Below are 55,433 nucleotides of genomic sequence, written 5' to 3'. Positions count from 1 at the left end.
GGGACGCCGAAGCGCGTGAACGCTTGCACCTCGTGCATCAAGGCCGGCAAGGTCTCGCGCTGACGCACATCCCCCACCTCTCGGCTCCGCCCGAGGCGGGGGGACCCCCGTCGCGCGCGGCCCTGCTGGTTGCTGAAAGAGCCGGTCCACCTCTGGTGGGCCGGCTCTTTGGCGTGCCCGGCGGCCCGTAGGCCGGCGCCGGGGTCACCGCGCGGGACCGGTCCCCTCGTCGGCGGCCCGGACGCCGAGCCGCCAGCCGTGGTCCACGGGACCGATCCCGGCGCCGAGGGGAAAGCCGGCGGCGATCGCCCCGGTGACGTACTCCTTGGCCGTCGCCACCGCCTGCGGCACGGTCTCCCCCTTGGCGAGTTGCGCCGCGATCGCCGAGGCGAGGGTGCAGCCCGTGCCGTGCGTGTGCCGGTTGTCGAGCCGGGGCGCGCGCAGCCAGTGCTCCTCGGAGCCGTCGGTGAGCAGGTCCACGGCGTCACCGGGCAGGTGGCCGCCCTTGATCAGCACCCACCGCGGGCCGTACGCCAGGACGGCCGCCGCGGCCTGCCTGAGCCCGTGCTCCGACTCGACCCGTACGCCGGTCAGCCGGGCCGTCTCGTCGAGGTTGGGCGTGGCGACGGTGGCGACGGGAAGCAGCTCGGTGCGGACGGAGTCGAGGGCCGAGTCGGCCAACAGCGGGTCGCCGTGCTTGGAGACGCCGACCGGGTCGACGACGACCGGGGCGTCGGTGCCGGCGATCAACTCGGCCACCGCTTCGACGAGTTCCGCGGAGGAGAGCATCCCGGTCTTCACGGCCTGGACGCCGATGTCGTCGACGACACTGCGGTACTGGGCGCGCACCGCCGCCACGGGCAGGTCCCACGCGCCCTGGACGCCGAGGGAGTTCTGCGCCGTGACCGCGGTGATCACGCTCATGCCGTGCGTGCCGAGCGCGAGCATCGTCTTGAGGTCGGCCTGGATGCCGGCGCCACCGCCGGAGTCGGAGCCGGCCACCGTCAGGACCCTCGGGGGGATCACGACTCCATGTCCCCGAAGTGGTCCCAGCCGCCCTTGCTGGTCCAGGGCGCCCCGTCGACCGTCACCTGGGGCAGGGCGGAGGGGTTGAGGACCTCGCCGATCACCTTCCAGCGGGCCGGGAGCTTCACGTCCGGCGGGAAGGTCGCCACGATGGCGTGGTCCTCCCCGCCGGTCAGCACCCACTGCATGGGGTCGACGCCGACGGCCTGTCCGATGTCGTTCATCTGGGTGGGCACGTCGATCGCGCCGGAGCGGATGTCGATGCGGACCTTGCTGGCCTCCGCGATGTGCCCCAGGTCGGCGATCAGCCCGTCGCTCACGTCGCACATCGCGGTCGCGCCGAGGGCGGCGGCCGCCGGACCGGCGTGGTACGGCGGCTCGGGACGGCGGTGGGCCTCGACGAAGGCGCGGGGCGAGCGGAACCCGCGGGAGAGGACCGCGAATCCGGCGGCGGACCAGCCCAGCCAGCCCGTCACCGCGACGAGGTCGCCGGGCTGGGCGCCGGAGCGGGTGATCGGTTCCTGGTTGCGCAGATCGCCGAGGGCGGTGATCGACACCATGATCGTGTCGCCGCGCACGACGTCGCCGCCGACCACGGAGGCGCCGGCGACCTGGCACTCGTCGCGCAGGCCGTCCATCAGCTCGGTGGGCCAGGTGACCGGCAGTTCGCCGGGTACGACGAGGCCGAGGAGCAGTGCGGTCGGCACGGCGCCCATCGCGGCGATGTCGGCGAGGTTCTGGGCGGCGGCCTTGCGGCCGACGTCGTAGGCGGTGGACCAGTCGCGGCGGAAGTGCCGGCCCTCCAGCAGGATGTCGGTGCTCGCCACGACCCGGCGGTCGGGCGCGGCCACCACCGCGGCGTCGTCACCGGGTCCCACCCGGACCGCCGGTGTGGTGGTGAGACGGGAGGTGAGCTCCCTGATGAGCCCGAACTCCCCGAGCTCACCAACAGTGCCCTTCATCGCCCCAGCTCCCCTTCTGTCCCAGTCCGTGCCCGGTCGCGCGCCACCGGTGTCCTCGATACGGTCGAGGAGACCGTCAACCTCTGTCGTGCCTGCACCCCGGCGCGCGAGCCGTGGTCCCCGCAGGTCTCCCCGCGGCGAGCGGCGACGCGATACCGTGGCGTTCCTTTTCCCCACATGATCCTCGTGGCCGCCCTGGAGGTTCCGTGGTACAGGCGTACATCCTGATCCAGACCGAGGTCGGCAAGGCCTCGACCGTCGCCGAGACGATCGGCAAGATCCCCGGCATCGTGCAGGCCGAGGACGTCACCGGTCCCTACGACGTGATCGTGCGGGCCCAGGCCGACACGGTCGACGACCTCGGCCGCATGGTGGTCGCCAAGGTGCAGCAGGTGGACGGGATCACCCGTACCCTGACCTGCCCGGTGGTGCATCTGTAGCCCCCGTCTACCCTTGGCCGGTGAACCTTTTCCGTCACCGGCCCAGTGGTGTGCCCGCCCTTGTTCTGCTCTGTGCCGCCGTGGGCTGCTCATCGGCAGACGACGGCGCGTCGGCCGCGGTTCCCGGTCCCACGACGAAGATCGCGCGACTGTGCCGGAACCTGGACGAGGCACTGCCGTCGAGGGTGGACGGTATGGATCGCCGGGATCCCGAGCCCGCTTCCGCGCTGACCGCGGGCTGGGGGAACCCGGCGATCATACTGCGCTGCGGTGTGGAGCGGCCGCCGAAGATGGCGGATCCGAAGGTGGCCCAGGGCGCCGACCCGGACGCGGTCGCGGGCGGTGTGAACGGTGTGGACTGGCTGATGGAGAAGCGGGACGGCGGGGGGTACCGGTTCACCACCGCCAGTCGCCGTGCCTATGTGGAGGTGGCGGTGCCGGAGGGGGCGGACAGTTCGTCGGTGCTGATCGACCTGGCGTCGGCCGTCAGGAAGGCGATCCCCGAGGGGATCGCCGACTGAGGGCTAGCGCAGTCCCGTGGACCTGCGCAGTGCCGCCTGGATCAGGCGGCCCACCAGTTCCTCGTAGGAGACGCCGCTCGCCTGCCACATGGCGGGGTACATCGAGATGGGCGTGAAGCCCGGCATCGTGTTGATCTCGTTGATGACGAACTCGCCGTCCTCGGTGAGGAAGAAGTCCGCCCGGACCAGCCCCTCGCAGGAGGCGGCCTCGAAGGCGTCCACCGCGAGCCGCTGCACCTCGGCGGTCTCCTCCGGCGTCAGCGGGGCCGGCACCAGCCCGGGGGTCGAGTCGATGTACTTGGCCTCGAAGTCGTAGTACGCGTGCGCGTCCGGCGGCGGGATCTCGGCCGGTACGGAGGCACGCGGCCCGTCCTCGAACTCCAGGACGCCGCACTCGATCTCGCGGCCGCGCAGCGCCGCCTCGACGAGGATCTTCGGGTCGTGGCGCTGGGCCTCGGCGATCGCGTCGTCCAGCCCCGAAAGGTCGTCGACCTTGGTGATGCCGATCGACGAGCCCGCGCGCGCGGGCTTCACGAACAGCGGCCAGCCGTGCTCACCGGCGAAGTCGACGATCTTCTTCCGGGCGGCCGACTCGTCCCGCTCCCACTCGCGCGGCCGGACCACCACGTACGGGCCGACCTTCAGCCCGAAGGAGGTGAACACCCGCTTCATGTACTCCTTGTCCTGGCCGACGGCCGAGGCGAGCACGCCCGACCCCACGTACGGCACGCCGGACAGCTCCAGCAGTCCCTGCAGGGTGCCGTCCTCGCCGTAGGGGCCGTGCAGGACCGGGAAGACGACGTCGACGTCGCCGAGGGCCTTGGGCACCGATCCGGGCTCGCTGTAGACGACTTCGCGGTTCGCGGGGTCGACGGAGAGCACCACGGCGCCCTCCTGCGAGTCGGCCAGTTCCTCGACACCGGGGGTACGGCGTTCGGTGATCGCCATCCGCTCCGGCTCGTCGGCGGTGAGCACCCAGCGGCCTTCCCGGGTGATGCCGATCGGCAGGACCTCGTACTTCGTCCGGTCGACGGCCTTGAGGACAGCGCCGGCGGTGACCGTGGAGATCCCGTGCTCGGAGCTGCGTCCGCCGAACACGACGGCCACACGCGGCTTACGAGACGGCTGCTCAGGGCTCTGGGGAAGATTCTCGGTGCTCATATCGGCATGAGAGTACCCGGTGGTAGGGCGCGGACACAGCGTCGACTCAGGGGGTCGCTCAGCGTCGTTCCGGCTTCGCGCTGCGCGACATCAGCTCCTTGAGGGCGACCATCGGCGGCTTGCCCTCGTGGACGATCCCGACGACGGTCTCCGTGATGGGCATGTCGACGCCGTGCCGGCGGGCCAGATCCAGCACGGACTCGCAGGACTTGACGCCCTCGGCGGTCTGCCTGGTGACCGCGATGGTCTCCTGGAGGGTCATGCCCCTGCCGAGGTTGGTGCCGAAGGTGTGGTTGCGGGAGAGCGGCGAGGAGCAGGTCGCCACCAGGTCGCCGAGGCCGGCGAGGCCGGAGAAGGTCAGCGGGTCGGCGCCCATCGCCAGGCCCAGCCTGGTGGTCTCGGCGAGTCCGCGGGTGATGAGCGAGCCCTTGGCGTTGTCGCCGAGCCCCATGCCGTCCGCGATGCCGACGGCGAGACCGATGACGTTCTTCACGGCGCCGCCGAGTTCGCAGCCGACGACGTCGGTGTTGGTGTACGGGCGGAAGTACGGCGTGTGGCAGGCCGTCTGGAGTCGCCGGGCGACGCCCTCGTCGGTGCAGGCGACCACGGCGGCGGCCGGCCTGCGGGAGGCGATCTCCTTGGCGAGGTTGGGCCCGGTGACCACGGCGATCCGGTCCCGGCCGACCTCGGCGACGTCCTCGATCACCTCGCTCATCCGCATGGTCGTACCGAGTTCGACGCCCTTCATCAGCGAGACGAGGACGGTGTCCGGGGCGAGCAGCGGGCGCCAGGCGGCGAGGTTGGCGCGCAGGGTCTGCGAGGGGATCGCGAGGACGGTGAAGTCGGCGTCGCGGGCGGCCTCGGCGGGGTCCGCGGTGGCGCGGAGGTTCGCCGGGAGCTCGATGCCGGGGAGGTAGTCCGGGTTGGTGCGCGTGGAGTTGACCGTGTCGGCGAGCGCGGCGCGGCGCGCCCACAGCGTCACCTCGCAGCCCGCGTCGGCGAGGACCGTGCCGAAGGCCGTACCCCAGGAACCGGTGCCGAAGACGGCGGCCTTGACGGGCTTGCTCACGTGCTGCTCTCCCCCTTGTGGCCGGTCCGTGCCTGGGACCTGCCGTGACTGGTCTGCGCCTGCGTGCGGAGCCGCTGCTCGATCCGCTCCCGGCGTGGGTCGTAGGGCCGGTCGGGCGCCTTCTCGCCGCGGATCTCCTCCAGCAGGCGGGTGACGGCGGCCATGATGGCCTCCGTGGCCTCCTTCAGCAGCTCGGGAGTCATCTCCCGGTCGTAGAACCGGCTGAGGTCCACGGGCGGGCCCGCCAGGACGCGGTGGGTCTTGCGCGGCAGGAGGTCGGGCTTCTTGGCGTAGGGCGGCAGCAGTTCGTTGACGCCCCACTGCGCGACCGGGATCACCGGGCACCTGGTCTGCAGGGCGACGCGCGCGGCCCCGGTCTTGGCGGTCATCGGCCAGCCGTCGGGGTCGCGGGTGAGGGTGCCCTCGGGGTAGAAGGCGACGCACTCGCCGCGCTCCACGGCGTCGATCGCGGCCCGGAAGGCGCTGAGCGCGTCGGTGGACTCGCGGTAGACGGGGATCTGTCCGGTGCCGCGCATCGCGGCGCCGACGAACCCCTTGCCGAACAGCCCGCTCTTCGCCAGGAATCGCGGCACGCGCCCGGTGTTGTACTGGTAGTGCGCGTAGGCGAAGGGATCGACGTGCGAATTGTGGTTCACCGCGGTGATGAACCCGCCCTCGGCCGGCATGTGCTCCATTCCGCGCCAGTCCCGCTTGATCAGAATCACCAGCGGCGGTTTGCAGAGCACCGCTGCGAAGCGGTACCAGAAGCCGATTCTGCGGCGGGGCACGCGGACACCTTCCTCTAGGACTTCCCTGACTTCCCTGACTTCTTCCGGGCCGGGGGCCGGACAAGTGTCGCCCCGTGCCGCCGGTCTGTCGAGAACACCGTACGCCCCGATCGAGGGGGCGCCGGAAGGACCGGGGGACAATGTCCGCGACGAGAGAGAGACGGTACGCCGGTGCAGTGGAGCTTGGTCATCCCCCTGAAGCCCTTGGCGCTGGCCAAGAGCAGGCTCGCGGACACCGCCGGCGACGCCCTGCGTCCGGGCCTGGCCCTGGCCTTCGCCGTGGACACCGTGGCGGCCGCGCTGGCCTGTGCCGCGGTGCGCGATGTGGCGGTGGTCACGGACGACGTGCTGGCCGGGCGCGAACTCGCGGGGCTCGGCGCGCGGGTCGTCGCCGACGAACCCCGCGCGGGTCTGAACGCCGCGCTGGCGCATGGGGCGGCCGCCGTGCGCGCCGGGCGGCCCGACAGCGCGGTGGCCGCTCTCAACGCCGATCTCCCGGCGCTGCGTCCGGCGGAATTGGCCCGCGTCCTGGACGCCGCCGCGGAATTCCCCCGCGCTTTTCTCCCCGATGCGGCAGCAATCGGTACGACTCTTCTCGCGGTGGCCGCCGGCCGTGAATTGCTTCCGGCTTTCGGTACCGATTCACGCGCCCGTCACCGTGCGTCGGGCGCCGTGGAACTCCGGCCGACGGCGGTGGATTCCGTGCGCCAGGACGTGGACACCGGCGAGGATCTGCGGACGGCGCTGACGCTGGGGGTGGGTCCCCGAACGGCCGCCGCGGTCGCGCGCCTGCTGATTCCGGGGCAGTAGGCTGCCGGTCATGCAGGCCACCGCGTACACGTACGACCCCGGCACCCGCAGCGGCCAGGTGCTGTTGGACGACGGCACCCCGGTGCCCTTCGACGCGCCGGCGTTCGACGCGGGCGGGCTGAGGCTGTTGCGCCCCGGGCAGCGCGTGCGGATCGAGACCGAGGGCGACGGCGACTCCCGGCGCATCACCCTGGTCACCCTCCAGACCTTCTGACCTGGCAGGACTCCGGGAGACCGGTGGAAAACGCCGCGGGCCGGACTCCAGGGGGAGTCCGGCCCGGCGCGTGAGTGCCGTGAACGCTTGCGCCTCAGCGAGCGGTGGTCTTCTTGGCGGTGGTCTTGCGGGCGCTCGACTTCTTGGCGGGGGCCTTCTTGGCCGTCACCTTCTTCGCCGGGGCCTTCTTGGCGGTGGTCTTCTGGGCCGTGGCCGTCTTCGCCGTGGTCTTCTTCGCGGCCGCCGTCGCCGTCTTGGCGGCCGACTTCTTGGCGGTCGTCTTCTTCGCGGCGCCCGTGGTCTTCTTCGCGGCGGCCGTCGTCTTCGCCGGCGCGGCCTTCTTGGCGGCGGCCGTGGCCCTCTTCGCCGGGGCGGCCTTCTTCGCGGCGGCCTTCTTGACCGTGGCGGTGGCACCGCCGGTCAGGCTGCCCTTGGGGGCCTTCTTGACGGCGACCTCGCCTCCGCGCGGGAGCTTCTTCGAACCGCTCACCAGGTCCTTGAAGCCCTGACCGGCGCGGAAGCGCGGCACGGACGTCTTCTTGACCCGAACCCGCTCGCCCGTCTGGGGGTTGCGGGCGTAGCGCGCCGGGCGGTCGACCTTCTCGAACGAACCGAAGCCGGTGACCGAGACCCTGTCCCCCGCGACGGTCGCGCGGACGATGGCGTCCAGGACCGCGTCGACCGCGTCGGCGGCCTGCTGGCGACCGCCGAGCTTGTCGGCAATCGCTTCTACGAGCTGCGCCTTGTTCACGTCTTCCCCTTCGGAGACATTGCCAGAACGAAAGTGTTCAAGCGTTTTCGCACGTTAGGCAGATATATACCGCAAATCAAACACGAAACGGGCTAATCACCCTTGTGCCGCAACGAACTCGGCCGCTCCGGGGGCGATCAACGCTCCTCTTCCGGGACGCGTCCCGCGTCGAGGTCCGCCATGAACCGCTCCAGCCGCCTTGTCGCGTCGGCGAGATCGTGCTTGGCCGCGGCCGTAATGACCAGCAGCTTCCGGGTCAGCGCCATCCGTACGCCCTCCGGGACTTGCAGTGCGCGCACCCTTGCGTGCGCTTCCTTGAGCTGGTTCGCGACCGCCGCATAGAGCTGGAGTTGGCCGTCGTGTTCCATGCACAGATTGTGCCATCTGGGGCGAGTTGTCGCCCGCCCAGGGGGCAACTGGCGCCCGGCGCGGCGCGCCCGGCACCCCGGCGGATCACGTCCTCAGTGGCCGCCTACCCCGGCAACCACCGCCGTAACGTGGGAAGTTGCCGGCGGCGGCGCAGGCCCGCGGGCCCGGACGGGCGCAGACACGGCCGTACCCCCGATCGGGCCGATCGGGGGTACGGAGGGGGTTCGAGGTGGCCGGAATTCGACCAGGGCCGGTCGTCCCGGCCGGCGATCAGGCCTGGAGCGTCCTCGGCTTGTACGACGGCCGCTTGGCTTCGTAGGCGGCGATGTCGGACTCGTTCTGGAGGGTGATCGAGATGTCGTCCAGCCCGTTCAGCAGCCGCCAGCGGGCGTTCTCGTCGAGTTCGAAGGCGGCGGTGATGCCCTCGGCGCGCACCTCGCGCCGCTCGAGGTCGACCGTGATCTCGGTCGTGGGGTCCTGCTCGGTCAGCTCCCACAGCGCGTCCACGATCTTCTGCTCCAGGAGGACCGTGAGCAGGCCGTTCTTCAGCGAGTTGCCGCGGAAGATGTCGGCGAAGCGGGAGGAGATCACGGTCTTGAAGCCGTAGTTCTGGAGCGCCCAGACGGCGTGCTCGCGGGAGGAGCCGGTGCCGAAGTCGGGGCCGGCGACCAGCACGGTCGCGCCCTGCCGCTCGGGGCGGTTGAGGACGAAGTCCTCGTCCTTGCGCCAGGCCTCGAACAGCCCGTCCTCGAACCCGTCCCGCGTCACCTTCTTGAGCCAGTGAGCAGGGATGATCTGGTCGGTGTCGACGTTGGAGCGGCGCAGCGGGACGGCCCGGCCGGTGTGCGTGGTGAATGCTTCCATGACTGATCAGACTCCAGCGGGCGTACGGTTCTCGGCGTCGGACAGGTCGGCCGGGGAGGCCAGGTGGCCCAGGACGGCCGTGGCGGCCGCGACCTGCGGCGACACCAGGTGCGTGCGTCCGCCCTTGCCCTGCCGGCCCTCGAAGTTGCGGTTGGAGGTGGACGCGGAGCGCTCACCCGGGGCCAGCTGGTCGGGGTTCATGCCCAGACACATCGAGCAGCCCGCGTGCCGCCATTCGGCGCCGGCCTCCTTGAAGACGACGTCCAGACCCTCGGAGACGGCCTGCAGACCGACCCGCGCGGAGCCGGGGACGACCAGCATCCGTACGCCGTCGGCGACTTTGCGGCTCCGGACGATCTCGGCGGCGGCGCGCAGGTCCTCGATCCGCCCGTTGGTGCAGGAACCCACGAAGACGGTGTCCACCTTGATGGAGCGCAGCGGCTGCCCGGCCTCCAACCCCATGTACTCCAGGGCCTTTTCGGCGGCGAGGCGCTCCGAAGCGTCTTCGTACGAAGCCGGGTCGGGGACGGCGGCCGAAAGCGGCGCGCCCTGGCCGGGGTTGGTTCCCCAGGTGACGAACGGCGACAGTTCGTCGGCCTTGATGACGACCTCGGCGTCGAACTCGGCGTCCTCGTCCGTCCTCAGCGTCTTCCAGTACGCGACGGCGGCGTCCCAGTCCTCGCCCTCGGGGGCGTGCGGGCGGCCCTTGAGGTACGCGAAGGTGGTCTCGTCGGGGGCGATCATGCCCGCGCGGGCGCCGGCCTCGATCGACATGTTGCAGATGGTCATCCGGGCCTCCATCGAGAGCTTCTCGATGGCGGAGCCGCGGTACTCCAGGACGTAGCCCTGGCCGCCGCCGGTGCCGATCCTCGCGATGATCGCCAGGATCAGGTCCTTGGCGGTGACGCCGTCGGGCAGTTCGCCCTCGACGGTGATCGCCATGGTCTTCGGGCGGGCCATCGGCAGCGTCTGGGTGGCCAGCACGTGCTCGACCTGCGAGGTGCCGATGCCGAAGGCCAGGCCGCCGAAGGCACCGTGGGTGGAGGTGTGCGAGTCGCCGCAGACGACGGTCATGCCGGGCTGGGTCAGTCCGAGCTGCGGGCCGACGACGTGCACGACGCCCTGCTCGACGTCGCCGAGCGGGTGCAGCCGGACGCCGAACTCGGCGCAGTTCTTGCGCAGCGTCTCCAGCTGGACGCGCGAGACCGGGTCCGCGATCGGCTTGTCGATGTCGAGGGTCGGGGTGTTGTGGTCCTCGGTGGCGATGGTGAGGTCGAGGCGGCGCACCTGCCGGCCGCTCTTGCGGAGGCCGTCGAAGGCCTGCGGGCTGGTCACCTCGTGCAGCAGGTGCAGATCGATGAAGAGGAGGTCGGGCTCGCCCTCGGCGCGCCGGACGACGTGGTCGTCCCAGACCTTCTCCGCGAGTGTCCTACCCATCGCTTTCCCTCCGACCGGCAGGCTGCGCCGGCCCAACTAGAGATCTTGTGGAGGCGACGACGCGCCCCTCCGGCTCACCGGCCGCCCCTGCTTCCCGGGCAACCGCCGCCCGGCCCGTTGGTCCTCGGGCCGCTGTGTGTCCCAGGGTCGCGCGTCTCACGGAAAATTGAACTTGCGTTTCACAGAGTGAGACGGGAATATCGTTTCATGGACAACAGTAGCGGCGTCGGCGTTCTGGACAAGGCAGCCCTTGTCCTGAGCGCCCTGGAGTCCGGTCCGGCCACCCTCGCGGGGCTGGTCGCTGCCACCGGACTCGCACGACCCACGGCCCACCGTCTGGCCGTGGCTCTGGAACACCACCGTATGGTGGCGCGGGACATGCAGGGCCGTTTCATCCTCGGTCCGCGCCTGGCCGAACTGGCCGCGGCCGCGGGCGAGGACCGCCTCCTGGCGACCGCCGGCCCGGTGCTCACCCACCTCCGTGACATCACGGGCGAGAGCGCTCAGCTCTACCGCCGCCAGGGCGACATGCGCATCTGCGTCGCCGCGGCGGAACGCCTGTCCGGCCTGCGGGACACGGTCCCGGTCGGCTCGACGCTCACGATGAAGGCCGGCTCCTCGGCGCAGATCCTGATGGCCTGGGAGGAGCCCGAGCGCCTCCACCGCGGTCTCCAGGGTGCCCGCTTCACGGCGACGGCCCTGTCGGGCGTACGGCGCCGGGGCTGGGCCCAGTCGATCGGCGAGCGGGAGCCGGGCGTCGCGTCCGTCTCGGCGCCGGTGCGCGGACCGTCCAACCGCGTGGTGGCCGCCGTCTCGGTGTCCGGCCCCATCGAGCGCCTGACCCGCCACCCGGGCCGGATGCACGCCCAGGCGGTCATCGACGCGGCGGGCCGGCTGTCGGAGGCGTTGCGCCGCACCGGCTGACGCAGGAGACCGGAGACCGGAGAAGCAGGGAACCGAGCGGGCCTCAACGCCGCGGCACGCCCGGTTCCCGGAACCCCTGCGTTCTCCCGGAGCCCCTACGACGCCGGGGCGCGCCAGGCGAGCCGGTTCTTCCCGGTGCGCCCCCGCTCCGCCAGCGGCACCTGGCCGTGCGCCGCCGCGAGCCCGAACGGCGGCATGTCGCCGTAGATCGCCTCGTACCGCCCCTCCGGCACGACGTACGCCTCGTGCCAGATCCCCACGTGCCCCCGCACCTTCCCGTCCCGCTCCATGCGGTTGACCCGGGCCCACACCTGGTGGTGGAAGGCGTCGGGCGCGCTCGCGTAGGCGTACAGCTTCTCCGCCGACTCCCAGTACTGGACGAGGTAGTACGTCCGCGGCGAGGCAGTCAGCAGCACGCGGGAGAGCAGTCCGCGGCTCGGGTCCTTCTTCAGTTCGGCCAGCATGCGGAACATCGCCAGCATGACCGGGAGCCACTGGTGCACGGCCCGGAAGCGGTTGACGCGCATCCCGATGAGCAGGACGACCACGTCACCGCGGGCGTCGGCGGTGGTACGGCTGGCGGCGGGCTTCGCGGACATGTGCTCCCCCTGGTTGGCTAGCGGCGCTCCCCAAGCGACCCTGGTTGGATAGTGCCGCTAACCAAGGAGGGCCGCAAGGCATGCGACTGGCCGAGCTGAGCGAACGCAGCGGGGTGTCCACCGCGACGATCAAGTACTACCTGCGCCAGGGCCTCCTGCGGCCCGGCCGTCAGGTCAACGCGACGACCGCCGAGTACGACGAGGGGCACCTGCGCCGGCTGCGGCTGGTGCGGGCGATGATCCAGGTGGGCGGGGTGCCGGTGGCCACGGTCCGCGAGGTCCTCGGACATGTCGACGACGACTCCCTGGGCCGCACGGTCCGCCTCGGCGCGGCCCTGTGGGCCCTCCCCCACGTGCCCGAGCCGGACGCCGACGACGAATTCCTGCGGGCCGCCCACCGCGAGGCGGGCGAACTCCTGCTGACCCTGGGCTGGCGGAACGCCGAACTGCTCACCAGCATCTCGCCCGCCTACCGCTCACTGGTGGTGGCGGTGGCCGCGATGCGGCGGCTCGGCTACGACTGGGACGCCGAACTCCTCGTCCCCTACGCCCGGTTGATGCACCGCGCGGCCGCCCTCGACCTCGATTTCGTGGAGACCCGGGAGTCGGAGGCGGAGCGGATCGAGGCGGCCGTGCTGAGCGCGATCCTGGTCGAGCCGATGCTCCAGGCACTGCACCGGCTGGCCCAGGAGGAGGAGTCGGCCTGGCGGTACGGCTTCGAGTGAGCCTTGCCGAGCCGTGACAGCGATAGCGACGGCGACGGCGACGGCGAAGGCGAAGGCGACGGCAGGAAACGGCGAAGGCCCTCCACCGAAGTGGAGGGCCTTCCCTGATGCGTACCCCCGACCGGATTCGAACCGGCGCTACCGCCTTGAGAGGGCGGCGTGCTAGGCCGCTACACAACGGGGGCGTGGACACTGCGTCTCCGCAGGTCCGAGCTGGTCTACCTGGACTCGAACCAAGACTAACTGAACCAGAATCAGTCGTGCTGCCAATTACACCATAGACCAAAGTGGTTTAGACCAGTCAGTACCCCCGACCGGATTCGAACCGGCGCTACCGCCTTGAGAGGGCGGCGTGCTAGGCCGCTACACAACGGGGGCCCTAGCGATCCTGCATCGACAACAACGGGTGCGACCCGGACTGTTACCGCGGGAAGGATCTGTACCCCCGACCGGATTCGAACCGGCGCTACTGCCTTGAGAGGGCAGCGTGCTAGGCCGCTACACAACGGGGGCTTTGCGGATGTGATCCGCGATGCAGATACCGTGCTGGATTTCACAGGATCTGCGAGCTGGCCTACCTGGACTCGAACCAAGACTAACTGAACCAGAATCAGTCGTGCTGCCAATTACACCATAGGCCACTGGAACTCAAGCCCCAGAGGGGATCTTGTTCTAGTTCGCTCCCCCGGGTTCCGGCCTTTCGGCCCGCTCCCCGGCGGCGCAGGAAGAACATTACCCGAAGGTGGACTGCGCTCCAAAACGGGTATCGGCGCCGAGGAGTGCGGGCAGTTCGGCGAGGGTGGCGATCCGGTGGTGCCCCGACGGGAGCTCGACGGTGGCCGTGCCGCCACTGCGGTCGATCCACACCGAGAGCAGGCCGGCGTCCGCCGCGCCCCGGCCGTCGATCTCCGGATGGTCCCCGACGTACGCCACCTCGTGCGGGGGCAGCGCCAGGGCCTCGCACGCCGCGAGGAAGGCCGCGGCCTCGGGCTTGGAGACGCCCAGCTCGACCGCGCACAGGATGGACTCGAAGCGGTCGTGGACGCCGAGGGCCCGCAGCTTGCGGTCCTGGACGTGGATGGTGGAGTTGGAGAGCACGGCGTGCCGGTGGCTGGCGGCGAGGGCGTCCAGGACGGGCAGGACGTCCGGGAAGAGGGCCCAGGCGGTCTCGTAGTGCACGAGGTAGCGCTGGAACCAGGCGTCGGCCTCGGCGTCGGTCATCTCCCGCTCGAGGAAGGCGCGGACCCGGTCACGGCGCTGTTCCTCGAAGGTGAGGCCGCCGGCGGAGAAGCGCGCCCACTGCTGGTGGGTGACCTCCCGCCACCGCTCCAGGGCCCGCTCGGCGGTGCCGTACCGGTCGAGGAGGCCCTCCGCCGCGAGATGGCCGCGCATCCCCTCGCGGTCGGCGGTCGTGTAATCGAAGAGGGTGTCGTCGACGTCCCAGACGACGGCTGTGATCGCCATGACACCGACGGTACCCGGACCGGCCGGGGGTTCGGGGGTCATCCCCCGATGTGGGCGGCATCGAAGAGGGTGTCGTCGACGTCCCGGACGACGGCTGTGATCGCCATGACACCGACGGTGACGCGCGGGCGGGGTGCGCGTCCGGCGGAACGCGGAAGGTGCGGCACCCGGACGGGGTGCCGCACCTCACAGGTGCGGGGTGGTTCAGGCTGCGAGCCTGGCCAGCGCCGCGTCGATGCGGGCCAGCGCCTTCTCCTTGCCCAGGACCTCCAGGGACTCGAAGAGGGGCAGGCCGACCGTGCGGCCGGTGACGGCGACGCGGACCGGGGCCTGGGCCTTGCCGAGCTTGAGGCCGTGGGCCTCGCCGGCGGCCAGGACGGCCTCCTTGAGCGACTCCGGGCTGGTCCAGTCGGCCGCGTCCAGCTTCTCGCGGGCCGTGGCGAGGAGGGCGTCCGAGCCCTCCTTCATCGCCTTCGTCCAGCTCGCCTCGTCGACGGCCGGCTCGGCGAGGAAGAGGAAGTCGACGTTGTCGGTGATCTCGGAGAGGACCTTGAGGCGCGTCTGGGCGTGCGGGGCGATCCGCTGCCACTTCGTCTCGTCGAAGTCCTCCGGCGCCCAGGGGGCGAACGGGGCCCGCAGCCACGGGCGGCAGCGCTCGGTGAAGTCCTTCGCCTCCAGCAGCCGGATGTGGTCGGCGTTGATCGCCTCGCACTTCTTCAGGTCGAAGCGCGCCGGGTTGGGGTTGACGTCGCCGATCTCGAAGGCCGCGACCATCTCGTCCATCGTGAAGATGTCCTGGTCGGCCGAGAGGGACCAGCCGAGCAGCGAGAGGTAGTTGAGCAGGCCCTCGGGGAGGAAGCCGCGCTCCCGGTAGAGGTTCAGCGACGACTCCGGGTCGCGCTTGGAGAGCTTCTTGTTGCCCTCGCCCATCACGTACGGCAGGTGGCCGAAGGCGGGGATCTCCTGGGCGATGCCCAGTTCGATCAGTGCCTTGTACAGGGCGATCTGGCGGGGGGTGGAGGAGAGCAGGTCCTCGCCGCGCAGGACGTGGGTGATCTCCATGAGGGCGTCGTCGACCGGGTTGACCAGCGTGTAGAGCGGGGCGCCGTTGGCGCGGACGATGCCGTAGTCCGGGACGTTCTCCGGGGTGAAGGTCAGCTCGCCGCGGACCAGGTCCGTGAAGGTGATCGTCTCGTCGGGCATCCGGAAGCGGACGATCGGGGTGCGGCCCTGGGCCCGGTACTCCTCGACCTGCGCGGCGGTCAGCTCGCGGCAGTGACCGTCGTAGCCGGAGGGCCTGCCGGCGGCGCGGGCGGCCTCACGGCGGGTGTCCAGCTCCTCCTGGGAGCAGTAGCAGCGGTAGGCGTGGCCGGCGGCGAGGAGCTTGTCGGCGACGTCCTTGTACAGGTCCATCCGCTGCGACTGGCGGTACGGCGCGTGCGGGCCGCCGACCTCGGGGCCCTCGTCCCAGTCGAAGCCCAGCCAGCGCAGCGAGTCCAGGAGCTGCTCGTAGGACTCCTCGGAGTCGCGGGCCGCGTCGGTGTCCTCGATGCGGAAGACCAGCGTGCCCTGGTGGTGCTTGGCGAACGCCCAGTTGAACAGGGCGGTGCGGACCAGGCCCACGTGGGGGTTACCGGTGGGCGACGGACAGAAACGGACACGTACGGGGGAGCCGGGTGCGCTAGCCACGCTTGACAACCTTGTTGGTGAGAGTGCCGATGCCTTCGATGCTGACGGAGACCTCGTCGCCGACAGCGAGCGGGCCGACCCCTGCCGGGGTGCCCGTGAGGATCACGTCGCCGGGGAGCAGCGTCATGGCCTCGGTGATGTTGACGATCAGATCCTCGATCGAGTGGATCATCTCGCTGGTGCGGCCGAGCTGCCGCTGCTGCCCGTTGACGGTCAGCTGGATGGTGAGGTCGCCCGGGTCGAGGTCGGTCTCCACCCAGGGGCCGAGCGGGCAGGCGGAGTCGAAGCCCTTGGCCCTGGCCCACTGCTTCTCGCGCTTCTGGACGTCGCGCGCCGTGATGTCGTTGGCGCAGGTGTAGCCGAAGATCACGTCCTTGACGCGCTCCCGCGGGACCTCGCGGCACATCCGGCCGATGACCACGGCCAGTTCGGCCTCGTGGTGGAGGTCCTCGGAGAAGGCCGGGTACCGGATGTCGTCCCCGGGCCCGACCACGGAGGTGGACGGCTTGAAGAAGGCGAACGGGGCGTCGGGCACCTCGTTGCCGAGTTCGCGTGCGTGCTCGGCGTAGTTGCGGCCGAAGGCCACGACCTTGCTGGGGAGCACGGGCGGCAGGAGCCGGACCTTGCTCAGCGGCACCTTCGTGCCGGAGAGCTCGTGCTCCGTGAACGGGATGCCCTTGATGATGTCGAGGACGAGCTCGTCCGGCTTGTCGCCCTCGACCGCGCCGAAGGCGACGTTCCCGTCGATGGAGAACCTGGCGATGCGCACGGGTTGGTTGGCCCCTTGATGAGCTGGCTGGAGTCTGACGCTCCAGGCTAACGCGGAAGGGCGCCCCCGGCCGGGGACGCCCTTGACATCCGGTGCCGCCGCCTTGAACATGCTGCGGCCGCCGCGCGTATCTACTCGGCGGAGGAGGTCACGGGGACCTCGACGAGGACGGTGCGCCTGGGGTTGGCGGTCTGGGCCGGAAGGTCGACGGAGTGCTCCTGCTGCTCCGGGAGCCGCAGTTCGTCGGCGTCCTTGAGGTGCGCCAGCGTCGTGCGCCGCGGGTTGGCGATCTTGTGGAACATCGTCGTCGTCTTCACTGTTGTGGTGAGCCCTGTCCTGTCGGGCGCCGGACGGCCGGGGAGCCTCCGTGAGCGCGTCTTGTCGGATTTGCCATCTCTGTAAAGCGTCAGGCTAAACACGCGATTCCCGGAGAACGCGTGGAGGTCCCATGATCAGCGTGTGAGTTTGCTCACGAATCAGCGCTCAAACCGGTCAATCCAGGCTCTTGAGCGACCGCTACGAAACGGACATTCTCCCCCTGAAGCTCTCATTCCGCTCCTGATCATGGCGACTGGGACACCTCTCACGACCCGACCGTTCGCCCCTTTGTGCGTGAATTGCCCAGGATCACTTTCTACGACCGGTGATCCACCACTCACCGGCTGTCACGGATGTCACAGCCCGGCCAACAAGCCTTGTTGGAGATCCTGCACTGTGCTGGAATTCCACGGACCGCCGCGGGAACGAGCCGGCGCGCAGGGCGCACAGCAGCGCCGAGCGGCGGCTGGAAGGGGGAGCCAGCGCCGGTACTCACGACCAATCGGGGGGCGTATTCAGGGCGCCCCTCAAGACGCCGACACCGTCCTTCCGTTCACGCGGAGGGACGCCTGGTCCAGAGGTTGCGACGCTAGTGCAGGGACGTTTCAAGAGGGATGGCAGTGCTTCGGCCGAGCCGGAGCCGCACGGCGGGACTGGCCCGATGGCCGGCAGCTCCTCGCCCCAGCACGCCCAGAACCCGGGCCCGGCCCCGTCCGGTGACGGCGGTGAGCGCCCCGGGCGCCCCGGCGCGTCCGCGTCGCCGAGCACCCCGGCCCCCACGGTCAAGCCGCCGGCCGGCACCCCCGGCCCCGGACCGCGTGTGGCCCTGCGCAACTGGCGCATCTCCACGCGTCTGGTCGCGCTGCTGACGCTGCCCGTGGTCGCGGCCACCACGCTGGGCACGCTCCGCATCAACCAGTCCATGGACGACATCCAGCAGCTCGACAACATGAAGCTGCTGACGGACATGACCAAGCAGGCGACCGAGCTGGCCATCCGGCTCCAGGACGAGCGCGACAAGTCCGCCGGTCCGCTCGCCCACGGCAAGACCGCGGCCGACTTCACGGTCAAGGGCGCCCGCGAGAAGACCGACCAGTCGCTGGACGCCTTCAAGGACGCCTCCGAGGAGATCGACGCCTCCAGCACGGACGGCAACCTCCAGGGTGTCCGCGACAGCCTCGTGGGTCTCCTCAGCGACCTCGGCAACCTCGCGAAGGTCCGCAAGACGGCCTTCGCGGAGCAGAAGAACTCCACCCAGACGGTGGAGGCCTACCACCGCCTCATCACCCACCTGCTCGACCTCTCGCAGGACATGGCGCAGGCCACCAGCAACCCGGAGATGATCCAGCGCACCCGCGCGCTGTCCGCCTTCTCCGCCGCCAAGGAGTACGCCTCCGTCCAGCGCGCCGTCCTCGCGGCCGCGCTGCCGGTCAACGACGACGTCTACGGCGAGATATCGGAGAACGACCGGCAGTACGCCGAGGCCGCCCTGGAGAACCAGGACTCCGAACTCGCCAGCTTCCGCAGCATCTACGGCGACGAGGGCGCCGAGGTGCTGCTCCAGCCCGTCGAGCAGGGCAGCCCGACCATCGAGGACGCCGACACGTACGCCACGCGTGCGCTCAGCTCCCCCACCGGTCTGCGGTCACTGGACAAGCGGTCGTACCAGGACTGGTTCGACGCCAGCACGACCAAGATCCGGCAGATGAACAACATCGAGACCACGCTGCTCGAGGACATGGAGCAGAAGGCCCGTGAGCTGCGCGCCGAGTCCGAGCGCGAGGCGATCATCTCCGGTGCGCTGATCCTGCTGGTGCTCGGTGTGTCGCTGGTCGGCGCGTTCGTCGTCGCCCGGTCCATGATCCGCTCGCTGCGCCGGCTCCAGGAGACGGCCACCAAGGTCGCCCAGGACCGGCTGCCCGAGCTGGTCAAGCAGCTGTCCGAGTCCGACCCGCAGGACGTCGACACGTCCGTGGAGTCGGTCGGTGTGCACTCCCGGGACGAGATCGGCCAGGTGGCCGCGGCCTTCGACGACGTGCACCGCGAGGCCGTCCGCCTCGCCGCCGAGCAGGCCCTTCTGCGGGGCAACGTCAACGCGATGTTCACCAACCTCTCGCGCCGCTCCCAGGGCCTCATCCAGCGTCAGCTGTCGCTGATCTCCGAACTGGAGTCGCGCGAGGCCGACCCGGACCAGCTGTCCTCGCTCTTCAAGCTCGACCACCTCGCGACCCGCATGCGCCGTAACGGCGAGAACCTCCTCGTCCTCGCGGGTGAGGAGCCCGGCCGCCGCTGGACCCGCCCGGTCCCGCTGGTCGACGTGCTCCGTGCCGCCGCCTCCGAGGTGGAGCAGTACGAGCGCATCGAGCTGTCCTCCGTGCCGACCACCGAAGTGGCCGGCCGCGTCGTCAACGACCTCGTGCACCTCCTCGCCGAGCTGCTCGAGAACGCGACCTCGTTCTCCTCCCCGCAGACCAAGGTCAAGGTCACCGGTCACGCGCTGCCCGACGGCCGCGTCCTGATCGAGATCCACGACACCGGCATCGGCCTCTCCCCCGAGGACCTCGCCGCGATCAATGAGCGGCTCGCGTCGCCGCCCACCGTGGACGTCTCCGTCTCCCGGCGCATGGGCCTCTTCGTGGTCGGCCGCCTGTCGCAGCGGCACGGCATCCGCATCCAGCTCCGGCCGTCCGACTCCGGTGGTACGACCGCGCTGGTCATGCTGCCCGTGGACGTCGCCCAGGGCGGCAAGAAGCCGCAGCCCAAGCCCGGTCAGGGCGGCTTGTCCGGCGGTCCCGCCGCCGCGCAGGCCGCCGCCGGTGCCGCCGCGGCCCGTCGTCAGAACGGCCAGGGCGGTGCCCTCGGTGCCGGTGCGCCGGGCGGCGGTGCCCTCGGCGCCGGCTCGGGCACGGGCGGCCGGCTCGCCGCCGGTCAGGGTCCCCGGGCCGCGCTGCCCGGCCGTGACGGCGGTGGCCGTCCCGGCGCGCCGCGCGGGCCGCAGGGTCCGTCCTCGCCCCCGCAGGGCCGCCCGGCTCCGGCCGGCGCCGGCTTCGGCGGCCAGACCCCGGGTGCGCCGCAGGGTCTCCAGGCGGCCGGTGCCGGTACGCCGGGCCAGGGCCAGGACCTGTTCGGTGCCGGGCGTCCGCCCGCACCGCGCCAGAACGACAACCGCGGTGAGCAGGGCGGTCGCGGCCGTGGTCGTCAGCCGCAGCTGCCGCCGCGCGGCGGTGCGCGCGCCGAGCTGCCGGGCGGCAACCAGCAGCCTCGCGGCACCAGCTGGGGCGACGAGAACGCCCAGCCGCCGGTCGGGCGCACTCCGCTGGACGCCCCGCGCGGCCACGACGAGCCCGACGTCGCGCAGACCTCGCGGATGCCGCGCATCGACGACCGCCAGGGTCCCGGCTCCACCGCCGAGATCCCGCGCATCGACGAGCGCCAGGGTCCGGCCGGCCCCGCGGACTTCGCGCGCCCCGGCACGAGCGGCCCGCAGCACACCGGTCAGTACCAGGACATGGGCCAGTACACCGGCCTGAACGGCGCCCAGGACACGGGCCAGTTCCCGGTCCCGGGCGCGGACGGACGGCAGGACGGCTTCGTCCGCAACGACGTCTTCGGCACGCCCGGCGGACAGAACGCGCAGGCGGGTCCGGGCCGGTTCGCCGCTCCGCAGGCCTACGACAACGGCTCCACCGGTCAGTACCCGGCCCCGGGCCACGACGGTTCGGGCACCGGTCAGTTCCCGGTCCCCGGCCAGGACGGTTCCGGCACCGGCCAGCACGCGCTGCCCGGCCGCCAGGACCCCTCGTCCACGGGCCAGTTCGACCGCCCCCAGAACGGCGACGGCGGCGGCTACGGCTATCCGCAGCAGCAGCCCGTCGCGCCGCGCCCCGCCGCCCGCCCCGAGCCGGAGGCCCTGCCGCCGGCCGGTCCGGGGGACGGCCGTACCCCGCTGTTCGACACACTGGAGACCAACTGGTTCCACGGACAGCAGGCAGGCGGAAACGGCAACGGCTCGGCCCCCACGCCGCAGCAACAGCAGCCGCAGGCTCCGGCTGCTCCCCAACGTCCCGCGGCGACCGGCGCCTCCTGGCGCACCTCGCCGAACGACGAACTCGTCCGTCAGGCCGAGCGCGTCCGGCAGCCCGCCGCGGGCGGCGTCACCACTTCCGGCCTGCCGCGCCGGGTGCCCAGGGCGAACCTCGTCCCGGGCACGGCTCAGCAGCAACAGCACCAAACCGGTCCGCAGGTCTCGCGTGCGCCTGACGACGTACGCGGACGGCTGACCAATCTCCGTCGGGGCATCGCACAGGGTCGGCAGGCCGGCAACGGCCAGCAGACCGGCAGCTTCCCCAGCCCCACTCACCAGCAGGAGCGTTAGTTGAGCCAGATGAGCCAGGCGGCACAGAATCTGAACTGGTTGATCACCAACTTCGTGGACAACACCCCCGGGGTGTCCCACACCGTTGTCGTGTCCGCCGACGGGCTCCTGCTCGCCATGTCCGAGGGATTCCCGCGCGACCGTGCCGACCAGTTGGCGGCCGTCGCGTCGGGCCTCACCTCGCTGACGGCGGGCGCCTCCCGGATCTTCGAGGGCGGCAGCGTCGCGCAGACGGTCGTCGAGATGGAGCGGGGTTTCCTCTTCCTCATGTCCGTCTCGGACGGCTCGTCCCTCGCCGTGCTCGCGCACCCCGAGTGCGACATCGGCCTCGTCGGCTACGAGATGGCGCTCCTGGTCGACCGCGCGGGCGCGGTGCTGACGCCCGACCTGCGCGCCGAACTACAGGGCAGTCTGCTCCACTGACCCGCCCAGGTACCACCCGCCTCACGAAATCACCGTCCGGCCGACACAATCCCCCCACCGGCCTCGACGGACGGCACGACTGACCGAGACTTGCTGTCCCGCCCGGAGGATTCATGACCCCGCCCACCGCCTCTCATGATCCGTACGCGGAGCCGTACGGGGACGAGGGCGACCAGCCGCTGGTTCGTCCGTACGCGATGACCGGCGGCCGGACCCGGCCGCGCTACCAGCTCGCCATCGAGGCGCTGATCAGCACGACGGCCGACCCGGCAGCGCTCATGGGGCTGCTCCCCGAGCACCAGCGCATCTGCCACCTCTGCCGTGAGGTGAAGTCGGTCGCAGAGGTCTCGGCGCTCCTCGCCATGCCGCTGGGTGTGGCTCGGATCCTCGTGGCGGACCTCGCCGAAGCCGGACTGGTGGCCATTCACCAGCCGGGCGGCGACGAGAACAACGGTGGCGCACCTGACGTGACGCTGCTCGAAAGGGTGCTCAGTGGACTTCGCAAGCTCTGACGGAGGGCGGGCCACCACCTCCGCGAAGATCGTGGTGGCGGGTGGCTTCGGCGTGGGCAAGACCACGTTCGTGGGCGCCGTCTCCGAGATCAACCCGCTGCGCACGGAGGCCGTGATGACGTCCGCGAGCGCGGGCATCGACGACCTGACCCACACCGGGGACAAGACCACCACCACGGTGGCCATGGACTTCGGACGTATCACGCTCGACCAGGACCTGATCCTGTACCTGTTCGGTACGCCGGGTCAGGACCGCTTCTGGTTCATGTGGGACGACCTGGTGCGCGGTGCCATCGGCGCGGTGGTGCTGGTGGACACCCGCCGGCTGGCCGACTGCTTCCCCGCGGTCGACTACTTCGAGAACTCGGGTCTGCCGTTCGTCGTCGCCCTCAACGGCTTCGACGGTCAGCAGCCGTACCAGCCGGAGGAGGTCCGCGAGGCCCTGCAGATCGGGCCGGACACCCCGATCATCACGACCGACGCCCGGCATCGTTCGGATGCCAAGTCGGCGCTGATCACGCTGGTGGAGCACGCGCTCATGGCCCGCCTGCGCTAGGCAGGACCCCTGTATCCAGCGCCGTACGCCGGTTGTCGTAGGCGTTCCGGAGCCGGCTGTGGACTTGGACACGGCCGGCTCGGTGTTCATAACGTTTCGGCAGAGGAATCGGGTGATACCGCAACGCGTCGCGGTCGCTTGGTGTCACTGCGCACACGAGGGCCCCGCCATTTGGCGGGGCTCGCTCTTTTTGACCGTTTTATCTAGGGCTTACATCACAGCGAACCGGTACTTCTCCATGTTTGGAACTGCACTGGTCGTCGTGCTGGAATGCCTGAACTGCCCAATAGTCAATGACGTACTCATGGTCGATGGCTGACCGGGCTCTGAGACACTGCGGCACGACGAAGGTGCCGACCGCCGAGAGGTTGTTGGTCGAGTGAGGCGAAGCAAGAAAAGTCCCGAGCCGGCGGCCCGGGGCAACTTCACCCCGCCGCCGCGCGGAGCGGCGCCCGCCCCTGTGCCCGGCTCGGAGCTGTCGGCCGCACCCGCCAAGAGCGGCGGCCGCCTCTCCCCGCGCAACTGGCGGGTGCCCACCAGACTGAACGCGATCCTGCTCATACCCGTGCTGGTCGGCCTCGTCATGGGCGGCTTCCAGGTGAAGAGCTCGATCGACACCTGGCAGGAGGCGGAGGACGCGCAGAAGACCGCGCAACTGGTGCGGGCCTCCCTGCTCTACGCCGACGCCCTCTACAACGAGCGCGACGTCAGCGCCGCGCCGCTGCTGCTGAACAAGGACAAGGACGTCGTCACCGACGCCCGCAAGAAGACGGACCAGGCCGCCGACGCCTTCGACCAGGCCGCGCAGAACATGCCGCAGAAGGCCGGTCTCCAGCGCCGTCTGCAGCTGTTCCGCGACGAGGAACCCTCGCTCCAGACGCTGCGGGCCGGCGCCTACGTCTCCCCCAAGCTCACCGGCGTCATGACCGAAGAGGGCTACACCACGATCGCGCACCCCTTGATGGAGTTCGCGAACGAGCTCGGTCTGGGCACCGGAAACATCACCAGCTACGGCCGTACGGTCTACGCGATCTCGCTCACCAAGGCGGCGCTGTCGCTGGAGCGCTCCATCGGCATGCACCTGCTGGTCAAGCCCGGTCCCAACAAGACCAGTTTCGCCAGCCAGAAGGTCGCCCTCTCCTCGTACGCCTACCTCGAGCGCATCGCCCTCGAGGAGTACACCGGCGGTGGCACCGCCGCCGACGCGCAGAAGCTCGAAGAGGCGAAGGCGCAGATCAAGACGGACGGCGCGGCCATGGCCAAGGAGGCCGAGGCCGAGGACTCGGACTACGTGGCCCCGCCGTCCGACCCCACCGACATGATCGCGGCCATCGCGACGCTGCCGTCCACGGACGCGAGCGACCGCCAGGCGATCGCGGCGAACGGCGTCACCGCGGAGAACTGGTGGGCGGTCAACACCCTCAAGTACAACGCGTACCTGAAGATCGAGACGGACCTGACCGACAAGGCGGTGAGCGAGGCCGCCCAGATCGCCGACGACGCCAAGCAGTCCGCGATCATCACCGGCGCCGCCGTCGTGATCGCCCTGCTCGCCGCGTTCATCCTGGCCGGCATGGTGGCCCGCCAGATGAGCCGCTCCATGCGCCAGCTGCGCAACGCCGCCTTCGGCATCGCCGAGCAGCGGCTGCCGATGCTGGTCGACCAGCTCTCGCGGACCGACCCCGGCCGGGTCGACACCCGGGTCACGCCGATCCCGATCAGCACCACGGACGAGATCGGCGAGGTCGCCCGCGCCTTCGACCAGGTCCACCGTGAGGCCGTCCGGCTCGCCGCCGAGCAGGCCCTGCTGCGGGGCAACATCAACGCGATCTTCACCAACCTCTCGCGCCGCAACCAGTCCCTGATCGAGGGCCAGCTCACCCTGATCACCGATCTGGAGAACAACGAGGCCGACCCGGACCAGCTGGAGAACCTCTTCCGCCTGGACCACCTCGCGACCCGTATGCGCCGCAACGGCGAGAACCTCCTGGTCCTCGCCGGCGAGGAGCCGGGCCGCCGCTGGGACCAGCCCGTCCCGCTGGTCGACGTGCTGCGCGCCGCCTCCTCCGAGGTGGAGCAGTACGAGCGCATCGAGCTGTCGGGCGTACCGGAGGCCGAGATCCACGGCCGTGCCGTGACCGACCTCGTGCACCTGCTGGCCGAGCTCCTCGAGAACGCCACCACGTTCTCCTCCCCCCAGACCAAGGTCCGGGTCACCGCGACCCGTCTGCCCGACGGCCGGGTGATGATCGAGATCCACGACAAGGGCATCGGTCTCACCGCCGAGGACTTCGCGGACATCAACCACAAGCTGGCCAACCCGCCGACCGTGGACGCCGCGATCTCGCAGCGCATGGGCCTGTTCGTGGTCGGCCGGCTGTCCGACCGGCACGGCATCCGGGTCCAGCTGCGCCCCTCGGGCGAGCAGGCCGGCACCACCTCGCTGGTCATGCTGCCCGACGCGATCACCCACGGTGGCGGTGGCGAGCAGCCCGAGCGCACGGACTTCACCGTCTCGCAGATCATCCCGGAGCAGCGGTTCCCGGGTGAGGACTTCAACCACCAGCCGCTGCGCACGGCGGCCGAGCTGGGCTTCGACGACAGCCAGTACGCGGAGGTCCCCGACGACCCGCGCGACCTGGACCCGGTCGGCCGCTCCCTGATGCGCGACGAACGCCGGGCGGCCCTGGACTCCCCGGCGCCGGAAGAGTCCGACCGGCAGCAGTCCGCCGCGACGCCCGCGTACGGCGACGGTTTCGACCAGCCGCAGCAGCAGCCCGCGTTCGACGCCTCCCCCGACGGCTACGCCCCGGCGCAGAACGGCTACGACAACGGCACGACCGGCTATGCCGACCAGTCGCCGGCGTACGACCGGCAGACGGCGTACGAGGAGCGGCAGCAGACGGCGTACGAGGACCCGTACGGCACGTCCAACGGCGGTGTGCCGCAGGGCGAGGCCTTCCCGGCGGGCGGCACGGGGTCGCAGAACGGTGCCTTCGGGCAGCACGGCGGCTACCCCGACCCCGCGTATGCGGAGGCCGCCCAGGAGGAGCGGGCGCCGGAACGGCAGGCCGCGCAGGAGGGCTTCCCGTCGTACGAGGAGCAGCCCTACCAGGACGACTGGCCGCAGCAGAACAGTTATCAGAACGGCTACCCGGACCAGTACGCTCCGCAAGCGGAATCCGCGCAGGCCGCTGACGCCGGTGAGCAGGACGGCGTAGGCTTCGACCGTCCGGGACCGGCCCCCGCCGCCCACGAACTGACCGACTCCGGACTGCCCCGCCGCGGATCCCCCGCGGCGAGCGGTGCCGACGGTGCGCGGTCCGTGGCCCAGGAAGCGCCGGCCCCCGTCGCGGACGGCCCCGCCGACTGGCGTTCGGCGAACGACGAGCGCTGGCAGCAGGCCGCCCAGCTGAAGAAGCCGAAGGCGGGCGGAGTCACCTCCTCCGGTCTGCCGCGACGGGTGCCCAAGGCCAATCTGGTCGAGGGCACCGCCGAGAGCACCCCCCAGGGAGGCCCCCAGGTCTCCCGCGCCCCGGAGGACGTCCGAGGCAGGTTGAGCAACCTGCGTCGAGGCGTTCAGCGCGGACGCAACGCAGGAAGTGAACCGAACGGTCAGGCCAGAAACCAGCACAGTGGTCCTGACAGCACCTACAACCAGGAGCGTTAGTGTGAGCCCGATGAGCCAGGCGGCACAGAACCTGAACTGGTTGATCACCAACTTCGTGGACAACACCCCGGGGGTGTCCCACACGGTGGTGGTCTCCGCCGACGGACTCCTTCTGGCGATGTCCGAAGGCTTCCCCCGCGACCGTGCCGACCAGCTCGCGGCCGTCGCCTCCGGTCTGACGTCGCTGACGGCAGGCGCCTCCCGGATCTTCGAGGGAGGCAGCGTGAACCAGACGGTTGTGGAGATGGAGCGGGGATTCCTGTTCCTCATGTCCATCTCCGACGGTTCGTCGCTGGCGGTCCTCGCCCACCCCGAGGCGGACATCGGCCTCATCGGGTACGAGATGGCCCTTCTGGTGGACCGCGCAGGTACGGTCCTGACGCCCGACCTTCGTGCGGAGCTCCAAGGGAGCCTTCTCAACTAACAGACGGACGGTGCGTTTTGGCGTCCCGAGGCCGTAGGGTTTCGGGACGCGGCTTCCACGTGATGGGTGCCAGGCACAGTCGGAGGAGGAGAGAAAGTGGCAACACCCCCAGACGGTTCCCATGCGGGTAACTGGTCGTACGGCCCTGTCCAGGGCCAGGGCGACGGTTCGCAGAACCCGAACCGTTACGCCTTCCCCTCCGCCCCGAACCAGCGTCAGCCGTACGCGCCCCAGGGTCCGCAGGGCCCCGGACCGTCGCCGTACGACCAGCCGCACCAGCCGCACATCCAGCCCGTGCAGCCGCAGCGCCACACCCCCGAACCGGCGCCCGCCGGGGGGGCGCACAATCCTTTGGTGCGTCCGTACGCCATGACCGGCGGCCGGACTCGCCCGCGGTACCAGCTCGCCATCGAGGCACTGGTGCACACCACCGCGGCTCCGCACCAGATGCAGGGGCAGCTGCCCGAGCATCAGCGGATCTGCACCCTCTGCCGGGAGATCAAGTCGGTGGCCGAGATCTCGGCCCTCCTGACGATCCCTCTCGGTGTGGCCAGGATCCTCGTCGCCGACTTGGCGGAGGCGGGACTGGTCGCCATCCATCAGCCCGGCGGCGACGAGAGCGCCGGCGGCCAGCCAGACGTGACACTGCTCGAAAGGGTGCTCAGTGGACTTCGCAAGCTCTAGCGGCGGTCCTTCCCGCTCCACCACCTCGGCGAAGATCGTGGTGGCGGGTGGCTTCGGCGTGGGCAAGACCACGTTCGTCGGGGCCGTCTCGGAGATCAACCCGCTGCGTACCGAGGCCGTCATGACGTCTGCTTCGGCAGGCATCGACGACCTCACCCACACCGGGGACAAGAAGACCACGACGGTCGCCATGGACTTCGGACGCATCACGCTGGACCAGGACCTGATCCTGTACCTCTTCGGTACGCCGGGTCAGGACCGCTTCTGGTTCATGTGGGACGACCTGGTGCGCGGCGCCATCGGCGCGATCGTCCTGGTGGACACCCGCCGTCTCGCCGACTGCTTCCCCGCGGTCGACTACTTCGAGAACTCGGGTCTCCCCTTCGTGATCGCCCTCAACGGCTTCGACGGCAACCAGCCGTACCAGCCGGACGAGGTGCGCGAGGCCCTCCAGATCGGCCCCGACACCCCGATCATCACGACGGACGCCCGCCACCGCGCGGACGCCAAGTCGGCGCTGATCACGCTGGTGGAGCACGCGCTCATGGCGCGCCTGCGGTAGGACTTCCGTGAAAAGGCCCCCGCGCCCCTCCTCGGGGAGGCGCGGGGGCCTTTTCGCGTGACCGGTCACCGGGGGCCAGGAGCCGGGGCTGGGGGCCGGGGGCCGGGGGCCAGGGGCCAGGGGCCGGCGGGAGTGGCCGGAAGCCCTCGCGGTGGGCCCGCTCGCCCCGCGTCGTCGCACCGCGGCCCCTCCGGCTCCTGCCCCGACACGCGCGAAGGCCCCGGCCGCCCGTGGGGCGTCGGGGCCTTCGTCGTGCTTGCCGGGCGGTCAGCGCCAGCTGTGCGGGGCGCGGAAGCCGCCCTCGCGCTCGAGGCGGCGCCAGCCGGCCTTGAGGCGGCGGTGGTGGTGGGCCTGGGTGGGCTCGGAGGAACGGGAGGCGGCACGGGCCAGCAGGATCGCCGTGAGGGCGGCGACCTCCTCGGGCTCGGCGTGGCCCTTCTCGACGCGGATGTCAGGCGTGGTCATGGATGTCAGTCTCCGTGAGAGAGGTTTCCGCAAGGGTGGCGCGGAAAGTCCGCTGGGTTACTGCGGGGGGTTGCCGTGCTTGCGTGAGGGCAGGTCGGCGTGCTTGGTGTGCAGCATCGCCAGGGACCTGATGAGGATCTCGCGGGTTTCGGCGGGGTCGATGACGTCGTCGACGAGGCCGCGCTCGGCGGCGTAGTACGGGTGCATGAGCTCGGACTTGTACTCCTTGACCATGCGGGCCCGCATGGCCTCGGAGTCCTCGGCCTCGGCGATCTGGCGGCGGAAGATGACGTTGGCGGCACCCTCGGCGCCCATGACGGCGATCTCGTTGGTCGGCCAGGCGAACGTGAGGTCGGCCCCGATGGACTGGCTGTCCATGACGATGTAGGCACCTCCGTACGCCTTGCGCAGGATCAGGGAGATCCGGGGCACGGTCGCGTTGCAGTAGGCGTAGAGGAGCTTCGCGCCGTGGCGGATGATCCCACCGTGCTCCTGGTCGACGCCGGGCAGGAAGCCGGGTACGTCCAGAAGAGTGATGATCGGGATGTTGAAGGCGTCGCACATCTGCACGAAGCGGGCGGCCTTCTCGCTGGCCTCGATGTCGAGGACGCCGGCGAGGCTCTGCGGCTGGTTGGCGACGATGCCGACGGCCTGGCCGTCGAGGCGGGCCAGGGCGCAGATGATGTTGCGCGCCCAGCGCTCGTGGACCTCCAGGTACTCGCCGTCGTCGACGAGCTCCTCGATGACCTTGGTCATGTCGTACGGCCGGTTGCCGTCCGCGGGGACCAGGTCGAGCAGGGCGTCGCTGCGGCGGTCGGCCGGGTCGGAGCACTCGACGCGCGGCGGGTTCTCGCGGTTGTTCTGCGGGAGGAGGGAGAGGAGGTAGCGCACCTCCGCGATGCAGGTCTCCTCGTCGTCGTAGGCGAAGTGGCAGACGCCGGAGGTCTCGGCGTGCACGTCGGCGCCGCCGAGGCCGTTCTGCGTGATCTCCTCGCCGGTCACGGCCTTGACCACGTCGGGGCCGGTGATGAACATCTGCGAGGTCTCGCGGACCATGAAGACGAAGTCGGTGAGGGCGGGGCTGTAGGCCGCGCCGCCCGCGCACGGGCCGAGCATCACGCTGATCTGCGGGATCACGCCGGACGCCCGGGTGTTGCGCTGGAAGATGCCGCCGTAGCCGGCGAGCGCGGAGACGCCCTCCTGGATGCGGGCGCCGGCGCCGTCGTTCAGCGACACCAGCGGGGCACCGGCCGCGATGGCCATGTCCATGATCTTGTGGATCTTGGTGGCGTGGGCCTCGCCCAGCGCACCGCCGAAGATGCGGAAGTCGTGGGCGTAGACGAAGACCGTACGGCCCTCCACCGTGCCCCAGCCGGTGATGACACCGTCGGTGTACGGCTTCTTGGCCTCCAGGCCGAAACCGGTGGCCCGGTGCCGGCGCAGTTGCTCCACCTCCTGGAAGGACCCCGGGTCCAGCAGCAGCTCGATCCGCTCCCGGGCGGTCAGCTTGCCCTTGGCGTGCTGCGCCTGGGTCGCCTTCTCGCTCGGCCCGGCCAGCGCCTGCGCACGGATCTCGTGCAGCTCGGCGACACGCCCGCGCGCGTCCGTGGGCTCGGCGGTCGGCTCACCGGTCGTCTCTTCCAAAACGGTCATGTAGTGACCTTACGAAGACCATCAAGGAAAGTGAGACGTCGACTCCGTACAGTCTCCGGCGCGTTTTCCTGGTACCCCTGAACAGAACCGTGTCGGCGTGCAGGCGTTCCGACTGCTCAGGGCCCGTACCACTTGTGGGGGTCGCACAAAGAGTGAAGGTGAGACCAACTTCACATCATCGCCCGACGGGCGCCGCCCAGTGGAGTGACGAGGGGGCGCACGAGACCCTGGGAGGGCACCCCCGCGCGACGATGGAAGGGCATCCGGAAGACATGCGCGAATGAAGTTGAAAGTTGAACGGAATAGGTCTACGGTCTGCCTTGTTGAAAGCTTCGTTGAACATTCAACATCACCGCCCGTTTCATCGATCCGTTGATCGATCCGTCCCCAAGGAGCACGACATGGGCATCTTCGGCCGCAAGAACACCGACGAGACCACCGCGACGACGGCCCCCGCCGCCGTGAACCCGGACCTCGCCGCCCTGACCGGCGACTACACGATCGACCCGGCGCACTCGACCATCGGGTTCGTCGCCCGGCACGCGATGGTCACCAACGTCAAGGGCAAGTTCAACGAGTTCACCGGCTCGCTGCACCTCGACGGCGCCGCCCCGGCCAGGTCCACCGCCACCATCGACGTCGTGATGCAGAGCGTCGACACCGGGTCCGCCGACCGCGACAACCACCTCAGGACCGCGGACTTCTTCAAGACCGACGAGTTCCCGACGATGACCTTCCGCTCGACCGGCGCGGAGGCCCTGGGCGGCGACGACTACCGCATCACCGGCGACCTGAGCATCCTCGGCATCACCAAGCCGCTCACCATCGACCTGGAGTTCAACGGCTCCGCCAAGGACCCGTTCGGCAACGAGCGCGTCGGCTTCGAGGGCAAGGCGGAGATCCTGCGCTCCGAGTGGGGTCTGACCTGGAACGCGGCACTGGAGACCGGCGGCGTCCTGGTCTCCGACAAGATCAAGCTGAACTTCGACATCTCGGCCATCAAGAACGCGTGACGCGTCACCGACGCCACGCACCCTGAGCGCGCCCGTCCTCCACTCCCCCGTGGGAGGGCGGGCGCTCGGCATGTCCGGACGCGGACGCGAGCGGGGTGCGGATGCGGTGGCCAGGGGGCGGGGGGGGTGCGGATACGCGGATACGGGGACCGGGTGTGCGCGAGGCGGGGCGTGGAGTGGACTCGAGCGCTCGGGGCGCGGGCGCGGGGCGGGCACCGGCGCGCGGAGCGCGGGCACGGGGCGGGTGGGCGCCGGCGCGGACGGGACGCCGGCACGGGCCGCGGCGCCGGAGCGGGCGGGGACCGGGACGTGCCCGCAGGTCCGGGCGTGGACGCGGCACGTGCCCGTGCTCGGCGCGGACGCCGGTGCGGGGCGGGGCCCGGGCGCCCGGCGGGGCGGGGCGCGAGGGCAGGACGGCCCCGGACACAGGTGCGGGGCCGCCGGGCGCGCGACGGTCGCGGGTGTCGGTCGTTCATCAGGGCGCCCCCGCCGACGCGGCCGGGGATCGTGACCGAGGAGGCGCCATGACCAGGACCGGACCGCAGCACTACCCCGGCGCACACCGTGACCACTGGTACCAGGACGACTTCGGCGGCGACCGGATGGAGGTCAACGTCGTCGTCCTGCACACCACCGAGGGCCGCTCGCTGCCCGGCTACCAGGGCGGCGCCTCCGCACCCAACCTCACGGCGGTGCCCGACCTCGCGGCGAAGAAGCTGACGTGGTACCAGCACTTCGACATCGACGTCTCCTCCCGCGCCCTGCGCAACAGGCCCGGCGGGGTGGAGACCAACACGCTGAACGTCTGCCAGGTGGAGCTGGTCGGCACCTGCGACCCCGAGACGCACACCAAGTGGCAGACGAGCGGGAAGGCCCACGTCTACTGGCCGAAGGCGCCGGAGTGGGCGCTCCGCGGACTCGCCCGCTTCCTGGCCTGGGCGTACGAGGAGCACGACGTACCGCTGCGTGGCCCGGCGCTGTGGCCGGCGTACCCGAAGTCCTACGGGAACGGGGCCGGGCAGCGGATGAGCGGGGCGCGCTGGAACGCCTTCAAGGGCGTGTGCGGGCACATGCACGTGCCGGAGAACGACCACGGCGACCCGGGAGCCATCGACTTCGACGAGCTGATCCGGCTGGCGAAGGCGGCCGCGCAGGGCTGACCGCCCCCGCAGGTCCCCCGGCGGGGGCAGCCGCGTAGGGCTGGCCTCCCCCCGCCGGGGGGGGACCCGCGGCGCGTCACCCGCCGTCGGCCGCGGCCTCCAGCCGCGCGACGGCGGTCGCCGCCCGAGCGGTCCGCCCCTGCGGGGAGCGGGCGCGGAGCACGCCGAGCATGGCGAGGTAGCGGTCGGTGCGGCCCAGCCGCTCGAAGACCGCGCGGGCCCGCGGGCTCCGGTCCAGGGCGGCGTCGAGTTCCGCGGGGACGGCGGCGTGCTGCTGGCAGGCGTACGCCGCCGCCCACCGTCCGTCGGTCCGCGCCGCCGCCACCTCGGCGAGCCCGGCCGGCCGCATCGGGCCGGCCGCGGTCAGCTGCTCGACCCGGCGCACGTCGACCGCCGACCAGAGACTGCCCGGCCGGCGCGGGGCGATCCGCTGGAGGAACCGCACCTCGTCGAGGCCCTTGCGCCGACCGGTGATCCAGCCGTGGCAGAGGGCCACGTGGTTGACCTCGGCGGCCGTGACGGAGTCCACCCCGGACCCCTTCTTGGCGACCTCGGCCCAGAGTCCGGGGTGCGGCGCCGGATGCGCGGTGAGCCAGGCGTCCAGGTCGGCGGCGGTGGGGAACGCGAGGGGGTGAGGGGCTCGGTCATGGGCCCAGGCCAGAAGCCCTATAGGTCAACTGCTGTCCTCGTTCGGCGATCGCCCTTCGCGGGTGCTCGGGCGTGGCCGGATCGCACCCCTTGTGCGAAGGCTTGCGGCGTTCTCATAATCCAGCAACAGATTTGACCTGCCCATGCCAGCAAATGGGCGTTTCTTTGTTGCCGATGTTGTCATGCGCGCGTCAATTCCGTGTTTCGGGCACCACCAGATCCCCCGACTCCGGGTCACCCCCCACGGAAGGCATCACGTTGAAGAAACTGCTCACGGCGCTCAAGAGACTCGCGGCCGTCGGCGCCGCCGCCCTCGCGATCGCCAGCCTTCAGCCCGTCTCGTCCGCCCAGGCCGCGCCCTCGCCCGTCGTGGGCGGAACCCGCGCCGCACAGGGCGAGTTCCCGTTCATGGTCCGGCTCTCCATGGGCTGCGGCGGCGCGCTCTACACCCAGCAGATCGTGCTCACCGCCGCGCACTGCGTGGGCTCGACCGGCGCCAACACCAGCATCACCGCCACCGCCGGCGTCGTGGACCTCCAGTCCACCACCGGCCGGGTCCAGGTCCGCTCCACCTACGTCTACCGGGCCCCCGGCTACAACGGCAACGGCAAGGACTGGGCCCTCATCAAGCTGGCGCAGCCCATCAACCTGCCGACGCTGAAGATCGCGACCACCACGCAGTACAACACCGGCACCTTCACCGTCGCCGGCTGGGGCTCGGCCACCGAGGGCGGCGCCCAGCAGCGGTACCTGCTCAAGGCGACCGTGCCGTTCGTCAGCGACGCCACCTGTCGTTCCTACAGCGGTTACAGCGGCCTGATCGCGAGCGACGAGATCTGCGCCGGGTACGCGGCCGGCGGCGTCGACACCTGCCAGGGCGACTCCGGCGGCCCGATGTTCCGCCGCGACTCGGCCAACGCGTGGATCCAGGTCGGCATCGTCAGCTGGGGCATCGGCTGCGCCCGGCCCAACGCGCCCGGCGTCTACAGCGAGGTCTCCACGTTCGCCTCGGCCATCGCCTCGGCGGCGGCCTCGCTCTGACCCACCCGTACCCCACCGCGTCCGTACGACGTCCACGGGCCCGGCGCTTGCGGCGCCGGGCCCGTGCGGCACCGTGGGCGATCCGCGGCCGGCGGCCGACGGTGGGCAGGCGGCCGGCCGGACAGCGGCGACGTAGGTGTCGGCGTCAGAAACCTCCGCCGAAGTCCCCGCCGCCCCCGAAGTCCCCTCCCCCGCCGCCGCCGAAGTCACCGAAGCTGCCGGGGTCGAAGTCCGCTCCGGACACGTCGCCGCCCTCGTAGCCGCCGCCGAAGTCGCCGTAGCCGCTGCCGTAGTCGGAGGCGTAGGAGGGGGTGGCCATCAGGCCGCCGAGCATCGTGCCGACGAGCAGGCCGGGCAGCAGGCCGCCGCCGAAGTAGCCGCCCGCCCAGGGGCCGTAGGCCGGGCCCGCCTCCCAGTAGGGGCGGCGGCCGTAGTCGGTGTCGACCTCGCGGACCACGGGGTCGCGGCCGTCCTCGAGGCGGGTGCGGTCCGCCGCGCAGACCGGGACCCGGCGGGCGGCCCCGCCGGGCGGGGTCCAGGCGGCGTCGGCGACGGAGGGGCCGTGGCGCGGGTCGAAGAAGCACGGCGGGCGGCGCTCGGGCAGCGGTTCGCCGGCCCGGCGGGCGGCGAGCCGGGCCAGGGCGAAGCGGCCGTCCTCCAGGATCTCGGTGACGGGGCGCACGTCCTCCGGTCTCGTCGCGTCCGCCATGGACGACTTGGCCTTCTCGTAGGCGTCGAGCGCGTGCTCGTAGTCGCCGCGCATCGCGTCGTCGGCGCCGGGCTCGGCCGGGTGGAAGTCGAGTCGGTCGAGTTCCTCGCCGAAGGCGGTGATGTCCTCGTCGACGACGACCCGGAGCCGTTCCAGGGCGACCTGCTGCTCCTGCGCGTGCCGCCGGCGGTTGCGCCGTACGAGGGTGTACGCACCGGCGCCGCCGACCGCGACCACCACGCCCGCGGTGACCAGGCCGGCCGTCGACACTCCGCCGCCGTCCGGGGAGCCCCAGCCCGTGGGGGCGGAGCCGCCCATGTTGGCGAGGGCCCGGTCGGTGAAGTCGTTCAGCTGGGCCGTGGTGTCGCTCTCGCCCTGGACACTGGTGACGAGGTTGCGCACGGCGGCCGTCGGCAGGACCGAGGAGTCGGCGCGGGCGTCGAAGCGGTCGCCGAGGCGGATCGCGTAGAGGCCGGTGACGCCGGTGGCGGTGCGCAGGTCGGTGAAGAGGTTCTCGGTCGGGTAGCCGGCGGGGAGGACGGCGACGAAGACGGGTTTGCCGGCGTCCTCGATCTTCTTCTGGAGGGCGTGGGCGTCCGCCTGGGAGAGCTGGGCGGACGCCGCCGGGTCGACGTAGACGGGGCTCTCGCGCAGGGCCGCGGCGATCGTCGACACACTGGTGTCGGCCGCGGCGGGCGGGGCGCCGGCCGACAGCAGGGTCAGGGCGGCGAGCGCCAGCGCGAGGAGCAGTCCGGCGAGACCTCGGGTCGAAAGTGCGACCTTCATACTTCGAAGCTACCTCGTACGACGACAAAGCAGGGCAACCGGAGCGGGAGCCGGACCTCGCGACAGGCCGTCGCCGGCCTCCGCCGACGGCGCCCGGGCCCGGATACGGAGCTGCACGGGCGCCGCCCACCAGAAGTGGACCCCGCGGTGATCCCGGTGGCCCCGCCCTACTCGGCCGGGGCCACCCCGGCCCGCAGCAGTCCGTAGGTGTAGGCGTCCTCCAGGGCCTGCCAGGAGGCGGCGATCACGTTCTCCGCGACGCCCACCGTGGACCACTCGCCGCTGCCGTCGGTGGTGGAGATCAGGACGCGGGTCGTGGACTGGGTGCCGTGCACGCCCTCCAGGATGCGGACCTTGTAGTCCACCAGGTCCAGCTTGGCGAGCTGGGGGTAGATCTTCTCCAGGGCCACGCGCAGGGCACGGTCGAGGGCGTTCACCGGGCCGTTGCCCTCCGCGGTGGCGACGATGCGCTCGCCCTTGGCCCACAGCTTGACGGTGGCCTCGTTGGCGTGGGTGCCGTCGGGGCGGTCCTCGACGATGGCCCGCCAGGACTCGACGTCGAAGTACTTCAGCGGCCGGCCCTCGACCTCGGCGCGCAGCAGCAGCTCGAAGCTGGCGTCGGCCGCCTCGTACGTGTAGCCCTTCAGCTCGCGTTCCTTGACCCGGTCGACGACGCGGCCGACCAGCTCGCGGTCGCCGCCCAGGTCGATGCCGAGCTCCTTGCCCTTCAGCTCGACCGAGGCACGGCCGGCCATGTCGGAGACGAGCATCCGCATGGTGTTGCCGACCAGCTCGGGGTCGATGTGCTGGTACAGGTCCGGGTCGACCTTGATGGCGGAGGCGTGCAGGCCGGCCTTGTGGGCGAAGGCGGAGACCCCCACGTACGGCTGGTGGGTGGAGGGCGTGAGGTTGACGACCTCCGCGATGGCGTGCGAGATGCGGGTCATCTCGCGCAGCCGGCCCTCGGGGAGGACCTTCTTGCCGTACTTCAGTTCCAGCGCGGCGACGACCGGGAACAGGTTGGCGTTGCCGACGCGCTCGCCGTAGCCGTTGGCCGTGCACTGCACGTGGGTGGCGCCCGCGTCGACGGCGGCGAGGGTGTTGGCGACCGCGCAGCCGGTGTCGTCCTGGGCGTGGATGCCGAGGCGGGCGCCGGTGTCGGCGAGGACGGTGGAGACGACGGCCTGGATCTGGGCGGGGAGCATGCCGCCGTTGGTGTCGCAGAGGACGACGACGTCCGCGCCGGCCTCCGCCGCCGCCCGGACGACGGCCTTGGCGTACTCGGGGTTCGCGCGGTAGCCGTCGAAGAAGTGCTCGCAGTCGACGAAGACGCGGCGGCCCTGTTCCTTGAGGAAGGACACCGTGTCGCCGACCATCGCCAGGTTCTCGTCGAGCGTGGTGCGCAGGGCCAGTTCCACGTGCCGGTCGTGCGACTTGGCCACCAGCGTGATCACGTCGGCGCCCGCGTCGAGGAGCGCCCTGACCTGGGGGTCCTCGGAGGCCTTGGCGCCGGCCCGGCGGGTGGCGCCGAAGGCGACGAGCTGGGCGTGCCGGAAGTCGATCTCCTGCCGCGCCCGGGCGAAGAACTCGGTGTCGCGCGGGTTGGCGCCGGGCCAGCCGCCCTCGATGAAGCCGACGCCGAACTCGTCCAGGTGCCGTGCGATCGCGAGCTTGTCGGCGACCGTGAGGTTGATGCCCTCGCGCTGGGCGCCGTCGCGCAGGGTGGTGTCGAAGACGTGGAACGAGTCGTCGAGCTCGCTGGTTTCCGTCATGGTCTCAAGGCTCCTGTTTTGGATCTCGGTCTACCGGAATGACCGGCTCCACCATCCCCCCATGGTCCCGCGCGCCCGCCTCCCGGCTGAAGGTGGGCCAGGAAAACGAAAAACCCCTCGCGGGTGCGAGAGGTCTGCGCGCGGGTCGAGGACGACGATGGCCGCCCGTACCTGGTCGTACGTGGCGGTCACTGCGGACCGGCGCGCCTGCTGCCAATAATCGTGGCGAACGAGAGCACGGGGGGAGTCTGACACAGGGCAGCCCTCCCCTCACCGACCGTCTCAGGATGCGAGCAGGACGTCCATCACGATGCGAGCAGGGCGTCCGTCACGAACTCCGTCACATGCCCGATGACCTGCTCGCGGTCGGCGCCGCGCAGCCCGATCGCCACGTGGATGGAGAAACCGTCGAGCAGCGCCCGCAGCCGGGTGGCGAACCGGTCGGGGTCGACGGGGCGGAACTCGCCGCGGGAGACGCCCTCCGCCAGCAGTGCCACCAGGTCGCGGTGCCAGGCACCCTCGATGGCCGCCTGCCGGTCGCGGGCGGCGGCGTCGGCGGCGGCGGTCTGCGAGCGGTTCCAGACCTCCAGCCACAGCGTCCAGTGCGGGTCGCGGTGGCCGTCGGGGACGTACAGGTCGACGTAGGCGTCGAGCCGCTCGCGGGCCGTGGCCCGGCCGGTCAGCAGCCGGCCGCGCTCGGCGCCGAGGCGGCCCTCGCTCCACTCCAGGGCCTGCAGGAGCAGTTCGTCCTTGGAGCGGAAGTAGTAGAGGAGGTGCCCGCTGCTCATCCCCACCTCGCGTCCGAGCGCCGCCATGGTGAGCTTCTCCAGACCGCGCTCGGCGATCATCGCCATGGCGGCGGCGAGGACGTCCTCGCGGGGCGGGGCGTGCCTGCGCTCACGTGCCGCACCGGGCATCGGGACTCCCCCGTGTCTCTCAGATCTTCGGCTGCTGTTGCGTGACGCAGTGGATGCCACCGCCACCGGAGAAGATCGTACGGGCGTCGACCAGTGTCACCGTCCGGTCCGGGAACAGCCGGCGGAAGACGCCGGCCGCGATCTCGTCGCGCGGGTCGTCGAAGCCGCACAGGACGACCCCGCCGTTGCAGAGGTAGTGGTTGATGTAGGAGTAGTCGGCCCAGTGGCCGTCTGCCTCCAGGACGGTGGGCGCCGGGACCTCGACGACCTCCAGCCGGCGCCCGCGGGCGTCGGTCTGCGCCCGCAGCAGGCCGACGACCTCCTTCGTCACCTCGTGGTCCGGGTGCGCGGGGTCCGGCTGGCTGTGGGCGACGACCACGCCGGGACGGGCGAACGCGGCGACGATGTCGACGTGGCCGAGGGTGCCGAAGCCGTGCGGGGGGTAGTCGCCGGTGAGGCCGCGCGGCAGCCAGATCGCCTTGCGGGTGCCGAGCTGGGCGTGGATCTCCGCCTCGACCTGTGCGCGGGTCCAGTGCGGGTTGCGCTCGGGGCCGAGCTGGACGGTCTCCGTCAGCAGCACCGTCCCCTCGCCGTCGACGTGGATCGCCCCGCCCTCGTTGACCAGGCCGGAGGCGTACGTCTTCGCTCCGGCGAGGTCCGAGACGTACGCGGCGATCTTCTCGTCGTGCTCCCAGCGGGCCCAGTGCTGGGCGCCCCACCCGTTGAACGTCCAGTCCACGGCCGCCAGTTCGCGCCCGTTCGTGAGGAACGTGGGGCCGATGTCGCGCATCCAGGCATCGTCGAGTTCGCGCTCGACGGTGTCGATGCCCGGCCCGAGCACGGCGCGCGCGTCTGCCGACCGCCCCGGTCCGCACACCACCGTCACCGGTTCGAAGCGGCGGACCGCCCGGGCGACCGACGCCCAGGCGGCACGGGAGGCGGCGAGGTCCTCGGGGTCGTCGAAGGTGGGGTTGGGGCCGGGCCAGGCCATCCAGGTGCGCTCGTGCGGGGCCCATTCGGCGGGCATCCGGAAGCCGTCGTCGGCGGCCTTGCTCATCGGGGAGGTCCTCACAGGAAGTAGAGGCGGTTGAGGGAGACGGAGTCGGCCGGTCCGGAGCGCAGCGGTTCTCCGTCGAGGGTGACCAGGCCGGTGCGCCGGTCGACGTCCACCGCTCCGGTACGGGAGTTGAGCCGCAGGTCGGCGGGGCCGATGCCACGGGTGCCGCGGACGGCGACCCGGCGCCGTCGGGTCGGCATCCGGTCGTTGCCCCGGTCCAGCGCGGCCCGCGCGACGAAGGCCACCGAGAGGTCGGCGGGCGTGGCGCCGTACGCGCCGAACTGCGGTCCCAGGACGAGGGGTTCGCAGGTGTCGGTGGCCGCATTGGGGTCACCGACCACGCCGTACGCCGGGAAGCCGGCCTTGAGGACGAGCTGCGGCTTGGCCCCGAAGTACTCGGGGCGCCACAGCACGATGTCGGCGAGCTTGCCGGTCTCGAGGGAGCCGACCTCGTGGGACAGCCCGTGCGCGATGGCGGGGTTGATGGTCAGTTTGGCGATGTAGCGCAGGACGCGTTCGTTGTCGTGCTCGGCCGGGGCGCCGAACTCGGCCTTCATCTTCCCGGCCGTCGCGAACGTACGGCGGACGGTCTCGCCCGCCCGGCCCATGCCCTGCGCGTCGGAGGAGGTGATGCCGATCGCGCCCAGGTCGTGCAGGACGTCCTCGGCGCCCATGGTTCCGGCGCGGATGCGGTCACGGGCCATGGCGGCGTCGCCGGGCAGGTCGGTCTTCAGGTCGTGGACCGAGACGATCATGCCGTAGTGCTCGGCGACCGCGTCCCGGCCGAACGGCAGGGTGGGGTTGGTGGAGGAGCCGATGACGTTCGGGACTCCCGCCATCTTCAGCACGTTCGGCACGTGTCCGCCGCCGCAGCCCTCGATGTGGAAGGCGTGGATCGTACGGCCCTCCAGCACGCGCAGGGTGTCCTCGACGGACAGGCACTCGTTCAACCCGTCGCTGTGCAGGGCGACCTGTACGTCGTGCTCCTCGGCGACCCGCAACGCCGTGTCGAGCGCCCGGGTGTGGGCGCCCATGTCCTCGTGGACCTTGAAGCCGGACGCGCCGCCCTCGGCGAGCGCCTCGACGAGCGGGTCCGGTGAGGAGGAGGAACCCCGCCCCAGGAAGCCGATGTTGACCGGCCAGGCGTCGAAGGCGCTGAACGCGTGCCGCAGCGCCCAGGGCGAGTTGACGCCGACGCCCCACACCGGCCCGAACTCCTGCCCGATGACCGTGGTCACGCCGGAGGCCAGCGAGGCCTCCATGATCCGCGGCGACAGCAGGTGGACGTGCGTGTCGACGGCACCGGCGGTGGCGATCAGTCCCTCGCCGGACACGATCGACGTGCCCGTGCCGACGACCACGTCGACCCCGTCGAGGGTGTCGGGGTTCCCGGCCCGCCCGATCGCATGGATCCGGCCCTCGCGGATGCCGATGGACACCTTGCGGACGCCCTGCACTGCGTCGATCACGACGACGTTGCTGACGACGACGTCGCAGGTCTCGCGCACAGCGGCGGCCTTCAGGTGCAGTCCGTCGCGGGCGGTCTTGCCGAACCCGGCGAGGAACTCGTCGCCGGGGCGCTGGGAGTCGGACTCGACGCGGATCACCAGCCCGGAGTCGCCGAGCCGGAGACGGTCGCCCGCGCGCGGGCCGTGCGTGGCGGCGTACTCGTACGGGGTGAGGCGGCGGTCCTCGGCGGGGTGTCCTCCGGGGCGGCTCATCGTCCGTCCTCCTCGTCCGTCGTTCCCGGTACGCCGAGATAGCCGCAGGCGGCGGCCCTGCGCAGGGCTTCTTCCCGGGCCCCCGGCGCGTCCAGCGGCCCGTCGACCAGCCCGGCGAAGCCGATCGCGATCCGGTCGCCGCCGAGGGGGACCAGGCCGACCTCGGCGTGCTCGCCCGGTCCGAGGCGCACGGAGGAGCCGGCGGGGACGGCGAGCCGCATGCCGTAGGCGGCCGAGCGGTCGAAGCGCAGGCGCGGGTTGGCCTCGAAGAAGTGGAAGTGCGAGGTGACGGAGACGGGCACGCCCGCCGTGTTGGTGACCGTCAGCCGGAGCGCCGCCTCGGGTTCGGCGTACCCGGGCCCCGGCAGCAGCGCGCCGGGTGCCCCGGCCCCGAGACCGCCCCCGATCGGGTCGGAGACCACCGCGAGCCGGGAACCGTCGTCGAAGACGGCCTCGACGTGCACCTCCGTGACGACGTCGGCGACGCCCGGCAGGACGTCGTCGGGGCCGAGGACCGCGCGGGCGCGCTCGATCGCCTCGGCGAGCCGGGCGCCGTCGCGGGCGGCCTCGCAGACGGCGTCCGCGATCAGCGCGGTGGCCTCCGGCACGTTCAGCCGCAGGCCGCGGGCGCGGCGGGCACGGGCCAGCTCGGCGGCACCGAACAGCAGCAGCCGGTCGCGTTCCGTCGGGGTCAGTCTCACGCCGGGACACCTCCTCGCATCCTCCGACTTAGAGCGTCACTCTAACCGATGCGGTCATGCTCTACATCCCCCCTTGACCCTAAGGCGCACATCGCATTGAGCGACGCTCAAACAAGGGTGCGGGGACATGCGAAAGGGCCGCCCCGGACTCGTGTCCGGGGCGGCCCTGGCGGGGACGGGGGCGGGTCAGCCGATCGTGTGCATCCAGCCGTGCCGGTCCTCGGTCTTCCCGCGCTGGATGTCGAGAAGCGCCTCGCGCAGCTTCACGGTGACCGGGCCGGGCTCGCCGCCGGAGTGCTGCCACTCGGCGCCGGCGCGCTTGACGGTGCCCACGGGGGTGATGACCGCGGCCGTGCCGCAGGCGAAGACCTCCGTCAGGGCGCCGTTCGCGGCGTCGCCCTGCCACTGCTCGAGGGAGACGCGGCGCTCCTCGGACTCGAACCCGAGGTCGCGGGCGACCTGGAGGAGGGAGTCGCGGGTGACGCCCTCCAGGATGGAGCCGGTGAGGGTCGGCGTGACGATCTTGTCGCCGTACACGAAGTACAGGTTCATGCCGCCGAGCTCCTCGACCCAGCGGTGCTCGACCGCGTCGAGGTAGCAGACCTGGTCGCAGCCCTTGGCGGCGGCCTCGGCCTGGGCGAGCAGGGAGGCGGCGTAGTTGCCGCCGGTCTTGGCGTCGCCCATGCCACCGGGGACGGCGCGGACGCGGTCCTCGGAGACCCAGATGGAGACCGGCTTCACCCCGCCGGCGAAGTAGGCGCCGGCCGGTGAGGCGATGACGAGGAACAGGTACTCGTTCGCGGGCTTCACCCCCAGGCCGACCTCGGTCGCGATCATGAAGGGGCGCAGGTAGAGGGACTCCTCGCCGCCGTGCGCGGGCACCCAGGCCTCGTCCTGGGCGATCAGCGCGTCGCAGGCCTCGACGAACGTCTCGACCGGCAGCTCGGGCATGGCGAGGCGGCGGGCGGAGCGCTGGAAGCGCTTGGCGTTCTGGTCCGGGCGGAAGGTGGCCACGGAGCCGTCGGGGCGGCGGTAGGCCTTGAGGCCCTCGAAGATCTCCTGGGCGTAGTGCAGGACGTTCGTCGCCGGGTCGAGCGGGATCGGCGCGTACGGGACGAGCTGGCCGTCGTGCCAGCCGCGGCCCTCGGTCCACTTGATCGTCACCATGTGGTCGGTGAAGTGGCGGCCGAACCCGGGGTTCGCCAGGATCGCCTCGCGCTCGGCGTCGGAGAGCGGACTGGCGGAGGGCTTGAGCTCGATCGTGGGCGTCGTCATGAGTGGTTGTCCTTCACCGGTGTTGTAGTGACGGGCCGCTTTCGTTCCTGTACGCCCAGTACTGGGACGTCCGAGCATTCCCTCATTCCGCGGCTCCGCGTTCGATTATCGCGCGAGGCGGGCGGTGGAGGAAACGGGTGAAACGCGGCCCGGGGTCGATGGTGGCACCCGGCGGGGGACATGCGGAAGCCGCCGGGTGCGGATGCGACCCGGCGGCTTCGAATGGTTTCGAGGTGGCGCGGGCGTCAGCCGGCTACTCGTACGGCGAGCGCGTCACCGATCTCGGTGGTGCCGCGGGCCGGCCTGCCGGTGCGTTCCGCCAGGTCGGCGGAGACGGCGTCCTCGATGCGGGCGGCCTCGGACTCGTAGCCGAGGTGGCGCAGCAGGAGGGCGACGGACAGGACCGTGGCGGTGGGGTCGGCCTTGCCCTGGCCCGCGATGTCCGGGGCCGAGCCGTGCACGGGCTCGAACATGGACGGGAAGTCGCCGGCGGGGTTGATGTTGCCGCTCGCGGCGACGCCGATGCCGCCGGAGACGGCCGCGGCGAGGTCGGTGATGATGTCGCCGAAGAGGTTGTCGGTGACGATCACGTCGAAGCGGGCGGGGTCCGTGACCAGGTAGATCGTCGCGGCGTCCACGTGGATGTAGTCCGTGGTGACCTCGGGGAACTCCGCGGCGACCTGGTGGAAGATGTTCGTCCACAGGTGGCCGGCGAAGGTCAGCACGTTGTTCTTGTGGACCAGCGTGAGCTTCTTGCGGGGGCGGGCCTGGGCGCGGGCGAAGGCGTCCCGCACCACGCGCTCGACACCGAAGGCCGTGTTCACGGAGACCTCGGTGGCGACCTCGTGCTCGGTGCCCTTGCGGATGGTGCCGCCGTTGCCGGTGTAGGGGCCCTCGGTGCCTTCGCGGACGACCACGAAGTCGATCGCGGGCTCACCCTTGAGGGGGGTCTCCACACCGGGCAGCAGCTTGCTCGGCCGCAGGTTGACGTGGTGGTCGAAGGCGAAGCGGAGCTTGAGCAGGAAGCCGCGCTCCAGGACGCCGGACGGCACCGACGGGTCGCCGATCGCGCCGAGGAGGATCGCGTCGTGCTTCTTCAGCGCGTCGAGGTCGGCGTCGGTGAGGGTCTCACCGGTGGCGTGGTAGCGCCGGGCGCCGAAGTCGAATTCCTTGGTCTCCAGCTTCACATCCTGCGGAAGGACGGCGGAGAGGACCTTGAGACCCTCGGCCACGACCTCCTGGCCGATGCCGTCACCGGGGATCACTGCGAGATTGATGCTGCGAGACATGTGAGCACCCTACTCGGCGTCCCATGGAATGACATGGAGCGTCCGCGATACGGACAGGGGCGGGGCTGGGTCCGGGCCGCGGCGCGGGGTCCGAAGTCCCGTTCGGGGTCCCGCGCCGCAGCCCGTGCGGGTGCGGCTCCCGGACTTCCGGGTAACCCGGCCTGCGGCCGGCCGACGATCGGCGCCTCCTCCGCCAATGGCGGGTGAGGGCCGGTCAGTGGCCGGTCTCGCCGCCGTTGTCACGGCGGTCGAGGGCGCGCTGGAGTGCCGCGGCGGCGTTCTTGCGGTCGGACTCGCTCGTGCGGGAGCTGTGGCGGACTCGGCGGCGGACGGTCGTCTCGGCCATGGGAAATCGACTCCTTCGAGAACCAGGGAGTACGGAAAAGGGATGCGAGACGCCGGGTTGGCGGGGAGCGGGGCCGCAGGGGTTGCCTGCGCAGGGCCCGGCCCTCGACCGCCATTCGCTTGATCGAGCGAGACGTTCGGCTCCTACAAAGCTAAGGGAGCGGCGCGCGACTGTCTCCACAATTACTCGGACTTCCTACTATCTGAGACGGCGTCCCGGTCGCACCGCCCCGGCCTGCGCGTCCGTCAGGGAACCCCGGTCACCCGGACATGCCGACGGGCCAGGTCGAAAGGACCTGGCCCGTCGGGGTGGGGCGGGGGACGTCAGCCCATGTGCGGGTACGTGTAGTCGGTCGGCGGGACCAGCGTCTCCTTGATGGCGCGGGTCAGGGTCCAGCGCATCAGGTTCTGCGGGGCGCCGGCCTTGTCGTCGGTGCCGGAGGCGCGGCCGCCGCCGAAGGGCTGCTGGCCGACGACGGCGCCGGTCGACTTGTCGTTGATGTAGAAGTTGCCGGCCGCGTAGCGCAGCTTCTCCATCGTGTACGCCGCCGCCGCGCGGTCGTTCGCGATGACCGACCCGGTGAGGGCGTAGTCGGACACCGACTCCATCTGGGTGAGCATCTCGTCGTAGCGGTCGTCCTCGTAGACGTGGACGGCGAGGAACGGGCCGAAGTACTCGGTCGTGAAGACCTCGTTCTCCGGGTCGGTGCACTCGACGACGGTCGGGCGCACGAAGTAGCCGACCGAGTCGTCGTAGCTGCCGCCCGCGACGATCGTGCAGGCCGGGTCGGCCTCGGCGCGGTCGATCGCGGCCTTGTTCTTGGCGAAGGCCCGCTCGTCGATGACCGCGCCCATGAAGTGCGACAGGTCGGTCACGTCACCCATGGTGAGGGAGTCGACCTCGGCGGCGAACTCCTCCTTGAAGCCCGAGTTCCACAGGGACGCCGGGATGTAGGCGCGCGAGGTCGCGGAGCACTTCTGGCCCTGGTACTCGAAGGCACCGCGGGTGAGGGCGGTCTTCAGCACGGCCGGGTCGGCGCTCGGGTGGGCGACGACGAAGTCCTTGCCGCCGGTCTCGCCGACCAGGCGCGGGTAGGAGCGGTACTTCTCGATGTTGGCGCCGACCGTCTTCCACAGGTACTGGAAGGTCTTCGTCGAGCCGGTGAAGTGGATGCCGGCCAGGTCCCGGTGTTCCAGGGCGACCTCGGACACCGCGATGCCGTCGCCGGTGACGAGGTTGATGACGCCCTTGGGCAGCCCGGCCTCCTCCAGGAGCCGCATCAGCAGCACCGCGGCGTGGGTCTGCGTCGGGGACGGCTTCCAGACCACCACGTTGCCCATCAGCGCGGGCGCGGTGGGCAGGTTGCCCGCGATCGCCGTGAAGTTGAACGGCGTGATCGCGTAGACGAAGCCCTCGAGCGGACGGTGGTCCAGCCGGTTCCAGACGCCCGGGGAGTTCGCAGGGGGCTGCTCGGCGAGGATCTGGCGGGCGTAGGCGACGTTGAAGCGCCAGAAGTCGACCAGTTCGCAGGGGGTGTCGATCTCGGCCTGCTGGGCGGTCTTCGACTGGCCGAGCATGGTGGAGGCCGCGAGGGTCTCGCGCCAGGGGCCGGCCAGCAGTTCGGCGGCGCGCAGGATGATCGCGGCGCGGTCGTCGAAGGACATCGCGCGCCAGGCGGGCGCGGCGGCGAGGGCCGCGTCGATGGCGTCCTGGGCGTCCTGCCGGGTGGCGTTGGCGTAGGTGCCCAGGCGCGCCTTGTGGTTGTGCGGCTGCACGACGTCGAAGCGCTCGCCGCCGCCCATCCGCTTCTCGCCGCCGATGGTCATCGGCAGGTCGATCGGATTGTCGGCCAGTTCCTTGAGCCTGGCCTCCAGCCGGGCACGCTCGGGCGAGCCGGGGGCGTAGCCGTGCACCGGCTCGTTGACGGGGGTGGGGACCTGGGTCACAGCGTCCATGGGATCCGTAACTCCTTGTACGTGAGCGGGTGTTGCGGGGAGGCGGGCGGGAGGGGGATCGCCTCAGCCCTTGCTGACCGTCGAGCGGGGGGAGAACCGCGGGTTCGCGGGCTTCTCCACGAGGCGACGCATGCCGTGTCTCCCCGGGGGAAGCCCCCCGGGCCCCCGGCCGAAGCCGCGGCACGGCCCCGTCGCGTCAGCCATGACTGATCATGCTCCGCAGGAAGAACCGCAGGTTCGCGGGCTTCTCGGCGAGGCGGCGCATGAAGTAGCCGTACCAGTCGGTGCCGTAGGCGGTGTAGACGCGCATGCGGTGGCCCTCCGCGGCCAGACGCAGGTGCTCCTCGCCGCGGATGCCGTAGAGCATCTGGAACTCGTACTCGTCGAGCTTGCGCCCGGCCTTGCGCGCGAGTTCCTGGCCGATGGAGATCAGGCGGGGGTCGTGCGAGCCGATCATCGGGTAGCCCGCGCCGTCCATCAGGGTCTTCAGGACGCGGACGTACGCCTTGTCGATCTCGTGCTTGTTCTGGTACGCGACCTCGGCGGGCTCCTTGTAGGCGCCCTTCACGAGCCGGACGCGGCTGCCGCTCTCCGCGAGGCGGCGGGCGTCGGCCTCGGTGCGGAAGAGGTAGGCCTGGATGACGCAGCCGGTCTGCGGGAAGTCCTTCCGCAGCTCCTCGTGGATGGCGAACATCGAGTCGAGGGTGGTGTGGTCCTCGGCGTCCAGGGTGACGGTCGTGCCGATGGCGGCGGCGGCCTCGACGACCGGGCGGACGTTGGCGAGGGCCAGCTCGTGGCCGCCTTCCAGCGCCTGGCCGAACATGGAGAGCTTGACGGACATCTCGACCTTCTCGCCGAGGTCGAGGTCCTTGAGGCGGTCCACCAGTTCCAGGTAGGCGTCGCGGGCGGCGGCGGCCTGTCCGGGGGTGGTGATGTCCTCGCCGACGACGTCCATCGTCAGTTCCAGGCCCCTGGCGGTCAGCTCCTCGACGATCGGGACGATGTCGTCCACCGTCTCACCGGGGATGAAGCGGTCCACGACCTGCTTCGTCACCGGGGCCGCCGAGATCAGGCGTCGCATCCGGTCGCTGCGCGACGCGGCGAGAATCACGGGACCCAGCACGGGGCACCTCCACATACCAACCCATACGAGGCCGCTTCCCGACGATTCGGGAACGGCACGGAGAACCACCGTGAAACCTAAGGATCCCTCCGATCGTCGGCCATCGACAGCTGTCACGCATCCGTGCCGCGGATCTCAGACAGATGTATGAAGCGATCGCGGGGGTGCGGGAGAATGACCGGGTGACGGCGGATTTCAAGGGCGAGTACCAGGAGCTGGTCGACGAGATCTCGGAGCTGCTCGGCGCCCCGGCGACCCTGGAGAACCGCGACTTCGAGCTGATCGCCTTCGGCGCCTACGACAGCGAGGACGAGCTGGACGCCGCCGCCCTGGACCCGGTGCGCACCCGTTCGATCCTCACCCGGCGTTCCACCCCGGCGGTCCGGTCCTGGTTCGAGGGTTTCGGCATCACCCGCGCCACGGCCCCGGTCCGCATCCCGCCGACCCCGGAGGCCGGCGTCCACCGGGGCCGCGTCTGCCTCCCGGTGCGCCACCGGGGGGTGGTCCTCGGCTACGTCTGGCTGCTGGACGGCGACCCGGGACCCTCGGACGACCAACTGGCGGGCGCGATGGAGGTGACGGGACGGATCGGCGCACTGCTGGCCGACGAGGCCCAGCACGGCGCCGACCTCACCCGCGAGCTGCGGGCGGTCCTGGCCGCCGACCGGGGCTGGCAGCGGGACATGGCGGTGGCGGAGCTGCGCACCGCGCTCGGCGCCCGCGCGGACGGCCCGCACGCGCTGGTGTGCGTGGCGCCCTGGCCCTCGGCCGACCCCGACGACGCGCCGTCCCTGCGCACGCTGCCCGGCGCGGAGGCCCTGTGCACGGTGCCGTGGGGGGTGAGCGGCCAGTGCCTGGCGGTGCTGGTCCGGCTGCGCTCGGCGGAGGCCCCGGCCCCGGCGACCACGGTGGCGGGGCGCCTGCTGGAGCGGGCCGGCGGGGCGGCCGCCGGGGTCGCGGCGGGGCGGGCGGGCCTCGCGGAGCTGGGGGCGGCCTGGCGGGAGGCGTCGGCGGCGGCCCGGGCGGCGCTGGCGGAGCCGCGTCTCGGGCCGACCGCCGCGTGGGCGTCGATCGGGCCCTACCGGCTGCTGACGTCGCTGCCGCCCGGCTCCGCCCACGACCCCGCCGTACGGGCCCTGTCGACCCCGGCTCATCGTGAACTGGCGCGCACCGCCGAGGTGTACCTGGACTGCGCGGGGCAGGCGGGGCGCACGGCGGCCGAGTTGGGGATCCACCGGCAGACGTTGTACTACCGGCTGTCGCGGGTGGAGCAGCTGACGGGGCTGGACCTGGACGACGGCGAGGACCGACTGCTGCTGCACATGGCCCTCAAGGCGCGGCGGCTCTGAGCCCGCCGCCCGCCGGCGGTCGGCGGTCGCGCGACCACGATCGGACCATTGTTGAAAATGATTGTCATCGTGCTACGGTCGGCGCACCCTTGAACGTTTGACGACCTCTCCGGAGTGCTCCGTGCGCCTGCCCGCCCGCCGTCTGCTGCCCGTACCGGCCCTCGCGGCCGCCTCCGCGCTGCTCGGCGGCTGTTTCGCCGGGGACGGGACCGCGGCCGGCGGCGCGGACGGCGGGCGGGTGCGGCTCGCGATGATGCAGCCGCCGCGCTCGGGCCTGTCCCCGCTGTCCGACGACGCCTTCAAGCTCTCGCGCTGGTCGACCGCCGAGACCCTGGTGAAGCTGGACGCGGCCGGCGACGCCCGCCCCGCGCTCGCCACCTCCTGGCGGCAGGACGGCCGGACCTGGAGCTTCGAGATACGCACCGGCGTCACCTTCCACGACGGCACGAAGCTGGACGCCGAGGCCGTCGTGCGCTCGCTCACCCGGGCCGCCGACGCCTCCCCCAAGCCCCGCATCCTGGACGGCGTCGAGCTGACCGCGCGGGCCGCCGACGCCGACACCGTCACCGTCACGACCGCCACCGTCGACCCGCTGGTCCCGCAGCGGCTCAGCTCGCCGCAACTGGCGGTCCTCGCCGCGAAGGCGTACGCGGGCAAGGCGGTGAACCCGGTCGGCGCCGGCACCGGCCCGTTCGAGCTGACGAAGGTCGAGGGCACCTCCTCCGCCACCCTCGACCGCTACGACGCCTACTGGGGCGGCAGGGCGAAGGCCCCCGGCATCGACGTGCGGTTCGTGCCCGACGGCACCGCGCGTGCCGCCGCCCTGCGCAGCGGCGAGGCCGACATCGTGGAGGCGGTCCCCGTCTCCCAGGCCGCGCTGCTCGACGAGGACCTCGTCACCGAGGTGCCCATGCCGCGCACCAACACCCTCTACCTCAACACCCGCAAGGGCCCCTTCACGGACCCCGCGCTGCGGGCCGCCGCCCGTGCCGCGATCGACGCCGAGTCGATCGTGAAGGGCGTCTACGAGGGCCGCGCCGACGTGGCCGAGGGACTGCTCGGCCCGGCGCTGCCCTGGGCGGCGAAGCTGCGCGCACCGGTCACCCGCGCGAAGGCCGGGGACCCGGCGGGCCGGACCGTCACCATCGGCACCTTCACCGACCGCGCCGAACTCCCCGAGGTCGCCGCCGCGCTGCAACAGCAGCTCCAGAAGGCCGGGTTCACGGTGAAGCTGGACGTGCGCGAGTACGCCAACATCGAGTCCGACGCGCTGGCGGGCGAGTTCGACGCCTTCGTCCTGTCCCGCGCGACCGTGCTGGACTCCGGCGACCCGGCCGCCTACCTCTACAGCGACTTCGCCTCCGACGGCTCCTTCAACATCGCCCAGCTCGACGACCCCGCGGTGGACGCCCTGCTGAGGAAGGCCGGCGGGACGCCCACGGGTGACGCCCGCCGCAGGGCGGTCGTCGCCGCCGAGGCCGCCGTCCTCGCGACCGACGCCGCCGTGCCGATGCTGCACGAGCGGGTGATCCAGGGTGACGCGGCCGGGGTCGTCGGCGCCGCCCACGACCCGCGCGAGCGGGAACTGGTCACGGCCGCCACCCACGTCAAGTGAGGCTCCGGCTCCCCCGGCCGCGCGCCGCCGGGCCGACCCGGTCCGTGTCCCTCCTCGCGGTCGTCGCCGCCGTCGGCCTGCTGCCCTGGCTCTCCGGCCGCGACCCCGCCCTGTCCGTGCTGCGGGCCCGCTCCGCCGAGCAGGAGCCCACCCGGGAGGCCCTGGACGCCGTACGCCGTGACCTCGGTCTGGACGACGGGCCGCTGTCCCTGCTGGGCGGCTGGGCCGCCGGCCTGGTCCGCGGCGACCTCGGGACCTCCTGGGTGTCCGGCGCCGAGGTGGGCCCCTCCGTGCTGGCCGGTTTCCAGGTGTCGCTGGCCCTGATGGGCGCGGCGCTCGGAGTGGCGGTGCTGCTCGGCGCCACGCTCGTCGCGCCGGTGCTGGTGCGCGGGCGGGCGTCGGCCGGCGCGGGCGCCGCCATGCTGGCCGCCGTACCGGAGTTCCTGCCGGCCACCGTCGGGCTGCTGGTGTGCGGGGTGTGGCTGGGGTGGCTGCCGACGTCCGGCTGGGAGGGCCCCTCGTCCATGGTGCTGCCCGCCGTCTCGCTCGGCGTCCCGGCGGGCGGCCTGCTCGGCCGTCTCGTCGCGGACGCGCTGCCGGCCGTCCTGGCGGAACGGTGGGTGGACCTGTGGCGGGGCGCCGGGGTGAGCCGCGCGCGGATCTCGGCCGCCGCCGTGCGCCGGGTACTGCCGCCGCTGATCCCGCAGTTCGGGATGGCCGCCGTCGGCCTGACCGGCGGGGCGGTGGCGGTGGAGACGGTGTTCGCGGTCCCCGGCATCGGCCGTACGGCGCTGGGGGCGGCCAAGTCCCAGGACCTGCCGCTGCTCCAGGGCGCGGTCCTGTCCCTGCTGCTCCTCGGCCTGGCCACCGGCGCGCTGTCGGCTCTGGTACGGCGGCGGCTCCTCGGGCCCGCCCTGCGGGACGCCGCACTGGCGCTGCCGCCGCCCCTGCCGGTCCGCGTCCGCCCGGCGGTCCCGCTGGTCCTGGCGGCGCTGCTCGCCACGGTCGTCGGGTGGGGCCTGCTGCGCGACCCGTACGCGGTGGACACGGCGGTCCGGCTGGCCCCGCCGTCCTGGGCGCATCCGCTCGGCACCGACGGACTCGGCCGTGACGTGCTGGCCCGCCTCGGGCACGGAGCGGCGTCGACGGTCGGCACGGCGGCGGCGGTCTGTCTGCTCAGCCTGCTCCTCTCCCTCGCGCTGGGCTTCCTGCCCGGGGTCGCGGCCGGCGCGGCGGACATCGCCAACGCGCTGCCCCCGGTGATCGCCGGCATCCTGGTCGCGGCCGTCTCGGGCCCCGGCACCGGCGGGGCGGCCCTCGCGGTCGCCCTGATCTCCTGGCCGCCGCTGGCCGCGCACGCGGCGGCGCTGGTCCAGGAGGTGCGGGCGTCGGGGTTCCTCACCGCCCAGCGGGCCATCGGCGCGCCCCCGTCGTGGATCCTCACCCGCCACGTCCTGCCCGCGGTCGCCGCGCCCGTCGCCCGGCACGCCCTCCTCCGCCTGCCCGGCATCGCCCTCGCCCTGGCCTCCCTGGGCTTCCTCGGCCTCGGCGCCCGGCCCCCGGCCCCCGAGTGGGGCCTCCTCCTGGACGAGTCCCGCGCCTATGTGGAACGCGCCCCGTGGGCCGCCCTGTCCCCGGCGGTCGCCCTGGCCCTGTTGGCGGGGCTGGCGGTCTCGGGGGCGGCGTACGCCCGGGGCGTCACCCGGACCACCGGAAGGAGAAGGGGCCTTGAGGCCTGACAGGTCGACCGGGCGGCCGGGGCCGCCCAGCACCCTGCTCTCGGTCCGCGACCTGCGGATCTCCTTCGGCGGCATCGCGGCCGTGCGCGGGCTCTCCTTCGACGTCCGGCCCCGTGAGGTCCTGGCGCTGGTCGGCGAGTCGGGTGCGGGCAAGTCCCTCACGGCGCGGGCCCTGCTCGGGATGCTCCCGCGCGGCGCGGCGACGGCCGGGGAGATCCGGCTGGACGGCTCCACGGACCTCGCCGCCGCCCGGGGCCGCCGTATCGCGCTCGTGCCGCAGGACGCCCTGTCCGCCCTCTCCCCCGTGCACCCCGTCGGCGACCAACTCGCGGCCGTCGTGAGGTCGTTGCACCGCGTCTCCCGCTCCGAGGCCCGCGCCCGCGCGGTCGCCGCACTGGACCGGGTGGGCATCCCGGACGCCGCCCGCCGGGCGCGGGCGTATCCGCACGAGTACTCGGGCGGGATGCGCCAGCGGGCGGTGATCGCGATGGCGATGCTGGGCGCGCCCGGCCTGGTGGTCGCCGACGAGCCGACCACCGCCCTGGACGCCGGGCGCCGGGCCCAGGTGCTGCGGGTGCTCGCCGAACAGCGGGAGGCGGCCGGCGCCGCGCTGCTCCTGGTCACCCACGACCTGGACGTCGTGCGCGAGCACGCGGACCGGGTCCTGGTGATGTACGCGGGCCGGACGAGCGAACTCGGTCCGGCGAAGGCCGTGTGGAACCGCCCACGCGCCCCCTACACCGCGGGACTCCTCGCCTCGCTCCCCCAGGACGGCCCCCGCCGCCGCCGGCTGCCCGCCCTCCCCGGCACGCCTCCGGCGCCGGGCGCCCTGCCGCCCGGCTGCGCCTTCGCGCCGCGCTGCCCGCTGGCGGCGGACCTCTGCCGCACCGAGGAACCCGAGCCGCGCGGCACGGACGGACGCCTGGCCGCCTGCCACCGGGCCGACGAGGTCCCGGCCGACCCGGCCACGCTGTTCCAGGAGGGACGACCGGCATGACCCACCTGCTCGACGTGCGCGGCCTCGTGGTCCGCTACGGCGCCGTCACGGCCGTGGACGGCGTCTCCTTCACCCTGGAGGCGGGCGAGACCCTCGCCCTCGACGGCCCGTCCGGCTGCGGCAAGTCGACCACGGCCCTGGCCGTCCTCCAGCTGCGCCGCCCGGACGCGGGCGAGGTCCGTTTCGAGGGGCGGGAGCTGACGGCGCTCAGCGAACGCGAACTGCGTCCCCTGCGTCCCCGCATGCAGCCGGTCTTCCAGGATCCCTACGGCTCCCTCGATCCGCGCCGGCGCGTCCGCGACGCGGTGGCGGAACCCCTGAAGGTCCAGGGCCGCTGGACCGACGCCGACGGCCCCGCCCGCGTGGCCGCGCTCCTCGACCGCGTCGGCCTGGACCCGGCGTACGGCGGGCGCCGCCCCCACGAACTCTCCGGCGGGCAGTGCCAGCGCGCCGGCATCGCCCGCGCCCTCGCCTCCGAGCCCCGGCTGCTGGTCCTGGACGAACCGGTGTCCGCCCTGGATCCGTCGGTCCGCGCCGGGGTCCTGAACCTCCTGGCCGACCTCCGGGACGACCTCGGCCTCGGCTACCTGTTCATCTGCCACGACCGGGCCGTCGTACGGCACTTCGCGGACCGGGTGCTGGAGATGCGCGACGGACGGGTCAGCCCTTCGCCGCCGCCGCGATGATCCGACGCAGCCCGTCGGTGAGCTGGTCCGCCTCGGGCGCGCTCTTCGGGTCGAAGGTCCACTGCGCGATGAGACCGGTCATCAGGGTCACGTAGAACAGGCCGACGGTGTCCGCGGTCTCGTCGGACACGTCCTCCTCGCGGCCGCCCATGAGCAGCGGGACGAGGCCCCGTCCGGCCTCCCGCTGGGCCCGCGCCAGATGGTCGCGCACCTCGGGCAGCTGGTCGCCCATGACGAGGATCTCCATGCTGAGCCGCCACAGCGAACCGGGCTCGCGCATGGTGTCGATGATGTTCGCCCACACGGAGCGGAAGCGTTCCGGCGAGCCGGGCTCCCCGGCCGGTCCCGCCCCGCCGCCTCCCGCGAAGGCGTCGCCCATCCCCTCGACCAGCGCCACGTAGGCCTGCGCCAGGAGCGCGTCCTTCGAACCGTAGTGGTAGCCGATCGAGGCCAGGTTGGTCCCCGACTCCTTGACGACGTCCCGCGCGGTGGTGCGCGCGAACCCCTTCCGGAGCAGGCAGCGCTTGGCGCCCTCGAGCAGATCCTCACGGTGTCCCATGCGGGCAGCCTACTCCGCCGCCCATACAGATGTCCTACACGTTTGTTTTATACAAACGTTCTAGACGTACGTTTAATACGGCCGTACAGTCGCCGGCATGACGAACTCGACGAGCACCTCCCCGGGCGTCCGTGCCGGGCGCCGCGAATGGACCGCCCTCGGCGTGCTGATGCTTCCGCTGCTCCTGGTCTCGATGGACGTCTCCGTCCTCTACTTCGCCGTCCCGGCGATCAGCGCCGACCTGGAGCCGACCGGCACCCAGCAGCTGTGGATCTTCGACATCTACGCCTTCGTCCTGGCGGGCCTGCTCATGACGATGGGCTCGCTCGGCGACCGCGTCGGCCACCGGCGGCTGCTGCTGGCCGGAGCCGTGGCCTTCGGCACCGCCTCGCTCGTGGCGGCGTACGCGAACAGCGCGGAGACCCTGATCGCGGCGCGCGCGGTCCTCGGCGTCGGGGGCGCGACCCTGATGCCCTCGACGATGGCCATGCTCCGCACGATGTTCACCGACCCCGGCCAGCGCGCGAAGGCGATCGGTCTGTGGTCCGGCGTGATGACGGCCGGGATCGCGCTCGGTTCGGTGATGAGCGGGGTGCTCGTCGAGCACTTCTGGTGGGGCTCGGTCTTCCTGGTCAACCTGCCCGCCATGGCACTGCTGCTGGTCCTCGGCCCGCTCCTGCTCCCCGAGTCCGGGAACCCCGCCGCCGGCCGCTTCGACCTGCCGAGCGTCCCGCTGTCCATGGCCGCCGTA

Annotated in this window: 53 protein-coding genes and 5 tRNA genes (2 of these 58 running past the window's edge); 24 read left to right on the top strand and 34 right to left on the bottom strand. The window is 71.9% G+C overall.

The annotated features are described in order from the left end of the window. On the top strand, positions 1-63 hold the 3' end of the coding sequence (rpmB, locus tag ACH4N1_RS24420; RefSeq protein ID WP_004924906.1) for a 50S ribosomal protein L28. 123 nt of this gene lie to the left of the window's left edge; the window shows 63 of its 186 coding nt (coding positions 124-186); the start codon falls outside the window, past its left edge; it ends in the stop codon at positions 61-63. A gap of 141 nt (positions 64-204) precedes the next feature. Here rpmB and thiD read toward each other — a convergent pair whose 3' ends face one another. Next, positions 205-1,026: a bifunctional hydroxymethylpyrimidine kinase/phosphomethylpyrimidine kinase gene (gene thiD / locus ACH4N1_RS24415; RefSeq protein ID WP_398100053.1), complete on the bottom strand. Its 822-nt coding sequence runs from the start codon at positions 1,024-1,026 to the stop codon at positions 205-207. After that, positions 1,023-1,988: a thiamine-phosphate kinase gene (locus tag ACH4N1_RS24410; protein ID WP_363092093.1), complete on the bottom strand. Its 966-nt coding sequence runs from the start codon at positions 1,986-1,988 to the stop codon at positions 1,023-1,025. Before ACH4N1_RS24410 ends, thiD begins: the two co-directional genes overlap by 4 nt. A gap of 206 nt (positions 1,989-2,194) precedes the next feature. Here ACH4N1_RS24410 and ACH4N1_RS24405 point away from each other — a divergent pair, with 206 nt between their 5' ends. Next, the gene (locus ACH4N1_RS24405) at positions 2,195-2,428 is read left to right on the top strand and encodes an Lrp/AsnC ligand binding domain-containing protein (RefSeq protein WP_363092092.1); all 234 of its coding nucleotides are present in this window, start codon (positions 2,195-2,197) and stop codon (positions 2,426-2,428) included. A 20-nt stretch (positions 2,429-2,448) separates the two neighbouring features. Continuing rightward, positions 2,449-2,949: a DUF3515 domain-containing protein gene (locus ACH4N1_RS24400; RefSeq protein WP_398100050.1), complete on the top strand. Its 501-nt coding sequence runs from the start codon at positions 2,449-2,451 to the stop codon at positions 2,947-2,949. A gap of 3 nt (positions 2,950-2,952) precedes the next feature. Here the strand turns inward: ACH4N1_RS24400 and ACH4N1_RS24395 are convergent, their stop codons facing one another. The 3 genes from ACH4N1_RS24395 to ACH4N1_RS24385 are packed head-to-tail and all read right to left on the bottom strand — an operon-like array spanning position 2,953 to position 5,967. Continuing rightward, positions 2,953-4,110, bottom strand: coding sequence for a D-alanine--D-alanine ligase family protein (locus tag ACH4N1_RS24395; protein ID WP_398100048.1), 1,158 nt, complete (start codon positions 4,108-4,110; stop codon positions 2,953-2,955). A 58-nt stretch (positions 4,111-4,168) separates the two neighbouring features. Then, complete coding sequence (locus ACH4N1_RS24390; RefSeq protein ID WP_398100046.1) at positions 4,169-5,179, bottom strand: NAD(P)H-dependent glycerol-3-phosphate dehydrogenase; 1,011 nt, start codon at positions 5,177-5,179, stop codon at positions 4,169-4,171. After that, positions 5,176-5,967 carry a lysophospholipid acyltransferase family protein gene (locus ACH4N1_RS24385; protein WP_398100044.1) on the bottom strand — a complete coding sequence of 264 codons (792 nt, stop codon included), beginning with the start codon at positions 5,965-5,967 and terminating at the stop codon, positions 5,176-5,178. Before ACH4N1_RS24385 ends, ACH4N1_RS24390 begins: the two co-directional genes overlap by 4 nt. Before the next feature lie 171 nt (positions 5,968-6,138). Between ACH4N1_RS24385 and cofC the strand changes: the two genes are divergently transcribed. Together cofC and ACH4N1_RS24375 are read left to right on the top strand one after the other, a co-directional pair. After that, entirely contained in the window at positions 6,139-6,777 is a 639-nt protein-coding gene (gene cofC / locus ACH4N1_RS24380) for a 2-phospho-L-lactate guanylyltransferase (RefSeq protein ID WP_398100042.1), read from the top strand. Between the two features lie 10 nt (positions 6,778-6,787). Further along, the gene (locus tag ACH4N1_RS24375) at positions 6,788-6,991 is read left to right on the top strand and encodes a hypothetical protein (protein ID WP_363092086.1); all 204 of its coding nucleotides are present in this window, start codon (positions 6,788-6,790) and stop codon (positions 6,989-6,991) included. Between the two features lie 94 nt (positions 6,992-7,085). Here the strand turns inward: ACH4N1_RS24375 and ACH4N1_RS24370 are convergent, their stop codons facing one another. From ACH4N1_RS24370 to leuC, 4 genes are all read right to left on the bottom strand, one after another. Continuing rightward, positions 7,086-7,742, bottom strand: a complete 657-nt coding sequence (locus ACH4N1_RS24370) for an HU family DNA-binding protein (RefSeq protein WP_398100040.1) — start codon at positions 7,740-7,742, stop codon at positions 7,086-7,088. Positions 7,743-7,879: 137 nt separating this feature from the next. Next, positions 7,880-8,110, bottom strand: a complete 231-nt coding sequence (locus ACH4N1_RS24365) for a hypothetical protein (RefSeq protein ID WP_382788112.1) — start codon at positions 8,108-8,110, stop codon at positions 7,880-7,882. A gap of 271 nt (positions 8,111-8,381) precedes the next feature. Then, positions 8,382-8,975, bottom strand: a complete 594-nt coding sequence (gene leuD / locus ACH4N1_RS24360) for a 3-isopropylmalate dehydratase small subunit (protein WP_382788110.1) — start codon at positions 8,973-8,975, stop codon at positions 8,382-8,384. A gap of 6 nt (positions 8,976-8,981) precedes the next feature. Continuing rightward, positions 8,982-10,412, bottom strand: a complete 1,431-nt coding sequence (leuC, locus tag ACH4N1_RS24355; RefSeq protein ID WP_398100038.1) for a 3-isopropylmalate dehydratase large subunit — start codon at positions 10,410-10,412, stop codon at positions 8,982-8,984. Positions 10,413-10,619: 207 nt separating this feature from the next. Between leuC and ndgR the strand changes: the two genes are divergently transcribed. Continuing rightward, entirely contained in the window at positions 10,620-11,336 is a 717-nt protein-coding gene (gene ndgR / locus ACH4N1_RS24350) for an IclR family transcriptional regulator NdgR (RefSeq protein ID WP_028806673.1), read from the top strand. 95 nt (positions 11,337-11,431) lie between these two features. On the opposite strand, the gene ACH4N1_RS24345 is transcribed toward ndgR, so the two are convergent. Then, positions 11,432-11,935 carry a DUF4188 domain-containing protein gene (locus ACH4N1_RS24345; RefSeq protein ID WP_398100036.1) on the bottom strand — a complete coding sequence of 168 codons (504 nt, stop codon included), beginning with the start codon at positions 11,933-11,935 and terminating at the stop codon, positions 11,432-11,434. A gap of 80 nt (positions 11,936-12,015) precedes the next feature. On the opposite strand from ACH4N1_RS24345, the gene ACH4N1_RS24340 reads away from it, so the two are divergent. After that, complete coding sequence (locus ACH4N1_RS24340; protein ID WP_398100034.1) at positions 12,016-12,660, top strand: MerR family transcriptional regulator; 645 nt, start codon at positions 12,016-12,018, stop codon at positions 12,658-12,660. 112 nt (positions 12,661-12,772) lie between these two features. On the opposite strand, the gene ACH4N1_RS24335 is transcribed toward ACH4N1_RS24340, so the two are convergent. The 9 genes from ACH4N1_RS24335 to ACH4N1_RS24295 form a co-directional block, all read right to left on the bottom strand. After that, a tRNA-Glu gene (locus ACH4N1_RS24335) sits at positions 12,773-12,845 on the bottom strand. Between the two features lie 28 nt (positions 12,846-12,873). Beyond that, positions 12,874-12,945 (bottom strand) — tRNA-Gln (locus tag ACH4N1_RS24330). A gap of 20 nt (positions 12,946-12,965) precedes the next feature. Next, positions 12,966-13,038: transfer RNA gene (locus ACH4N1_RS24325), tRNA-Glu, on the bottom strand. Between the two features lie 62 nt (positions 13,039-13,100). Continuing rightward, a tRNA-Glu gene (locus tag ACH4N1_RS24320) sits at positions 13,101-13,173 on the bottom strand. A 56-nt stretch (positions 13,174-13,229) separates the two neighbouring features. Continuing rightward, positions 13,230-13,301, bottom strand: a tRNA-Gln gene (locus tag ACH4N1_RS24315). Between the two features lie 91 nt (positions 13,302-13,392). Further along, positions 13,393-14,124, bottom strand: a complete 732-nt coding sequence (locus ACH4N1_RS24310; protein ID WP_398100032.1) for an HAD family hydrolase — start codon at positions 14,122-14,124, stop codon at positions 13,393-13,395. 204 nt (positions 14,125-14,328) lie between these two features. Continuing rightward, positions 14,329-15,813: a glutamate--tRNA ligase gene (gltX, locus tag ACH4N1_RS24305; RefSeq protein ID WP_398100030.1), complete on the bottom strand. Its 1,485-nt coding sequence runs from the start codon at positions 15,811-15,813 to the stop codon at positions 14,329-14,331. Further along, positions 15,806-16,582 (bottom strand): fumarylacetoacetate hydrolase family protein, encoded by a 777-nt coding sequence (locus ACH4N1_RS24300; RefSeq protein WP_382794131.1) that lies wholly within the window; start codon positions 16,580-16,582, stop codon positions 15,806-15,808. Before ACH4N1_RS24300 ends, gltX begins: the two co-directional genes overlap by 8 nt. A 131-nt stretch (positions 16,583-16,713) precedes the next feature. Then, entirely contained in the window at positions 16,714-16,899 is a 186-nt protein-coding gene (locus tag ACH4N1_RS24295) for a hypothetical protein (protein ID WP_382793028.1), read from the bottom strand. A gap of 593 nt (positions 16,900-17,492) precedes the next feature. Here ACH4N1_RS24295 and ACH4N1_RS24290 point away from each other — a divergent pair. From ACH4N1_RS24290 to ACH4N1_RS24255, 8 genes are all read left to right on the top strand, one after another. After that, on the top strand, positions 17,493-21,275 hold the full coding sequence (locus ACH4N1_RS24290; RefSeq protein ID WP_398100027.1) for a nitrate- and nitrite sensing domain-containing protein: 3,783 nt from the start codon (positions 17,493-17,495) through the stop codon (positions 21,273-21,275). Between the two features lie 9 nt (positions 21,276-21,284). Further along, positions 21,285-21,698 (top strand): roadblock/LC7 domain-containing protein, encoded by a 414-nt coding sequence (locus tag ACH4N1_RS24285; protein WP_003993189.1) that lies wholly within the window; start codon positions 21,285-21,287, stop codon positions 21,696-21,698. A 113-nt stretch (positions 21,699-21,811) separates the two neighbouring features. Then, positions 21,812-22,210, top strand: coding sequence for a DUF742 domain-containing protein (locus tag ACH4N1_RS24280; RefSeq protein ID WP_019058642.1), 399 nt, complete (start codon positions 21,812-21,814; stop codon positions 22,208-22,210). After that, entirely contained in the window at positions 22,191-22,766 is a 576-nt protein-coding gene (locus ACH4N1_RS24275; protein WP_030793795.1) for an ATP/GTP-binding protein, read from the top strand. Before ACH4N1_RS24280 ends, ACH4N1_RS24275 begins: the two co-directional genes overlap by 20 nt. Before the next feature lie 379 nt (positions 22,767-23,145). Next, a complete protein-coding gene (locus ACH4N1_RS24270) occupies positions 23,146-26,436 on the top strand; it encodes a nitrate- and nitrite sensing domain-containing protein (protein WP_398100024.1) in 3,291 nt (1,096 codons plus the stop codon). A gap of 10 nt (positions 26,437-26,446) precedes the next feature. Beyond that, the gene (locus tag ACH4N1_RS24265) at positions 26,447-26,860 is read left to right on the top strand and encodes a roadblock/LC7 domain-containing protein (protein ID WP_030948713.1); all 414 of its coding nucleotides are present in this window, start codon (positions 26,447-26,449) and stop codon (positions 26,858-26,860) included. A gap of 96 nt (positions 26,861-26,956) precedes the next feature. Then, positions 26,957-27,544 carry a DUF742 domain-containing protein gene (locus tag ACH4N1_RS24260; RefSeq protein ID WP_398100022.1) on the top strand — a complete coding sequence of 196 codons (588 nt, stop codon included), beginning with the start codon at positions 26,957-26,959 and terminating at the stop codon, positions 27,542-27,544. Beyond that, positions 27,525-28,106: an ATP/GTP-binding protein gene (locus ACH4N1_RS24255; protein WP_363092071.1), complete on the top strand. Its 582-nt coding sequence runs from the start codon at positions 27,525-27,527 to the stop codon at positions 28,104-28,106. Before ACH4N1_RS24260 ends, ACH4N1_RS24255 begins: the two co-directional genes overlap by 20 nt. 267 nt (positions 28,107-28,373) lie before the next feature. Here the strand turns inward: ACH4N1_RS24255 and ACH4N1_RS24250 are convergent, their stop codons facing one another. Then, positions 28,374-28,571: an acyl-CoA carboxylase subunit epsilon gene (locus tag ACH4N1_RS24250; protein WP_398100020.1), complete on the bottom strand. Its 198-nt coding sequence runs from the start codon at positions 28,569-28,571 to the stop codon at positions 28,374-28,376. 57 nt (positions 28,572-28,628) lie between these two features. Then, on the bottom strand, positions 28,629-30,224 hold the full coding sequence (locus ACH4N1_RS24245) for an acyl-CoA carboxylase subunit beta (protein ID WP_398100018.1): 1,596 nt from the start codon (positions 30,222-30,224) through the stop codon (positions 28,629-28,631). A 401-nt stretch (positions 30,225-30,625) separates the two neighbouring features. On the opposite strand from ACH4N1_RS24245, the gene ACH4N1_RS24240 reads away from it, so the two are divergent. Together ACH4N1_RS24240 and ACH4N1_RS24235 are read left to right on the top strand one after the other, a co-directional pair. After that, complete coding sequence (locus ACH4N1_RS24240) at positions 30,626-31,237, top strand: YceI family protein (RefSeq protein ID WP_398100016.1); 612 nt, start codon at positions 30,626-30,628, stop codon at positions 31,235-31,237. Positions 31,238-31,761: 524 nt separating this feature from the next. Then, positions 31,762-32,397, top strand: coding sequence for a hypothetical protein (locus tag ACH4N1_RS24235; RefSeq protein WP_398100014.1), 636 nt, complete (start codon positions 31,762-31,764; stop codon positions 32,395-32,397). 76 nt (positions 32,398-32,473) lie between these two features. Here ACH4N1_RS24235 and ACH4N1_RS24230 read toward each other — a convergent pair whose 3' ends face one another. Continuing rightward, the gene (locus ACH4N1_RS24230; RefSeq protein WP_398100084.1) at positions 32,474-33,058 is read right to left on the bottom strand and encodes a YdeI family protein; all 585 of its coding nucleotides are present in this window, start codon (positions 33,056-33,058) and stop codon (positions 32,474-32,476) included. 245 nt (positions 33,059-33,303) lie between these two features. On the opposite strand from ACH4N1_RS24230, the gene ACH4N1_RS24225 reads away from it, so the two are divergent. Further along, entirely contained in the window at positions 33,304-34,086 is a 783-nt protein-coding gene (locus ACH4N1_RS24225) for a serine protease (protein ID WP_363091879.1), read from the top strand. Positions 34,087-34,231: 145 nt separating this feature from the next. Here the strand turns inward: ACH4N1_RS24225 and ACH4N1_RS24220 are convergent, their stop codons facing one another. The 11 genes from ACH4N1_RS24220 to ACH4N1_RS24170 form a co-directional block, all read right to left on the bottom strand. Continuing rightward, entirely contained in the window at positions 34,232-35,581 is a 1,350-nt protein-coding gene (locus ACH4N1_RS24220) for a hypothetical protein (protein ID WP_398100011.1), read from the bottom strand. A 167-nt stretch (positions 35,582-35,748) separates the two neighbouring features. After that, the gene (gene cimA / locus ACH4N1_RS24215; RefSeq protein WP_382785946.1) at positions 35,749-37,353 is read right to left on the bottom strand and encodes a citramalate synthase; all 1,605 of its coding nucleotides are present in this window, start codon (positions 37,351-37,353) and stop codon (positions 35,749-35,751) included. Positions 37,354-37,658: 305 nt separating this feature from the next. Then, positions 37,659-38,270 carry a TetR/AcrR family transcriptional regulator gene (locus ACH4N1_RS24210; RefSeq protein WP_398100009.1) on the bottom strand — a complete coding sequence of 204 codons (612 nt, stop codon included), beginning with the start codon at positions 38,268-38,270 and terminating at the stop codon, positions 37,659-37,661. A 19-nt stretch (positions 38,271-38,289) separates the two neighbouring features. Further along, positions 38,290-39,327: an agmatine/peptidylarginine deiminase gene (locus ACH4N1_RS24205; RefSeq protein ID WP_398100007.1), complete on the bottom strand. Its 1,038-nt coding sequence runs from the start codon at positions 39,325-39,327 to the stop codon at positions 38,290-38,292. 11 nt (positions 39,328-39,338) lie between these two features. Next, positions 39,339-41,048 (bottom strand): urease subunit alpha, encoded by a 1,710-nt coding sequence (locus ACH4N1_RS24200; protein ID WP_398100005.1) that lies wholly within the window; start codon positions 41,046-41,048, stop codon positions 39,339-39,341. Continuing rightward, positions 41,045-41,749, bottom strand: a complete 705-nt coding sequence (gene ureA / locus ACH4N1_RS24195) for an urease subunit gamma (protein WP_398100003.1) — start codon at positions 41,747-41,749, stop codon at positions 41,045-41,047. Before ureA ends, ACH4N1_RS24200 begins: the two co-directional genes overlap by 4 nt. Positions 41,750-41,935: 186 nt before the next feature. After that, positions 41,936-43,024 carry a branched-chain amino acid aminotransferase gene (locus ACH4N1_RS24190; RefSeq protein ID WP_398100001.1) on the bottom strand — a complete coding sequence of 363 codons (1,089 nt, stop codon included), beginning with the start codon at positions 43,022-43,024 and terminating at the stop codon, positions 41,936-41,938. A gap of 245 nt (positions 43,025-43,269) precedes the next feature. Further along, positions 43,270-44,313 (bottom strand): 3-isopropylmalate dehydrogenase, encoded by a 1,044-nt coding sequence (locus tag ACH4N1_RS24185; protein WP_398099999.1) that lies wholly within the window; start codon positions 44,311-44,313, stop codon positions 43,270-43,272. 214 nt (positions 44,314-44,527) lie between these two features. Then, on the bottom strand, positions 44,528-44,659 hold the full coding sequence (locus tag ACH4N1_RS24180; RefSeq protein ID WP_356562089.1) for a hypothetical protein: 132 nt from the start codon (positions 44,657-44,659) through the stop codon (positions 44,528-44,530). Positions 44,660-44,982: 323 nt separating this feature from the next. After that, positions 44,983-46,614, bottom strand: coding sequence for an L-glutamate gamma-semialdehyde dehydrogenase (pruA, locus tag ACH4N1_RS24175; RefSeq protein ID WP_398099997.1), 1,632 nt, complete (start codon positions 46,612-46,614; stop codon positions 44,983-44,985). Positions 46,615-46,810: 196 nt separating this feature from the next. Then, positions 46,811-47,737, bottom strand: a complete 927-nt coding sequence (locus ACH4N1_RS24170; RefSeq protein ID WP_398099996.1) for a proline dehydrogenase family protein — start codon at positions 47,735-47,737, stop codon at positions 46,811-46,813. A gap of 143 nt (positions 47,738-47,880) precedes the next feature. Between ACH4N1_RS24170 and ACH4N1_RS24165 the strand changes: the two genes are divergently transcribed. From ACH4N1_RS24165 to ACH4N1_RS24145, 5 genes are all read left to right on the top strand, one after another. Then, positions 47,881-49,086: a PucR family transcriptional regulator gene (locus ACH4N1_RS24165; protein ID WP_398099995.1), complete on the top strand. Its 1,206-nt coding sequence runs from the start codon at positions 47,881-47,883 to the stop codon at positions 49,084-49,086. 121 nt (positions 49,087-49,207) lie between these two features. Next, complete coding sequence (locus tag ACH4N1_RS24160) at positions 49,208-50,701, top strand: ABC transporter substrate-binding protein (protein WP_398100082.1); 1,494 nt, start codon at positions 49,208-49,210, stop codon at positions 50,699-50,701. Next, positions 50,698-52,440, top strand: a complete 1,743-nt coding sequence (locus tag ACH4N1_RS24155; protein WP_398099993.1) for an ABC transporter permease subunit — start codon at positions 50,698-50,700, stop codon at positions 52,438-52,440. Before ACH4N1_RS24160 ends, ACH4N1_RS24155 begins: the two co-directional genes overlap by 4 nt. Further along, positions 52,430-53,437, top strand: coding sequence for an ABC transporter ATP-binding protein (locus ACH4N1_RS24150; RefSeq protein WP_398099991.1), 1,008 nt, complete (start codon positions 52,430-52,432; stop codon positions 53,435-53,437). Before ACH4N1_RS24155 ends, ACH4N1_RS24150 begins: the two co-directional genes overlap by 11 nt. Next, positions 53,434-54,123, top strand: coding sequence for an ATP-binding cassette domain-containing protein (locus ACH4N1_RS24145; protein WP_398099989.1), 690 nt, complete (start codon positions 53,434-53,436; stop codon positions 54,121-54,123). Before ACH4N1_RS24150 ends, ACH4N1_RS24145 begins: the two co-directional genes overlap by 4 nt. Here the strand turns inward: ACH4N1_RS24145 and ACH4N1_RS24140 are convergent. Next, a complete protein-coding gene (locus tag ACH4N1_RS24140; protein WP_398099988.1) occupies positions 54,098-54,682 on the bottom strand; it encodes a TetR/AcrR family transcriptional regulator in 585 nt (194 codons plus the stop codon). The two genes, ACH4N1_RS24145 and ACH4N1_RS24140, sit on opposite strands and share 26 nt — an antisense overlap. A 97-nt stretch (positions 54,683-54,779) precedes the next feature. On the opposite strand from ACH4N1_RS24140, the gene ACH4N1_RS24135 reads away from it, so the two are divergent. After that, positions 54,780-55,433 carry the 5' end (the start) of an MFS transporter gene (locus ACH4N1_RS24135; RefSeq protein WP_398099986.1) on the top strand. The gene runs 894 nt beyond the window's last position, so the window shows 654 of its 1,548 coding nt (coding positions 1-654); it begins with the start codon at positions 54,780-54,782; its stop codon lies beyond the right edge, outside the window.

Origin of the sequence: Streptomyces sp. NPDC017202, from assembly GCF_044331705.1 — a bacterium.
In the GTDB taxonomy this organism is placed as follows: Bacteria; Actinomycetota; Actinomycetes; order Streptomycetales; family Streptomycetaceae; genus Streptomyces.
This window is presented reverse-complemented; position numbering and strand designations above follow the sequence as displayed.

What these genes read in the sequence shown, in the direction of transcription:
- cimA (WP_382785946.1), bottom strand. Translation starts at nt 37,353, where the DNA reads ATGACGGAAACCAGCGAGCTCGACGACTCGTTCCACGTCTTCGACACC.
- ACH4N1_RS24180 (WP_356562089.1), bottom strand. Translation starts at nt 44,659, where the DNA reads ATGGCCGAGACGACCGTCCGCCGCCGAGTCCGCCACAGCTCCCGCACG.
- ACH4N1_RS24280 (WP_019058642.1), top strand. Translation starts at nt 21,812, where the DNA reads ATGACCCCGCCCACCGCCTCTCATGATCCGTACGCGGAGCCGTACGGG.
- ACH4N1_RS24245 (WP_398100018.1), bottom strand. Translation starts at nt 30,224, where the DNA reads ATGACCGTTTTGGAAGAGACGACCGGTGAGCCGACCGCCGAGCCCACG.
- leuC (WP_398100038.1), bottom strand. Translation starts at nt 10,412, where the DNA reads ATGGGTAGGACACTCGCGGAGAAGGTCTGGGACGACCACGTCGTCCGG.
- ACH4N1_RS24210 (WP_398100009.1), bottom strand. Translation starts at nt 38,270, where the DNA reads ATGCCCGGTGCGGCACGTGAGCGCAGGCACGCCCCGCCCCGCGAGGAC.
- ACH4N1_RS24395 (WP_398100048.1), bottom strand. Translation starts at nt 4,110, where the DNA reads ATGAGCACCGAGAATCTTCCCCAGAGCCCTGAGCAGCCGTCTCGTAAG.
- ACH4N1_RS24220 (WP_398100011.1), bottom strand. Translation starts at nt 35,581, where the DNA reads ATGAAGGTCGCACTTTCGACCCGAGGTCTCGCCGGACTGCTCCTCGCG.
- ACH4N1_RS24375 (WP_363092086.1), top strand. Translation starts at nt 6,788, where the DNA reads ATGCAGGCCACCGCGTACACGTACGACCCCGGCACCCGCAGCGGCCAG.
- ACH4N1_RS24145 (WP_398099989.1), top strand. Translation starts at nt 53,434, where the DNA reads ATGACCCACCTGCTCGACGTGCGCGGCCTCGTGGTCCGCTACGGCGCC.
- ACH4N1_RS24345 (WP_398100036.1), bottom strand. Translation starts at nt 11,935, where the DNA reads ATGTCCGCGAAGCCCGCCGCCAGCCGTACCACCGCCGACGCCCGCGGT.
- ACH4N1_RS24200 (WP_398100005.1), bottom strand. Translation starts at nt 41,048, where the DNA reads ATGAGCCGCCCCGGAGGACACCCCGCCGAGGACCGCCGCCTCACCCCG.
- ACH4N1_RS24265 (WP_030948713.1), top strand. Translation starts at nt 26,447, where the DNA reads ATGAGCCAGGCGGCACAGAACCTGAACTGGTTGATCACCAACTTCGTG.
- ndgR (WP_028806673.1), top strand. Translation starts at nt 10,620, where the DNA reads ATGGACAACAGTAGCGGCGTCGGCGTTCTGGACAAGGCAGCCCTTGTC.
- ACH4N1_RS24205 (WP_398100007.1), bottom strand. Translation starts at nt 39,327, where the DNA reads ATGAGCAAGGCCGCCGACGACGGCTTCCGGATGCCCGCCGAATGGGCC.
- ACH4N1_RS24310 (WP_398100032.1), bottom strand. Translation starts at nt 14,124, where the DNA reads ATGGCGATCACAGCCGTCGTCTGGGACGTCGACGACACCCTCTTCGAT.
- leuD (WP_382788110.1), bottom strand. Translation starts at nt 8,975, where the DNA reads ATGGAAGCATTCACCACGCACACCGGCCGGGCCGTCCCGCTGCGCCGC.
- pruA (WP_398099997.1), bottom strand. Translation starts at nt 46,614, where the DNA reads ATGGACGCTGTGACCCAGGTCCCCACCCCCGTCAACGAGCCGGTGCAC.
- ACH4N1_RS24365 (WP_382788112.1), bottom strand. Translation starts at nt 8,110, where the DNA reads ATGGAACACGACGGCCAACTCCAGCTCTATGCGGCGGTCGCGAACCAG.
- ACH4N1_RS24340 (WP_398100034.1), top strand. Translation starts at nt 12,016, where the DNA reads ATGCGACTGGCCGAGCTGAGCGAACGCAGCGGGGTGTCCACCGCGACG.
- ACH4N1_RS24140 (WP_398099988.1), bottom strand. Translation starts at nt 54,682, where the DNA reads ATGGGACACCGTGAGGATCTGCTCGAGGGCGCCAAGCGCTGCCTGCTC.
- ACH4N1_RS24190 (WP_398100001.1), bottom strand. Translation starts at nt 43,024, where the DNA reads ATGACGACGCCCACGATCGAGCTCAAGCCCTCCGCCAGTCCGCTCTCC.
- ACH4N1_RS24240 (WP_398100016.1), top strand. Translation starts at nt 30,626, where the DNA reads ATGGGCATCTTCGGCCGCAAGAACACCGACGAGACCACCGCGACGACG.
- ACH4N1_RS24165 (WP_398099995.1), top strand. Translation starts at nt 47,881, where the DNA reads ATGTATGAAGCGATCGCGGGGGTGCGGGAGAATGACCGGGTGACGGCG.
- ACH4N1_RS24285 (WP_003993189.1), top strand. Translation starts at nt 21,285, where the DNA reads ATGAGCCAGGCGGCACAGAATCTGAACTGGTTGATCACCAACTTCGTG.
- ACH4N1_RS24250 (WP_398100020.1), bottom strand. Translation starts at nt 28,571, where the DNA reads ATGACCACGCCTGACATCCGCGTCGAGAAGGGCCACGCCGAGCCCGAG.
- ACH4N1_RS24185 (WP_398099999.1), bottom strand. Translation starts at nt 44,313, where the DNA reads ATGTCTCGCAGCATCAATCTCGCAGTGATCCCCGGTGACGGCATCGGC.
- ACH4N1_RS24235 (WP_398100014.1), top strand. Translation starts at nt 31,762, where the DNA reads ATGACCAGGACCGGACCGCAGCACTACCCCGGCGCACACCGTGACCAC.
- ACH4N1_RS24410 (WP_363092093.1), bottom strand. Translation starts at nt 1,988, where the DNA reads ATGAAGGGCACTGTTGGTGAGCTCGGGGAGTTCGGGCTCATCAGGGAG.